Here is a 57,671-nt window from a genome sequence, read left to right on the forward strand (position 1 = left end):
TGACAGTGGGCTGTTTAGCGGTTATCGGCGCGTAAGCTATGGACGGAGCGGGGTTAAATCTATGTTATTTATGGCAGCTATGGCGGCCAGACGCTCTAACTCGTCATTGAAAACATTTTTTAATCAGCTTATTTCCGCTGGAAAGAAAAAAATGGTGGCATTAACTGCTTTAATGCGGAAAATCATTGTTATTGCTAATGCCAGAGTGAGAGATGCAGGAACGAAGTTAAATGTGTCAAATTAGGCAAATTTAAATCATTGAAAATATGTTCTGAAACATAGTTGATCTCCCGAAAGCGGTATAATGCCAGTGCCAATTCTGCCCCTTCTACACATCTTTCCATTCCCCGATCTACGTCGTCCTGAGCGCGTCTTTTTGCGCGAAGGATCTCCTGAAAGCGGCATAATGCCAGTATTTGGAGATCCTTCGCGCAAAAAGACGCGCTCAGGACGACGTGAATCGGGCTACAACAAAGAGCAGATTGGATTATCTTGATAGGAAAAAAAGCGGAGTGTACATCGAGTACATGAGCATTTTTTTCCTATCAAGATAATTCAAGATGCGCCAAATACGGCTGTTCAAACTCGTTGCGGAGGATGCCGCGTTTCAACTCTTCCGGCAAAGATCCCGCAGTTTGCGCATCCCACATGGACTTATACAAACCATTTTGCTCTAGCAATTCTTCATGACTACCGTCTTCTACTATTACCCCTTTATCAAACACCAGAATTCTATCCATATTGAGCAGGGTCGAAAGCCTGTGAGCTACGACTATAGTCGTTTTATCTTCACAAAGGGGTTTTAGCGATTCCTGAATGTATTCTTCAGTTAACGAATCCAGTTGAGACGTAGCTTCATCGAGAACCAGTATTGAAGTTTGATGCAGAAATGCGCGGGCTATGGCTACCCTTTGTCTTTGGCCGCCTGACAGTTTGGTGCCTTTTTCGCCGACCATAGTATTAAACCCATCGGATAAATTGCTGATGAAATCACTGCAATTCGCCATGGAAGAGGCATCGTATACTTCTTCTTGCGATGATTCTTCTCTGCCGTATTTGATGTTTTCCATCAGGGTACGATGAAAGAGATGTGTATCTTGAGGAATCATACTGATTGCTTTACGCAGGGAATATTGCGTCATTTGGCTAATATCTTGATTATCAATCAGAATTCTGCCACTTTGGGGTTCAAAATAACGTAAAATCAAATTAATAAAGGTTGTTTTGCCACTGCCTGAGTAACCTACCAACCCTACTTTTTGTTTGGCGGGTATGATCAGGTTTTTATTATTAAATAATTTCAAGCCTTCTTTATGGTGGAAGGTGACGTTTTCAAAACGAATTTCCCCGTGAGTTACTTGAAGTTCACTGGCGTTTTCTGAGTCTTTAATTTCTATTGGTCGCGACAAAATAGCCAGCGCCTGTTTGACTATACCTATTTCTATGAACAGATCGGACAGGGAATTACTTAAATTCCACATTTGATTCATGATGGCAAAGGATGAGGTAAAGATGAACACCAGCTCTCCTGTGCTGATTAATTGTTTTTGCCAAAAACTGATTACTGAATAAATCATCACGGCCAGCATGATGGTAACTGGTATATCAACTAATAGGCGAAAGAAGTTAATGAAAAGCACTAACCTCTTATTACTGCGAATTTCCTTATTTTGCGTTTGCCAGATGTACTTTTTTTCGTAGTCGTTTTGGGCGAATAATTTGACGGTATTGATGTTACTTAAAGAATCCACAATTTTGCCATTCAGTTCGCTTTTATCTTCTGAATTAAATTTTGCCAGTTTATTGATTCTTTTTGCTGAATAAAGGCTGATTACCAGTTGCACTACTATCCAGGTAAACAAAATGCAGGCAAACCAGGTATTAATGGTCAGCATAAAGATCAGAGATACGGATATCGCGGCAAAGGTGGTCAGAACGTTCCAGGAAACGATTTTTCGTATTGCTTCTATGGAACGGGGTAAATCACTGATTTTGTTGGCCAGGTTGCCTGCCAATTGGTTTGAAAAGAAATGATGCGAGTGCTGAATTAAATAGCTGTATACGGTCATACGTATATCAGCCTGGAACTTGGGCACTATGTAAGCCTGCCACCAGTTTTGTAAACGCATGACCAAAACGAAAGTAAACCAGGCGCCGCCGCCTAACCATAACGCTGGGGCAATTTCCTGGAATATCGTTTCTTTACCCCCTTCATGATTGGAAATTCCATCGACTATCATTTTTAAGGAATAAGGAATGACGTTACTTTCTAAAATCATTACGGCTGGGGCTATAAAAAAGAGGAAATAAGTCCAGGGACTTTTCTTGATGAAATGCCAGATAAATTGGTGAAGCTTGCTAGGTAACCTTTTTAAGTCAGACATATCACATCCTTGTAAGAAATCTGTGCTTCTGGCTTTAAGATAACAAATATAAAGGGAAAGATATAGTATTTACACTGGATAAAATGGTCTAATATTATACTAAAAGAATGTTCTGGATTATAAAATGCGGAATTCAAACTGGCTCTTTTTACCCATACTCCTTTTTTTGTCTGCATTCGTTCATGCGGGTGACTTAAGTAACCCCTATATGAAACCGATAAAAATTAACATACAAACCTGCATTAATCAGAATATGAAAGACTGCCTGAAATCCATTTGTATGGCTTCACCAGAAGCATGCCAGGCGCAGTGTGCCGCTAATTCATCAGATAAATGTAAATTACTTTCGGGGCAGAATGTTTATAGTGAATAAACACTATGCACCGTTCGTGCTGAGAAGGGGTGGGAACCCCGTCTCAAAGCATACACCAGGACAAAAAACCTGTGCCAGTGCTTCGAGACGGCGCAAAAACACGCGCCTCCTCAGCACGAACGGATTGTGCGTGGGCAAAAAAAAAGATACGGTGTGATTCAGAACCGATGTGAACTCGGACATAAGGGTTTAGTTAGCCCATCCCACCCACCGGCCCGTTCGTGCTGAGGAGGGGTGGGAACCCCGTCTCGAAGCATACACCAGGACAAAAAACCTGTGCCAGTGCTTCGAGACGGCGCAAAAACACGCGCCTCCTCAGCACGAACGGATTGTGCGTGGGCCAAAATATCAAGTTCTCTTGTTAATCCAAGTTCTCTTGTTAATTAAGGAATACATATCCACAACATAGAAACGCAGCAAACCAGGCTGATAATCCAGACTGTAGAACGTAAGGTTGCCAAATCCATAAAATATAAAAAGATGTAAACTATGCGCGCAATGATATAAGCAATTGCCAGATACTGTATGGTCATTGAGAGATTATTAGTGACCATCGCAGTCAAGGCCGCAGGAGAAAAAACCGCCAAGGACTCAAAGCAATTTTGATGAGCACCAGCTGCTCTTGCACCAAATCCCTGCAAGCGGCCCTGTTGTTCGCGCGGATAATGATTGTCGTAACCGCCCGCTTTGTTCATGGCAACGCTAAGAGGAATTTTTACCAGATAAGGTAATAAAACAGCAATAATTAAACAAATGATTAAAGTAGTCATGATCGTCCTGAAAGTTAACTGAATACAAGCGCCAGAGGCTTCGCTATGATAGCTGGATCAAGAACCTTGTTCAATTCATTAATTTTGTCCTAAAATAAAATATCTATTCATCATAATTCTGATGAACAGCCATTGTACCAATCATCAGCTCCGCAAGCGCGGAATTACAGGGGATAAAAAGTGAGTGATATCAGTCGCGGCGACATTCGAGTAAAAGGCTTTACTGATGCGGAAATGGATTTTCAATTAATCCGTCAATTAGGCTCCAGTGCTTATGGTGGTGCGTCTATAGGTGAATGTTTCAATATCGCCAACAAAATGTCTGACAGTAGTCCCCAGGAATGGATAAAGGAATTCGAAAAACTGGCTGAATGGCAGAAAAAAGATGGGCTGGAACGTTTGGTCAAAGGCCATGTCGTCAGCGGCCGCGAACAATTATTCAAAGCATCCAACTCGTTTCGTGCTGCGGAATATTATTCCCCCTGCTCTTCCGAACATCACAGAAAATTAGGGTCCAATGCCGCTGATTGTTTTGCTATCGCTATATCCAATATGGATCTGCACTTCGAAAGCCACTCTATACCTTACAAAGACGTCAACTTGCCAGCTTATTTTATCTCTCCGGAAAATGATGGGGTAAAACGCGATACGATTATGATAGTCAGTGGTTTTGATGGCACACTGGAAGAAGAGTTTCTCATGCGCGGCCTTGCGGCAATAGAGCGTGGTTATAATGTGATCCATTTCGCCGGCCCCGGGCAAATGGATGTATTCAGAAAATACCCGCATACTCATTTTGAACCTGATTTTGAAAACGTAGTAAAAAAGGTCATTAACCATTTTGAATTCCGGCACGAAATTAACATGCATACCCTGGCTTTAATGGGTGTCAGTTTTGGTGGTTATTTTGCAACTCGCGCAGCAAGCCATGAACCGCGAATTAAAAAACTGATTGCCAATTCCCCCATCCTGGATTTACATGCCTACATGTGTTCTTTCGTTAATATGGATCCTGCGAAAATGTCTGATTCAGATGATTTTGGTATTAAAGATTTGGCGCATATTCCTGATGACGTGATCTCTCCTCAATTGAAAGCTCAGACAGAGCAGTTAATTACTCGCTTCGGCCAACCGACGTTTAAAACCACTTTTGAATATTTAAAGAACTTTACGGTAGGAAAGTCTTTAGAGAACTTCAAAGGGTCGTGTCTTGCCCTCGTTGGTAGCGGTGAAGGCGGTGAACCCGGAAAGCAATTTCAGGAATTTTGCAAACAAACCGATGCAGACCATTATAAGTTTACCGACTTTGAAGGCGCTGGCAGTCATTGTCAGGTAGGTAATGTGTCTTTTGCCAATGCCGTTATTTATGACTGGCTGCAAGGTTAAGAGTTCATCTATTCGTAGCCCGGCCTGCTTGCAGCCGGGATGGTGCCACCTCGATCCCGGCTGCAAGCAGACCGGGCTACAAAAACATAAGTAAGGGCCATTCGACCCTGTCCGATCTACGTCGTCCTGAGCGCGTCTTTTTGCGCGAAGGATCTCCTGAAATCGGCATGGTGCCAGTATTGGGAGATCCTTCGCGCAAAAAGACGCGCTCAGGACGACGTAGATCCCCTAATATTTTTTGTTTAAAAATATTCCGCTTAAGCCTCTCTTAAGGTCGTTGTTGTATACTGGCGCCGCCTAACAACTTAAGCGGAGATATCCAATGGCAGTGATTATAAAACCTTTGTTAAACAATAAAAATGTTTATGAATCCACTTTTTATCGTTTGGGAAGTTTGTTTCAACCTATCCAGGAAACAAAAGAGAAAGAATCTGATGTAGTTGCTTTCCTTGCTACTCCTGTTCTTGATTATTTTGTATTGGATGCCCTGTTCGCTATTGATGCCTCAATTGCTATTCTGAATGCTACCGCATCTTTATTGAAAGCTGCCTATTTATGGATCATGAATCAACAAAGCACTGAAGAGTTGATCGATGATGCAACTGAAGCAGAATTAGATGATTTTGTTGACCAGTTAGACCATATTCTCAATGCTTTTGTTGCACAAACATTAAATGTTATTTTATCAACACTCAGTCTGATAACACGTCCTATAGCCAGTCTCGTTGAGGCAGTGTGCCCAGATGAAGATGGTGAATCGTATGATTCTCCTTATGGGCAATCAGGTTACCCATTTACTACATATGCTTAATACCAAGTTGAATTTCATTTTAACCCGAATTAGCCAAAGCGCTCATTCGGGTTTTTCCAAGCCTGCCTTCATTTTTCACAAACATACACATTAGTTACGCATCTTATCTTCTACCGAAGATCCTCTTCTGCTATGATGAATCAATCAGTATTCGGTTTATTGAACTAAGGAATGTGTATCATGGTACCCGATGAGTTAAAGAAAAAATCCAAAGGACACGTAGTCCTGTCATCCCATCCAGCGGGCCACACTGCGTCGCCTGTGAAAATCAAATGGGGTGAAGCTGATCCCAAAGAGCGCGGCCCTGTTATTGCCTCGCTGACCAATACCAAAAACCGTAATGTAATCGGCACGCATTCAGGCTCTTATTCAGTATACCGAGCACTTGCCGTAGCCGCAGGAGTACTTGATCCGGAGCATGTTCCTGACCTTACTGATACTACTCCTCCTGTAGTAATAGGCCCTCACAAGCAATGGAGCGAGCCTGGAAAAATTGTTTCTCTTGATCCCTGGGGGCATTTGGCGGCAACTGTATTCTCTGATGAAATCAAAGCCGGATACGACATTCGCCCGACCATTGCCGTTACCCGTGCGCACATCAATATTCCTGAACTCCACACTGCAATCCAAAAAGGCCGGTTAAAGCCTGATGGTAAAATATTAAGTGAATCAGGTGATGTGGTGGTTACCAAAGCCGCGATAGAACCAGTGTGGTACTTGCCAGGTATTGCTGAGCGCTTTGGCGTTTCAGAACCTTTATTAAGAAGAACTCTGTTTGAACAAACCGCAGGCATGTTCCCTGAATTAATCACCCGCAGTGATTTGGATGTCTTTTTACCCCCCATAGGCGGCTTAACCGCTTACTTTTTTGGCGATGTCACTACCATTCATGATCCCAACATTGAATTAACCTGCCGTATTCATGATGAATGTAATGGTTCTGATGTGTTTGGATCCGATATTTGTACCTGCCGTCCCTATTTGACTCACGGCATTGAATTAAGTATTGAGTCCGCGCAACGAGGTGGTGTAGGCCTTATTGTATACAACCGCAAAGAAGGACGAGCGCTGGGCGAGGTGACCAAATTCCTGGTTTACAATGCGCGTAAAAGACAGCAAGGTGGCGATACCGCAGCAAAATATTTTGAGCGTACTGAATGTGTTGCCGGAGCGCAGGACATGCGTTTTCAGGAATTAATGTCCGACATTTTGCACTGGCTTGGCGTGACCCGAATTCACCGTTTTGTTTCCATGTCCAACATGAAATACGATGCCTTGCAAAAGGCAGGAATAGAAGTAATAGAACGGGTTAAAATTCCTGACGACCTCATTCCCCCTGATGCAAAAGTGGAAATGGATGCCAAACGTGCTGCCGGTTATTACTCACCCGATAGCATTATTGATATTAATGAACTGGCGCAACCCAAAGGACGAAGCCTGCATGAATAGTGAAGAGCAGCAAATAAACAAGGTACTGTCCGTACTGCGTGATCCGGCAACGATACGTAAGCAATCACAGCGTATTCTGGAATTGGCGAAGCAAGATCAATTAGAGCATTTCGCCATCAACCCGGAGCAAATGACGACTACGGCTTCTTATATTATTGATGTCATTACCAGCCAATATCCGCAGTTAGATGTTCCCTACCACAGTCGCTGGCGGCATTTTGAAGTGGGTGGGATAGACCGAATAAAGACAATGACAGCAAGCTCTGCCGCTGAATACGGCAAAATGTTGTATGAACTCGTCATTATCAGTGTTTTTCTGGATGCAGGGGCAGGCTCCTTGTGGCGTTATAAAGAAGAAGCAACCGGAAAGGAATTTTCCCGCTCCGAAGGACTTGCCCTGGCCAGTCTGGCTCTGTATCAGAGTGGGGTTTTGAGTGCGCACGCAAAGCAGCCTTTACGGGTTGATGCAGATGCGCTTATCGCCTTTAAAGAGCAGGATTTATTAAATGCTTTTCAGGTAAGCGCTGATAACCCTCTGGAAGGTGTTTCCGGACGAGTGGCTCTGCTCAATAATCTAGGGAAATTAATCCGTAAAAATCCGCAGTTTTTTGGCTCTGATGCCCGCCTTGGTGATTTTTACAGCTATGTCAGTTCCTTACAAACCAACAACAGTCTGTTGGCTTCCGAATTATTCCAGGCCGTATTGGCAGGATTTAATGACATCTGGCCAGTCCGTTTGTCTTACCACCAGGTTTCATTGGGTGATGTCTGGATACATAAAGCATTAAAATCACAGGAAGAAGGCTCTGAATACATCCCCTTCCATAAATTATCGCAATGGCTGACTTACTCATTGATTGAACCTCTGGAACACGCCGGGATTAAGGTTAAAAGCCTGGACACACTGACCGGTTTGCCTGAATACAGAAATGGTGGTTTACTGATAGACAGTGGATTATTACAGGTAAAAAATAAAAATCTGTTACTTGAGCCTCAGGATCCGGGTTCTGAAGCCATAGTGGAATGGAGGGCTTTGACCGTTGCCCTTCTGGATGAACTGGCGGTGCTTATCAGAAAGCAATTGGGTAAAGATGAGTTCAGCCTGCCTTTAGCAAAAATTTTGCAGGGCGGCACCTGGGAAGCAGGGCGGCGTATTGCCAGAGAAAAACGTCCTCAAGGAACGCCCCCCATACAAATCATCAGTGATGGTACTGTATTTTAACAAGGAATTATCATGACCAAAGAAGTTGTTGTAATTAATCACCCTCTTGTTCAGCATAAATTGACGATTATGCGTAAGAAAGAAACAAGTACGGTTAAATTTCGCGGCCTGATGCACGAAGTCAGTATGCTGCTGGCTTATGAAGTCACTCGTGATCTGGAAATTGAATATCAGGAAATCGAAACCCCCTTGACCACCATGCAATCCCCTGTAATCAAAGGAAAAAAGCTGGTTTTTGTTTCCATTTTACGTGCAGGTAATGGTCTTGTTGATGGCATGTTACAGCTTGTTCCTACCGCCCGCATTGGCCATATCGGCTTATACAGGGATCCCAAAACTCTGGAACCTATAGAATACTATTTTAAACTGCCGGAACACACTCAGGATCGTGACGTGGTTGTGGTTGACCCGATGCTGGCAACTGGAAATTCTGCCATAGCTGCAGTCAGAGAAATTAAAGCCATGCAACCCAAATCAATCAAGTTCCTCTGTTTGCTCGCTTCACCAGAAGGAATAGCTTCTTTTCACGAAGAACACTCTGACGTACCAATTTTTACCGCTGCCGTGGATCAGCAATTGAATGAAAAAGGATATATAGTGCCTGGATTGGGAGATGCAGGGGACAGGCTTTATGGCACCAAATTATCGGATTGATCAGCCCCTGGGTTTGTAGCCTGGTCTGTGTTTGCAGCGGACTCTTCTACAGATCGTTGTATTAGTCCAATCCACGTCGTCCTGAGCGCGTCTTTTTGCGCGAAGGATCTCCTGAAAGCGGCATGGTGCCAATATTTGGAGATCCTTCGCGCAAAAAGACGCGCTCAGGACGACGTGAATCGGGTAAAGATGTGATCAAGAGACAGCTGCTTGCAGCCGGGATGGTGACACTTCGATCCCGGCTGCAAGCAGACCGGGCTACAAAACTGACTCTTCCTCGATCCATGTCGTCCTGAGCGCGTCTTTTTGCGCGAAGGATCTCCTGAACGTGGCATGGTGCCAGTATTTGGAGATCCTTCGCGCAAAAAGACGCGCGAAGAAACGACGTGGAGCGTAATGCGACAAAGATTTCAAAGCTGTATTTAATAACTCTGTAAAGGAGCGAAAATGTCAGATTTGGATTCAAGAGAACGTACTGTTATTAATGCGATTCAACGCAACCACCAGCGCCTGTTACAAAGCAAAATGGTGACTCATTTTGGGGTTTATTTTGAACTGGCAGAGCATCCGGAAAAAATATATTCCTGGATAGAAAAGATCGATGATACTCGTTTGTTAGCAAACGAGTATCTGGATTCACTGGTACAAGTTCAGCCTCCCCCAACTACTGCCCAATTGGAAAGTGAAACCTCGGGGCTTGGTTATTATCTGGAAAAGGCAAAACTTCTTTTTCCTGAAGGATTAAGATCACTCATTTTTAACACAGAACTGCAAGACGAAGGCTTTGGCCTGTTTCATTTAGTGAGCACCGAACTGTTTTCCCTGACTCTGGGCAAATCAATTACCGAAGTCCTTTTTGATTATTTTCAAACTCAATTTAATGGCAATCAGGAAGAGGCGCAAAAACAATTTGCGGCGGTTGTGGAAAATCAAAGTGAATTATCCAATCTTATCAAACAAGAATGCAAACGTATTTCCATAGAGCTGATTAAATTATTTCATTTCAGAGAAATGCTGCTGCTTGGAAAAATGAGCCGTTCAGTTACTGAACCCGAAGTCAGGGAAGAGTTCATTCAGAGGGCAAAGCTTAAAAATCAAAGTGCAGAATCAATCAACATCGCTATAGAAGTGTATTTTGCCCGAGAATTAAGTCACATTTTTAATAGCGGTTTCCAATCATTGTATCAAGTACACGATGTTGAAATTCGCAGCGAGCTTCAATCACCATTTATTAAATGGCTCAATCAATTATCCGAATCTGAGAAAATCCGCTTGGCTTTTACTCAGGAAATTCAATTAAAATTCATGGTCTTATCACGGGATTTTTTACTTGAAAAAATGAATGAGCCCGGATTTCTCGCCAAACACTCTAAAACCTTCTCTCTGATAGCAGCAACCCTTACCGCACCAATTATTGCTATCAGTTTGGTCCTGATGCTCGGAACAGCGTTTATGTGGATTGCCACCTCGGTTGCAGCAGCAAGCTTTGCTCTGGCTGGTATAGCTGCCTATTTTGCGATTAACAAACTGGATGCGATTGCCTATAAACGTAACCTCGCCAATCGCACCCAAATCCAAAATGCAATTACTCTGGTTAATAATGAGTTCCTGCGCTTGAAAAAGGAAATGATAGAACGTAAGGAAACATCTACTGAAACCATTGAAAATACGCGTGATTTTGGACAGATTAACAGGAAGTTTCTGCGTACTGTTGAAGGAGCAAAGGTAGCACGCGGCTCCATATCTGGCTGGTTAAGGGAATATGCCTCCCGTTATCGCCACAGTAAGGCTGTAGTGATTGATCTGGGTGATGAATACAAACAGTTGATGATTCAAAGCAGAAATCAAACTGAGGAACTCATAGACTCTATTAACAATAAAGAAACCCATTTACTCAAAAACTGGATTCTGGGCACGAAAAATTATTTAAACAAAGCAAGTCATCGTGAACTGATTAAAGATTTTGAATTAATTCCCAAGTTTAAAGAACAAGTGTTGGAAATAATCAGCCAGACTCATTACATTCCCCCCACCCTTTTGCATTTTTATTGTTCCCCGATTGCCGCAGGGGGCCTGGGTGGCAATGAATCTGATTTTGCTCATGTAAAACGGCTTATACCCACTAAAGAAAAACAAAATCCTTATCAGTTTTTGTGTGATACCGCACTCAATTTATTTAAACACTATGAACCTTTGTATGCTTCCAAACTTATTTTCTTAGGTGATCCGGAATATCGGCAAATGCTGGGTATTTCCCGAGCAGAATATGGTGAGCCTGTTACCGCGGAAAATATCGACAGCTATCTTAAAAATTCCTACGCCTTTTTACTATCCCTCTGCGGAAAAATCGCTCCCGGTTTAGGGCTTGATCCTCTCCAGCAACCTGCCCGCGTCAGCGATGAATTCATCCTGTATCGGATGTTGTTATTAAAGCAATTGGCTACTCTTGCCAGATCCGAAAACAAAGAGGTCAATTCTGAAGTCAAATTAAAAATCAAACGATTCATACAAAATCGCTTTAATCAGGACATCAAAATCCTGTTTGATAATCTTGCGAATCAAATGTTTTTACTCAATAAGGAAATTCAAACTTCACTGACTTATAAAAACAGCGATCAATTTGTGGTCACCGATGTGGAGCTGGATAATATCATTCAAGCCATTCGCCTTGACGTGGTTTATAATTCATTTTCTTTTAGATTGATGGATGTTTTAACTTATTATATTGATGATTTTTTACGCCGTGAGGGTAAAAGGAAATGTGTCATTTTCGCCTGTAACCGCCTGGAACAGGAGTTAAACCCGCAGGGAACCCGACAGTTTGTCACTCTGGTTACGGATTACTGCACGAATACCAGTGACTTCTTAAACGCCTCGACAAAGAACAGGGCTTTAACAGCCACTAATATTCTTGAGTGTTATCGCTACAACATCAGCCTGCAAGTGTACCGGACACAAATACGCATTATTAAAAATATGAAAGAGTTGTATCAATCAGAGTCTGGCGCAGAACTATCCCGCCAGCTCACCTTATTGTTTGAAGCTTTTAAAACACTAACAGAATTTGCTCAAAAGCATTGTTTTCATTTTAGAAATAACGCTCCTTGCTCGGAACTATTTAGTTTGGTCCAAAGTAAGATAAATCAATCAGGGACACGGTATGAATGGATTAAGCATCTCGATTCAAACGAGGCATTAGTTTATATGATGGATACCCTGGCTGAGCAAGTGCAGTTGCCCTCTGCGGGTTCGCGTTACAAGGGTAAGTTTTTCAATCCGCAATTGATGGTGAACTCGAAGGGAGACAAGGAAAAAGCTTACGCGATTCTGAGCGGAGATATTCCAACGCCATAAAGGATCTAATGCCCTTCCCACTAAGGTGAAAGTGTCAAACCAAAGCTCGAAACTTAAAGTGTGGCAGGGTCTGGCTCCCTCGCCCGCGAAAGGAATTATATTAATAATCATATTTTTATCGCGGGAGAGGGTTTAGACCGATATTGGCCCTCTCCCTAACCCTCTCCCGCGTTCAACTGCAGTTCTATACACGAATTTCTAGCGCGGGCGAGGGGACTGAACCGTGCCACATTTTAAGTTTCAAGCTGTAGCCTATTTTAAATAAACCCCTCTTAACCTAATGGCGGTGTCTCTAACCCTCCCGCATGTAGCCCGGTCTGCTTGCAGCCGGGAACTGACACTCCTTACACAGCCGAAGTTTTAACTCAGTCTCCATTCCCGGCTGCAAGCAGACCGGGCTACAAAACAGCTAGTGCCATTAATTGCTCCTTTATAAATCCTCAAAATCCTTATTCCCCTCAGGATTCACATTAAAATCAACAGGCTCCCCTGCAATTTTTCGTGATTCATTAGCCCACTCGCCCAAATCAATTAATTTGCAGCGGTCGGAACAAAAAGGTCTGTATTGGTTTTCAGGCTGCCAGGTATTGGCCTTACCACAGGTTGGGCAGGTTATTTTCTGTTGGTTATTCATTACTCTCTGTTCCGTTGCTTTTGGGGTAAGCAGTATGCATGACCACCTACCCCATTTCAATACTCTTAAGCTTCGCTAACAGATACTGGTTTAGACTCGGCCGTATCTTTTTCCTGCAATAGTGCCTTAGCCTGTTCATAATTAAAAGAACCCTGCCAGGTGGAAATAATAATGGTCGCTATCGCATTCGCGGTCATATTAATAATAGCGCGCCCTTCGTTCATGAATTTGTCTATACCCAGCACCAAAACCACTCCTGCAGCAGGTATATGGCCAATAGTCGCCAAAGAACTGGCCAAAACAATAAAACCACTGCCAGAAACGCCAGCAGCGCCTTTGGAACTGATAATCATCACGCCTAAAAGGGATAACTCTTGCCATAAAGTGAGTTCCGTATTAGTCGCCTGCGCGATAAACATAGCGGCCATAGTCAGATAAATAGCTGTTCCTGCCAGATTAAACGAATAGCCCAGTGGTAATACTAATCCTACCACCGATTTATCGCAGCCTAATTGTTCCAGTTTCTGCATCAGATTAGGCAAAACAGTTTCCGATGAAGCCGTACCCCAGACTATGACCAATTCATCTTTGATATAACGCAATAAATGCCAGATGTTAATCTTGCAGTAGCATTGCAAAATAGTACCAAGGACAATCAGGATAAATAAAATGGACGTGATGTAATAACAGGCCAATAAGCCCATCAGGTTAAACAAGGGCGCTATGCCAAATTTGCCCACACTAAAAGCCATGGCAGCAAAAGTCGCCACTGGCGCCATGTACATCACACAATGAATGATTTTAAAAAATACCTTGGTGATGGTTTGCATTGCGTCTACTATGGGTTTTCCTGCCGAACCGGTAAGGATTAAACCTACGGCAAACAAAATGGAAATAAAAATAACCTGCAACATTTCCCCATCCACAAAAGCACTGAGAAAAGTGCGGGGAATGATGTTCATCAACAAATCAGTAACATTGGTTATTTTATGGGAAGAACTTAAATAGGAACTGGCCTCTTCTACGTTTAGTGAAGCAGGGCTAATATTCAATCCGACACCAGGTTTAAAATAGTCTGCAGCACCTAAGCCAAGAATAAGAGCAAAAGTTGTAATCACCATGAAAAACAACAACGCCCCTCCAGCAAGCCGTCCAACCTGCTTCATGTCATTCATGGCAGCAATTCCTGAAACCAGGGTCAGGAAGATAATAGGAGCAATAAGCATTTTTATTATTTTGATGAACACATCAGACAGTATTCGAAATTGCACAGCAATATCAGGGAGAACGTAACCTAACCAAATACCGATGAAAACACCAAGAAGAACCTGTACATACAGTTTTTTAAGAAAATTCAATTTTATTCTCCAAGTTGTTTACCATAATACAATCGTGCAAAATCAAATCGTGAAGCTTAAAATCTTTTCTTCATTTACCAAAACCATTATTACATGAATTTTTTTGACTTGGCTAGTAGTGTTTCTTATGAGGGAAAGATGTCAGGAAGCATCGCACCGCCGTCCCGTGGCTTGTCCGCGGGATCCAGGGATTCAGGTCAGAAACACTGTCACTGCCAGTAGAACTGTTCCGCTTCCTGACGGTCGCGGCTCGGTTTCCGCGCGTTCGCAGATACTTCATCGTGCATCGAAAACCGAGCCGCGACCGTCAGGAAGCGGAATTTTTGTTGCGGCACAAAGCATGATTTAATACGTAAATCAATCGTAATACAAAACCAGGCCGTCATCGTCACTTTCGGTATTGTTTCCATCTCGGCCATTACTAATGCCGCATTCGAAATTCAGAACCCATTTTGAGGCATTGTTTTTGGGATCGTATAATTCTATATGTACTTGCGGTATTCGGTTTGGCTCGCCATAAATACTTAAACGCCCAAATAAATTCCAAAACACACCGGGTGATTGTTCGACCAGACTGCTTTGAGAGGTTGTTATCGTATCCACATTATTCAGCCTCAACTTCACATATTGATTAAAATTAAAACGGGTAGAGGCGCCATCTATAGCCTGATTGACCTGCCCAAGCAAGGTTTCGTCCAGGGAATCTTCATCAAGGTCACAGAGATCAAGATGGATGATGGCCTTAACGTCATTACCGTTTTCAAGCGCTTCAACAAGCTGCTGATAATTCTTGATCATTTCTGGCAATGCATAGGCGCTGGACATACTGAAACACAAACCTATTGATGCAATCCATGTTTTCCAATTATTCATATTTAGCCTCCTGTATGGCTGCTAACTCCTGAAACTTCATTTACATCAGAAACATTTATACTAATTGTATAATCTAAAACCACTATTTTCCAGGAAATTTATTTTGGAGATGAAATTAAAGCACACGCCATTAGTGTAGCCCGGTCTGCTTGCAGCCGGGCACTGACGCTCGTTACATCACTTAAGTTCTGACTAAGCGTCTATTCCCGGCTGCAAGCAGACCGGGCTACACAAATTGTCTTGGTTTCCGTGGCAAGTTCAGTGATAATAGGGAACTATATAACCTGTCCTGAGAAAAAATGGATTATTTACAAACCCTGCTTGATACCATTCTTCATATAGATGTTTACTTGAATGCTTTTGTCTCAACTCATGGATTTTGGACTTATCTGGCGTTATTTGCAGTGATCTTCTGCGAAACAGGGTTGATTGTAACGCCTATTCTGCCAGGAGACTCTTTATTGTTTGCGGCCGGAAGCATTGCGGCGCAACCGGGGAACTCATTAAATATTTTCATCCTGTTCGTTTTACTCCTCTGTGCTTCAATCCTTGGGAATCAGGTAAATTTTCTTGTTGGACGAGCCTTGGGCCCTCATATTTTTGCATCCAGGCGTTCCTGGCTGCTTAATAAAAACCATTTAAATGAAACCCATGCTTTTTATGAAAAACATGGGGGAAAAACACTGATTTTTGCGCGATTCCTGCCTGTAATCCGTACCTTTGCTCCCTTTGTCGCAGGGATAGGTACTATGGAAGTGCTGAAATTTACTCTTTATAACGTAGCCAGCGCCTTGTTATGGATCGGCAGCCTTTTAAGCCTGGGTTATTTCCTCGGTTCACTGCCTATAGTGAAAGATAATTTTACTTTGGTCATTTATGGGGTAATTGCACTCTCATTGTTACCGCCCTTGTTAGCGCTGTTGACGAGAAAGGCTGCGGTGGAGAAGAAATAAAGAGCTGCGATCGCGAAGATAATTCAGAGTCATTTCATCCTCCGAACTGCGTCGTCCAGGATGACGCGCCTTAGGTGGTTCGGGGTTCGAAACTCTCCTCCACCACCGAAACTACGTCGTCCTGAGCGCGTCTTTTTGCGCGAAGGATCTCCAATACTGGCACTGTGCCCGCTTCAGGAGATCCTTCGCGCAAAAAGACGCGCTCAGGACGACGTGGATCGGGTAAAGGCAAAGATGTGTAAATCATCCTGCTTTTAAAAAGTAACCGTTCAGGGGGTATGGGCTTATGTGTACTCGAACAGCCAGATTTGAGCTCAGGTTGAGAGAAAAACCCGCGAAATGAGCGGAGCATAGGCGGCTATGTGAGCATCATTTCGCGGGTTTTTCTCTCAAGATGAGCCAAATATGGCTGTTCCTTCAATAGGGCTGAACACTTACTTTAAAAAACTCATAATCCACTGAGCTATTAAAGCGTCATCTTCATGCAGTTCCAAAGATTGAATCCCGCGGGTGAATTGTTCTTCATTTACGGTATCTTCGCGAGTGACCATTAAATCACGGGAATAGGCCTTGGTGAATTCGGGATGTCCCTGGATGGTAAAAAAGTGTTGTCCGATTTGCATCATGTAATTCGGGCAAAAGTCACTGGCAGCCAATACTTCAGCACCCTCTGGCAACTCTACCACCTGATCCTGATGACTCACCAGAATGTTCACTTGATTTTGATAGGGGATCATCCATTCTTTCTGGAGTAACATGTGATTCTGAGACATTCCTACACCCCAGCCTTTAGGCGATTTAATCACTTTGCCACCCAAAGCCTTGGCTATCAATTGATGGCCAAAACAAATGCCAATAACTTTTTTCTGTGCCACATGCAAAGCACGAACAAAGTCTTCAAGCTTTGCTATCCAGGGAAAACCATCATTTACCCCGTGACGGCTTCCGGTAATTAAATAAGCATCTACAGAATGAATGTTAGAGGGTAGTTCTCCATGCTCTGCGTCAAATACAATGAATTCAACCTGAGGATCCGCCGGATGGAGCAGATTGGCAAACATCTCAGGATATTGGCCATGATCGGCGACAAACATCTCACTTACACTATCACATTTTAAAATACCGAGTTTCATAATACCTCTTCTTGTCTCTTACTAAAGATCTACGTCGTGCAGCTAAACGCCAATCGCCTCTTGTAAAATGTCCCTGTATTGAGCTGCTGTAAATGCTATAGGATTTGAGCCAGCAGCCGCATCCTTTGTCGCCATTTGTGCCAAACGATCTATATGCGAGCGATCTATACCCAATTGGGAAAGGGTAGATTCGATATTTAACTCCAGTCTCATCTGCAAAATCCAATCCATAAAACCATCAAAGCCATTAGCAAGGGATAAATAATTTGCCAGGCGAACGATTTTGCTTTCAATAGCCGACCGATTGGCAAGCAATACGTAAGGCATTAACACCGCATTGAGCCGCCCGTGGTGCGCATCATACAGTGCTCCTAAAGGATGCGCCAGAGCATGCATGGCGCCCAGCCCACGCTGAAAGGCAGTAGCGCCCATGGCAGAGGCAACCATCATGTTAGTTCTTGCTTCTAAATCACTGCCGTTTTTATAAGCTTTTAATAAATTGTCCTTAATCAGCCGTATACCCTCCAGGGCAATTCCTTCCGCCATAGGATGATAATACTCTGCACAATAAGCCTCCAGGCAATGGGATAAAGCATCCATTCCGGTTGCTGCAGTCAACGCTGCGGGTAACCCAACCGTTAATTCAGGATCCATTATCACTACGGAAGGCAACATCGCAGGATGGAAGATAATTTTCTTGATCTGTTGCTCAGTATCGGTAATAACTGAAGCACGCCCCACTTCTGAGCCTGTCCCTGCAGTAGTAGGTACAGCCACTACAGGAGCCATCGCGGCCACATTGACCCGTTTCCAGTTGTCACCAACATCTTCAAAATCCCATAAGGAGCGCTCTTGCCCCACCATGAGTGCAATAGCTTTGGCAGCATCCAGACCAGAACCTCCGCCAAAGGCAATGACGCCATCATGATGTCCTGTCTTATATGCCTTAACCCCTTCCATGACGTTGTCGCCGGTAGGATTTGCTTTAATCTGCGAAAAAACACCCATGTTCAAATCTGCGGATTGGCATGATTGCACTACCCTGCCGACCAAGTCAGAAGAGGCTAAGCCTGGATCAGTCACTAACAAGGGGGACTTCATTCCTAATTCTTTGCAGGTATTGGCTAATTCACTAATCCGTCCCGCACCAACGCGAATTCTGGTTGGGTAATTCCAATTAGCATTCATCATGTTCAGAAATTCCTTAAAATTAGGGTCTAAATTTTTGTTTTTATATGAAATGACTTGGGTCTGGTTAAAAATTCATAACCTACAGACGATAAAGTACACCCCCGCCCTGAGTTCTTTACTCCAGTCCAGGCCAAAGCAGGATCCAGATAATCACAGCGATTAATAAAAAAAGTTCCGGTCTGTAATTGCTCACCGATTGCTATCCCTTTGTTTATATCCCTCGTGAACACAGCAGCCGTTAAACCATACTCACTGTCATTCATCAGCCGTATCGCTTCTTCATCATTGCTCACCGGCATGATGCCAACCACCGGACCAAAAGTTTCTTCGGTCATGATGCGCATTTGGTGATTTACCTCGGTTAATACCTGAGGAGCCAAATAGGGTGTCCCCGCAGTGTCCATGGGGAAGTTCTGGCTGTCAATATGAGCGATAGCTCCCTGTTCTACAGCTTCTTTAATCTGGTTCCTGACAAAATCAGCAGCTGATGCGCGGACCATAGGACCTAAAGTCGTTTTCGGATCATCGGGACGTCCCAACTGATACTGTTTCACCAAGGCAACTGCTTTGACAACAAACTCTTCATATACATCCTGATGGACATAAATCCGCTCAATGCCGCAGCAGGATTGACCTGAATTAAAAAAGGCACCATCTATAGCGGTTTCAACAGCATGATCCAAATCAGCATCTGCCCGAATATAAGCCGGATCTTTACCGCCCAATTCCAGTCCTAAATGAATAAAACGCCCTGCTGCTGCCCGTTCCACCATTTCACCACCGGCAACAGAACCAGTAAAGGCAACTGCGTTAATGATGGGTGATTGAATTAATTGCTCTGTATCTTCATGGGTTAAATGCAAAAATTGAAACACTCCTTCAGGCAAACAGGCTTTTTTAAATGCCATGGCAAAGCGCTCCGCGACCAAGGGTGTTTGCGCTGAGTGTTTTAAGATCACGACATTTCCGGCCATTATGGCAGGAATAATAGCATTAACCGCAGTCAGAAATGGATAATTCCAGGGAGCTATGGCAAAAACCACTCCCAATGGTTCACGTTTGATGTAACGGATAAAGCCTTCCTTTTCAGGTAAAGTGACCGGTTGTAAGGCATCCTGGGCAGCGGCAATCATATATCGTGCCCGCTCTTCAAAGCCATTAATTTCTCCCTGGCCATAACGAATGGGACGCCCCATTTGCCAGCAAAGCTCCTGGGCAATCACTTCTTTATCAGCGACCAATGCATCCACTGCAGCAAGACAATATTCCTGACGCTCTTCAAGGGAGGATAATCGCCATAAATGTTGGGCATCCTGAGCTTTGCGCAGAGCATTTTCTATATTCTGTTGATTGGCATAGGCGCGTTCAATATAAAGTGAATTATCAACAGGTGAATAGGTTTTTAAAATTTGTGTCATTTTGGATCCTTAAAAACAGATTAGTTTTCTATCCGATTCGTATACCCAAGATTCCGCTCCTTTGCAGGACGACGTAGATCGGGACACGCTCACACGTCGTGGATCTTACTTAAATAATTTCAAAATAGCGGTCCAGCTCCCAATCGGTGACGTGTTTTCTGAACTCTCTTTCTTCCCATTCTCTGGATGCAGCGAAATGCTCGACAAATTCCTGGCCAAACAAATGGCGGGCTGCACTTGAAGTCCTTAGATTTTGAGCGGCTTCCCATAAAGTTCCCGGCAAAGCCAAATCCTGATTATGCTTTTGTTGGTAAGAATTTCCTTTGATTTCGGCCTCGGGTTCAAGCTCATGCTCAATGCCATACAAACCAGAACCGATTGCAGCAGCCAGAGCAAGGTATGGGTTAGCATCAGCCGAGCCTAAGCGATATTCTATACGTTGCGATTTGTCGCTACCGGGAATCAAACGCAAAGCAGTAGTCCGGTTTTCAACACCCCAGGTCGCATCAGTCGGTGCCCAATACCCTGGCACCAATCTGGAATAGCTGTTCACCGTGGGTGAAAACATGGCTAATAATTGCGGCATCAATTGTTGCTGACCAGCGAGAAAATGACGCTGGATGCTGCTCATGTTGTACGTATTAGCGGGATCATAAAAAGCAGAGCTGCCCCCATCCTTATGCCTTAAAGAGATATGGATGTGGCCACTTTGCCCAGGATAATCAGGCGACCATTTAGCCATAAACGTTGCCATTTTATTATTGCGTTGCGCCAGGATTTTCATAAAGGTTTTAAAGAGAGCAGCCTTATCACCGGCAGCCTCAGCCTTGTCCACGGTAAGAGCTGCTTCAATAACTCCCGGACCAGTTTCTGTATGCAGGCCTTCTATAGGAAAATCCATACGTTCTGCCATATCGAGGATTTGATGGTAAAACTCGGCATGCACTGTATTGCGGATAATAGAATAGCCAAAATTATCTGGGGTGATGGGTTTTAAATTGCGAAATCCCTTGGCACGCACACTGTCAGGCGTTTCATCAAAAACAAAAAATTCATATTCCAAAGCCGCATAAGCATCAAAGCCCATATCCGCGGCTTTTCGCAGCACCCGGCGCAAAGTGGCTCGCGGGCAAATCAGTTCGGCCTGCTTGTCAAATTCAGCCATAAACAAGAGTTGATTGTCTTCAAAGATAATGTCGCGGCAGGTGGAGGGAATAATGCGCACACAGGCATCAGGATAACCAGTATGCCAGCCAGTGTACTTCACATTATCATACAATTTGTCTTTTGAGTCCCAACCTAAAATCACATCACAAAAAGCAAAGCCATGTTCCAATGCGGAAAAAAATTTATCCCGGCTCATGTATTTACCAAGCATCACCCCATCTACATCAAAAATACCGACTTTAACGTGAGTGAGTTGCCTTTCTTCAACAATGCGTTTGGCATCTTCAACAGTATGAACATCTCGTGCCTTCAACATGACATATCCTTATGTTTTTAGGGTCAATAGATCCTGGTTCAGTCAGCACTGCCATTAAGTTAAGCGCTACTCCGCCGTCCCGCGGCTTGTCCGCGGGATCCAGAAATGTCACTCCGAGCTTAGATCTCTGGATCCCGCGGACAAGCCGCGGGACGGCGGAACTCCTTAATTTAATGACAGTGGGTTCAGTCAGCTGTTGAAGAGTGTAATACGAGTTCGTGAAAAATCAAAACCCCAGTACTTCGCAAAGCAAGAAAAACAGAATTTATGACCCCATTGAAGGATAGCTTTTTGTTTCATTTTCTTCATCAGGCCTAACCATTGTCTCATCATATTGATCTAAGAGCTGAGTTATCCTGGAAACGCTTTCATTATCATTGCTATATCGCCAGAGCCCCTCAAAAAACGGCTTTGCGGTGGAAGCCTGGGCAGGTGAAGCCTGTAACATCATCTCAAAAGCCGTGACATTTTTTGCTTCATAAGCGGATAATAAAGAAAGAGTGTTGGGAGTGAAAATATCAAGAGCTTGTTTTATAAAATCCAAACCCCTTGTCTGATCAGAATGAAATGCAGCAGTAGCAAGTACGTTTGAATCGGCTTGTTTCAAACGTTCGTTTCCGTATGTAGTTTGTAAATAGTGCAATAATGGCCAATTTAAATTCACGGCAGTCAGATTTGCTGCTACAGATAATTTGGGCCCCGCCAGCAACTCTTCAATATAGTATTTTGCTACATTGGGTGAAGGCGCTAAAAACGCCAGGGTTGCTGTATCAGGGCTGGGATTCACAGCATAATGATTCACCAGAAATCTGCAGGTTTTTACCGCCCCGGCTGCACTGGCAATATTCAAAAAAAGCTGCCTTTCCTGAGGGGACATATGGTCACATAATGTTTTCAGATTTTCTGGCTGATCTTTAAACAATTCAATTTTAGCGGATGATTCTAATCTTAAAAAGAATGCCATAGATTGTTCGCTGAGTTCGGAAAAGGCAGTACGACCTTCTTTGAAATGCAGATAAGAAGCATTTAACTCTTTGTTATCCAATCGCTCCAAAAGTTGCTCGAATAGTTTTAATTGTATCAAATTATTCAGATCAGAACCGTTTTTCCACCGCGACATATTGCTTTTAAATAATTCAGAACTCACTTTCGATGCTCCTTTTGAGTCAATAAGGACATATTAACACAATTTAGGATTATTTTTAATCAAAAAATCCCGTATTTTTCTAAATGGCAACAACCGGACGTGCTGTTGAAGTTAAAAGTGCATCATGAATAAAGGGATTATCACTGATTTGCAGCCCATTCTCCGCAGAATGCCTTTTATAAATATCGCATTCAAGTAATGCCTGCATTTCTACTGTAGCTGCCTTCAATTTTGCAAACACCCCTTCACTCATCCCTGTCCTTGTTGCATCCATGGCACAAAAATCATTACAACTGGAAATTTCCTGCTCCAACTCTTTAATGCTTAAACAGGCTTTCCGTAAATAAGAATAATACTCCTGTACAGTTGCTTCTTTTTTATTCAAAGCCAATTCCGGTACTCCTTCATAAGCCGTAATCTGGTGTTCGTCAAACTGCACATAAAATTGATTTAAATCAAAGGTTACTTTCCTCATATGGGCCCTGATACGCTCAAATTTTTCTGCCATAGCCTTATCGGGAATAAGGTCTTTGAATTCTTTTCCTTCGGCTGCAAAGAACGATCCTTGTCGTGAATCACCTTTTATCGCCTCACAAGCAATAGCAACTTTTTGCGTCCTCTCCCACATTTCTGTAGCCTGTTCCATTACGTAAAAAACAGAAGCAGCTTTTAAAACCCGTTCATTTCTTTTCTCGATCCACTCAGCCTGGACTACACGAATTTTATCGATTTCGGAGCGTACCCCGGCATGATAACGGGTATATACATCACCTATTAATTTCTGGTATTCAGCACGATATTGTTCGGATTCATCCTTGGTGCTGCCACTGTCCCAATGATATTTTTCCTTGAATGCAGCAAGCCCTTTTGCCAAAGCAGTCTGGGCATGATGATAATGCATGGCCATTTTCGCACCCGTCTGGAATCCTGTTCCTGTAGTATATAAAGGCAGCATGCGTCCATCACCTAAGGATACTATAGTGCCAACATCCTCATGCAAAGGATCACCACTTATTATAATAGAGGTATCCAATTCACTGAAGGCTAAATCAAAGGGAGAGGTTTCCAGTTGCCTTTGGCCTATTTGAATAGGATCGCTGGGATTGTCATAAACGGGATCCGTAATATGGGCATCACATATATTTTCAGGCAATGCGTCTTGAAACAGCATACGACTCCACTGCCTGCATAATTTTTTGGAAATCAGATTGGCGTGGTCTTTATTGGGATCACGATCAATTGCTTCGCGAATCCTGGCTGGCACTGACTTCTCGTACTCTGCCGGATTACTTAATTTTAATTCTATGGCTACCCTGATTGCTGGTACTTTTAAAGCTTCAGGATATTCACATCCTATGTAACAAAATTCATGCTCCAGAGTATTTGCCCGCGACGCATAAATTTGCTGATGTGGGCGTGATGCATCCGTCCAGCCATACTCCCTCAATGCAACCATTTTAATGGGTTCACTTGTTTTGTCCTTTTTGGCCTGTTCAATCTGTCGCATCAATTCATGGGCATCAAAAGCCACTGGTGGATGTCCCAAACTTCCTTTTAAATTAAATATTACTGCAACATGACTGTTAATTATGGGTTCTGAGGCATGAACATTCTCAGCATGGAATACCGTAGCCAATGCCTTTTCAGCTGCTTGTTTGCCACCGTTGGCTATAGCAATGTGTTCGTATCCAAAAGTCTGGCGTTGCTCTGCAACAGGGGTTGGAACACCGTTTACTGATTTAATACCCGTAACAGTAATCGTTTTTTCATCCTGTCTGATGTCCATATGCTTTTGCCGTAATAAGGTTTGAGCACGTAAGTATTTCAAGATGTCAGCAATATTGGTATCGGAAGAATAATTTAAGCGGGTTTTACCTGACAACTGAATACTGGCAGTTAATTTGGGATCTATTTTATCCACTACCAAGACATCAATGCCAACCTGAGAACGTACTGCTTCCCGTGCTTCCTCAGGATCACTTTTTCCTGATAATTTGATACAGCGATCGTCTATTCTGGCACTGCACTCATCAATAAGCATTTTTTCCAAACCACCGATAGAAAAATACCAATAATTCAGACTCATCATTTTCCCGGGTTTATCGGGGTTGGGGGCATCGTAAGGATGCAGGGTAATGATATTATTCCTTACGTAATACTCCCAGATTTCTGGCCTTACCAGACTTTTAACAAACATCATCGCTTCATCGTCTACACCTAAGACTTGCTGCCTGATGCTTAAACCTGTATCAGGTGCCCTATCGGTAAGAATGACAATCTTTTCCCCTCTGTCCATGGCGCTTAAAGCAGCTAATAACCCCACAGGTCCCATACCAATACATACGGTTTGATAGTCCTTTGTCTTTTCTGGAATGGAGACACTTGCCGTTCGGTCTTCATCTTCATTGCGCCCCAGAAAAATACGCCCGGAACTGAGTACTGACGATGTCATCAGCTCACTACTTACTTTTTGGGCATTATGGAAGGCTTGAACTCTTGTACTGAATTGCCCAAATACACTTTCAGCAATCCGCCCACCCAACTGCAAATCAATTGCGCCCAAATCCTGGGTATTTTGAGCAGTGCCAAAATCAGGATGAGCCTGGACGATGAAAATATTTTGAGGTAAGTGTTCTGCAATGACATCGATGAATGCCCCACTTGAAGTGTGTATTGAATCCACCGAATTTAAGCCACGAGCAGAGGTTAAATCATATCCCTGGTGCTGAAAAAACAGTGCATTAAGTACGCCACGATCCTCCGCGGTAAGGGACAGTCTGCTTCCCATAGAAAGGCGCGGTGACTCAGCTGTGCTTTGTGCAGGCTGAATTGTTTCTACAAAAAAATCATGACGTTCTGCTGTCTTAAGGCCTTGAGAAAGAGTACCTCCATAAGCAACAGCAGTAACTTGCGAACCACGACAAACGCCGCAGAACGGTTTCGGTGCAGATGCCTTTTGTTGCATATAGACCAGACTAAACTCCAGCAGGTCTCGTCGTGAATCAATAACATCAGGTTGATCCGGATAGGTTTCAAGCACCGTTTCAGGAGCCTGTTTTTGGCCATAAAAACGAGGATCAATATCCTGCGCACCAGCAATCATTACTCCATCGACCTTATCAAACACTGATTTCGCATGCTCGTACAATTGTGCTGCCTGGGGAAATTTATTATGATCCTTAGCATGTTCCTCACGCATGATTTCAATCATAAGCATGGGAAAACTGATGCCCTGCTTTTTCCATTGAGCATCAAATTGTTCTGTAATGTCTTTGTCAGAAACTTTAGAATTACTTAATAAACCAAAAGTCACGCTTTTTAAGGCATTATAAACTGCCAATGGCACCACTTTCGTATAAGCAGCATCCAGTGCTTTCTCTCTCTCCTGGGCTTTCATAGAAGCAATCTTTCTGGCAGTTTCCAGTACTTTTGCTTTTAACATATCCATTTTTTCCTGGGTTAAGCCATTAAGATCATTGATCTCTTTATCCAAAGCTTTGGCATCAACCTGTGGTTTATAATCCATTCGGACAGGCTGTATTCCCTTAGACAGCAACACCCGTTCCGTTAAGGTTGCAGACATACCAGGAGTACTGTCATTCCACGGTAATAAAACTGCGGGTTTGAAATTTTGCTTTACTACATTGTGCAATACTACAGCTTTATCAGTGCGAAAATCTTCGATAGTCTGCGTTGGTTCATCGGGTTGGACAGGTGCACGAATGCTCACTCGCTCTGCCGGGACTCCACCCAACAGGGCAACAGATCGGATGGAACAGCCTTCCAGGGTGACATCCTTTAATTCTTTAAGGAAATTAAAACTTGAATACTCTATAGGACAATCGATAAACCGTACGTTATTCAGGGTTCCGTAATCAAAAGTAGTGTCACTGATTCTGGTACGTTCAAGAATCACATTGGACATTAGTCCATCATTAAGAACAGTCCCGTTAAAAGTGCATTCATTGAGTGTCATATTGGTACAGACAAAACCGGTTAAATCGCAATCACTAAAATCACATTGTGATAAGTCGCAACCGGTAAAATCAATGTCATACAACAAATCAGTTCGGCGCGGCACTGTAGTTACCGTACTGAGCGAACCATCCTTACTCTGCATTTTGCTGTGCGTTACTGTTTTATTTTCTATGGCAAAATGAATGGCGTTCAAGGTAGTTTCATAGCCGTTTTTTTTCAAAAAATCAGCAAAAGAGAGTTTTTGGCCTGGCAATAATTTTTCTTTTTCCAGTTTTAATTGATCCAACAGATCCTCAAACCCGATTTGTGTAATAACCCCCATGACCAACCTCTGAAGAATATAGTTATCTATTCTAAGATTAGACCAAAGAGAAAATTATTCAAAAAATAATCATTCGGTTAAATTAAATGACAAATCGCAGCCCAATTCACGTCGTCACCTCATATGGCACCATGCCACTTTAGGGAGATCCTTCGCGCAAAAAGACGCGCTCAGGACGACGTGAATCGGGTAATGGTACAGGCCCGTAGCCCGGTCTGCCTTATGAACTACCAACACGCATCTGTGACAAAATCCCATTTTGAATCCAGTTTTTAAGATAAGACGCCGCTTTCATTCCCACGTCTTCCGGCGCCATCCATTGGCATAAGCCTTCACAAAGGGTAGCAAAGGACATGCCTTGAATGACAGCATCCAAAGCCCCCGCCTCTTCTTCTGCCATACTATAAAATTGAATCAACTGCTCTGGAGAGCGCCAAAGTATCCAGGGGACGGGGTTGGGATGTTCATTCCATTCAGGTAAATCATTATCATGAACCAGGCTTTGCCAGACAGGAATAACATTCCAGAAATAATTTAACCGTTGTACTGACCCATGGGGAATAAAATACATCTCAGCCCAGGACTCAGGAGGCACCCCAGCCATCTCTTCAATAGTAAGAACAGGATCATCGGCAGCATCAAAGGCTAAAGTCATCCTCCATTCAAAATCAGCCAGTTCGGCAAGATGTGATTTATCAGTGTTCTTTTTGATAAACTCAGCCAATGCATCCCCATACCAACGGATTGAATGACAGGAGGAAGGGTAATTATCTATATAAGTACGACACAATCTATTAAATTCTTCGGTACCGTAATAAAGATGCAACGCAGGAAAGCTGGTGCTTAAACTTTCTGTCAATCGCAACGTGTATGCATCACTATAGATAGCTAACCGGTCAGCCACACCAATACGTTCTGTGGGAACAATATGTTCCATGATTGCCGAATGGCCAGACATTATAAAATGCTGCAGTTGCTCTTGCAGCTGAAAAAGGTTACTCATGCCATTACCTCATGCGTTAAGACTCGCTGCGAAATGTCTTTCGCATGATGCACCTCAGCGAGCAATTCTGCCAGGGCGGGCATACGATCATCTCTCTCTATCATGGTAGATACCTGGCCAAAGCGCTGGATGGCAGCAGCATAAAGATCCCATACTGGCTGAATAACCGGGGCATCATGGGTGTCGATAATGTATGCGCCATGATTGGAATGACCAGCCAAATGAATTTGGGCAACCCGTTCTATCGGCATGGCATTAATATAATCCAAAGGATTAAACTGATGATTATAAGAACTGACATACACATTATTAACATCAAGTAAAATATAGCATCCCGCCTGTTTTACCAGTGCAACGATAAAATCCCACTCCGTCATTTCTGATTGCTTGTAGCTCAGATAGCTGGACACATTTTCAATTAAAATGGGACGACCTAAAAAATCCTGAATGTGCTGAATCCGTGAAACAATATGGCTGATTGCTTCATGAGTATAAGGAATGGGCAGTAAATCATGAACGTTCACCCCATTCACGCCAGTCCAGCATAAATGGTCAGAAACCCAGACTGGTTCAATACGAGAAGCCAAAGCTTTCAATTGGTTTAGATAAGTGATATTGAGTGGATCGGAGCTCCCCAGGGATAGGGAAACACCATGCATGACTATTGGGTAATCCTGACGTATCTTGTCCAGATAATAAAGGGGCTTGCCACCAGGAACCATGTAATTTTCTGAAACGATTTCAAACCAGTCCAAATCCGGTTTTTGCGTTAGAATTTCTTCATAATAGTCGGGGCGTAAACCAAGACCAAAGCCCAGGAATGGCATTGGAGTCTTTTTAAATGCAGAAACATCCATAAGAAACCTAATTATTGACAGGGAAACCAGGCATGAGGATTCACTGCCATTAAGTGAAGCCCTACTCCACCGTACCGCGGCTTGTCCGCGGTATCCAGAGATCTAAGTTGGGAGTGAGAGTCCTGGATCCCGCGGACAAGCCGCGGGACGGCGGAACTCCTTAACTTAATGGCAGTGACATAAGGACTATGCCTGGAGCAACCACAAATTAGCTAGCGTGTTGCACTACTGAACCGCCAGCTTTGTCGCACTCGTCTTGAGTCATATCAACAACGCCTTTTCCTTTGCAGGAGTTTTGGCCTTTGCATGCATTGTCTGCTGTTTTGCAACTGCTTTGCCCTTTGCAGGAATTACCGCCTTTGCATTGAACCATGGGTGCAGTAGTAGTATCAGTATCGGCGAATGCTGGAGCTAAAGCAAACATTGAAGCAGCACCCACTGCTAAAGCAGCGCCAGTAACTTGTAATTTGTTCATTTAAATTCCCTTTTAATTTATTGAGTTACGCTTTGTGGAGTAAGCAAAATCAAATTATTTTGCTCTTGTCATTGTAGAAGGGTACATGAAATTGTCAAGGCTGCCGAGCACCCAGATCCACGTCGTCCTGAGCGCGTCTTTTTGTGCGAAGGATTGATCTCCAAATATTGGCATCATGCCGTTTTCGGGAGATCCTTCGCGCAAAAAGACGCGCTCAGGACGACGTAGGATGGTGGGGCGACGTAGGATGGTGGGACGATGTAGGATGGGGGGCGATGTAGGATGGGGGGCGATGTAGGATGGGGGGGCGATGTAGGATGGGGGGGCGATGTAGGATGGGGGGGCGATGTAGGATAGTGGGGCGACATAGGATGGCGCGAAGAGGGAGGATGTGGATCTTTGATGACCTTACCCATTATTTTAACGTCAGTTTCGAATAAGAAGCGTGTTTGATCCAGTCGTTACTTCGATGCCGTTCGGGCTGAGGAAGCGCGATAGCGCTGTCTCGAAGCCTTGGTATGGTGCTAAGGCTTCGAGACGAGGCTACCGCCTCTCCTCAGCCCGAACGGCATCGAAGTAACGACTGGAGAAAACAACTTTCTTATCCGAAACTCATATAAGTTAAGAAATCCAGGTCCCTCAATATCAACGTCCCCAATCCACGTCGTCCTGAGCGCGTCTTTTGGCGCGAAGGATCTCCTGCAAGCGGCATGGTGCCACTTCGATCCCGGCTGCGAGCAGACCGGGCTACGCACTGTGCTATTCCGAAGCAACTTTACCCAATCAGGATAAATAATTCCACAGATGATGGAAATGATGCACTGGGCCATTTCCCTTCCCGATACTTACCTCTTTGCTGTGACGCATGGCCTCAAACAAATAGGCTTTGGCTTTTTTGCATGCATCAAGTAATGGATCTCCTTGGGCTACAAAGCTGGCAATCGCCGCAGACAAGGTGCAGCCTGTACCGTGAGTATTTTTAGAATCAATCCTGGGAGTGGATAATACTTCTTCCTGCTCCAGGCTAATGAATAAATCATCTGAAGTCGCGGAATGTTCGTGTCCTCCTTTCAAGAGCACAGCCTTGCAGCCCAAATCCAACAGTTTATGTGCTAATATCTTTTTCTTATGGCCTTGAGAGATCAGGATTTCTGCTTCAGGTATATTAGGTGTTATGAGATCAACAATCGGGATTAATTTTGTTTTTAAAACATCTATAGCAGTAGCCTTAAGCAAGATATCACCACTTTTTGCGACCATCACAGGATCCAGTATTATGGTAATATTCTGGGCATTCTTTGTTAAAAATGATGCAACTAACTCAATGATTTCAGCAGAAAAGAGGGCGCCTATTTTAATCGCGTCAGGTCTGATGTCATCAAAGATTGCTTCAAGTTGTTCTTTGATACAAGACAGCGGGATTTCATAACAGCTCCTCACGCCACAGGTGTTTTGCACCGGTATCACAGTGAGCACGGTCATTCCGTAAGTCCCGGTTGCTGAAAAAGTTTTCAAATCAGCCTGCAATCCTGCGCCACCTGAACCATCAAAGCCGGCTATGGATAAACATTTGTACCTCATAGCTTTTCTCCAAAATGGGTAAATGGGGTGATGTTCAAATCAATGTGTTGACCATCCTTTTGCAATGAAACGGATTGGTCTTCTGTAATAAAGCCGATAATTTTAAGGGGGTAATTAAATATCTCGGCGAATTGTCTGGTTAATTCTTCCAGGGAATGGGGATTTACAGTAAAAAGCAGCCCGTAATCTTCACCACCTTCCAACGCAATTTGTAAAGACACTTCAGGCTCCAGACAGTTTTGCACCTTATCAAGATCAATTACGGCTCCTTTGCCTGACGCATCACACAAACGGTTCACATCGATGAACAGCCCATCGGAACTGTCCATCATACTGGTGATGCATTTTTGTTTTGCCAGCCAAAGTCCTTCTTTGATTCGGGCATCAGGGCGCAAAAAATAGGGGGTGTATGGTGTACTGTTATTGTTTTCAAGAGCAGTAAATCCTAAATGCGCAAAGCCCAGATTGCCTGCCAGACAAAGCACATCTCCCACTTTGGCTGAATTTCTGTATTTAATCGTTTCTGCATGTGCACTGCCAAGCACGGTAATACTGATGAATAAATGTTCTTGCGAGGAGGTGGTATCACCGCCAATTAAAATAATGCCTGCTTCTTTGCATGCCAGAGTTAATGACTGGAGAAAATGACGGGCATATTCTTGCAAGCCTTTGGGTATGGCAATGCCGCATAAGACATACAGCGGTTTCGCTCCCATTGCTGCGAGATCACTTAAATTAACGTTTAAAGCCTTGTGGGCGAGATCTTGGGGCGTAAAATAGTGAATGCGAAAGTGAACGTCTTCAATGAGTAAATCCTTGCTGATTAGGTATCTTTCGCCAGTTAAAGAAGGGAGCACCGCAGCATCGTCACCAATAAAACCATCAGATTGTTCTTGCACAAGTCCAATGAGCTCTTTTTCACTTATCATAGGATATTCCTGAATGGTTCGTATTCTTGCCTGTGCAATTGATCTATAAATGCAGTTTTGAACGAACCGGGGTTTTGATGTTTCAATGCGGCCCTACTGCCACAAAAAGCAAAGTAATGGACCGCAATGAGGCCCGCGTCAAAGGGATCATCAACTATCGCTTTAAATGCCGCGATTACTGCTGTCATGGCACAGCCCATGCCTGTAACCAGTTGCATGAGAGGCGAACCACCGGTAACTTCTGCTGAGCGTTGGCCATCAGTAACCAAATCAATGGCACCGCTGACGATGATGGTTGTTTTATACTTGCGCGCCAAATTTTGGGCTATTTCCTTGGCTTCATCAGTTGTATGGATGGATTCAACACCTTTGGTTGCGGAGTCTTGATCTGCCAGGGCTATAATCTCACTTGCATTGCCTCTGATGATTGTGGCAAACGGACATATCTCTTTTGCTGTTTTTGTCCTGATTTTTGTAGCTCCGGCTCCTACAGGATCAAAAACAATGGGTTTATGATACTGAACGGCGAGTGCAATGGCTTTTTTGGTGAAATTAATGAAAGAGCTGTCCAAGGTACCTGTATTGATATAGAGCACGGAACAGAGCTTCATTAATTCTTCCAGTTCTTCTTCACAGTTACTCATAATGGGGGCAGCCCCTAGTGCCAGCAGGCAATTGGCGACAAAGTCCATAGTGACAAAATTGGTCAGATTAAGCACCAAAGGTTTTTGCCGTTGTACATCGAGCAGCGCTTTTTTTATTTTATCGATCATGATAGGCCTGATTTATTGTGGTCAATAAGTTGGATGTGATCTGACGGGGATCTTTTGCGCCATGAAACGTGCCGATTGCGGCAATGCCATTTGCGCCAGACCTTATTACAGACTGAGCATTGTTTTCGTTTATACCGCCGATAGCAACAAGAGGGTGGGCACTGATTTGAGCAGCTTGTTTCAGCCCATCCAATCCCCAGATGGTTTGTACATCAGGTTTGTTTTCTGTTGGGAAAATCGCGCCTACCCCCAGGTAATCTATCGGTAAAGCGTTCGCCTTAATCACTTGGGTGATGGTATTGGTACTGATTCCGATGATTTTATCGGGTCCGAGCAGTGCGCGAGCCTTGATTGGATCGCCATCGTTTTGCCCCAGATGCACGCCAGCGGCATCCAGTTCAATGCACAGATCCACATGATCATTGATGATCAGGGGGATATGGTTTTTATCCAGAATACTTTTTAAAGCGCGCCCAAAAAACAACAGTTCTTCGTAAGGTATTAATTTTTCTCTCAGCTGTACGCAGGTAATCCCACCCTTGATGCACTGTTGAATCAATTCAAGGTAGGAGGGAATAGAGGTATTCTTTTTATCTGTTACCAAGGTCAGATGCAGGAAAGGTGTATTCATAATCTTCTTTCTCAGCCATGCACATGTATGGCTTGCATTGTGACGTATGTCAGTAAAATGTCAACACACAGCGAAATTTTAAAGCACAAACCGGCTTTAAGGTCTACGTGTTTCTACGTATTACGATGGTCAACATGGGAAATTACAATAAAGTTTTGACCAGGAGTAAATCATGTACGATGTTTATGAATACAGAACTGAGCGCGTCGTTATTTTCAGCCCCTTGATTACAGTGGTAAAAGTTGTTGTTGGGGGCGGGGTCATTCTTGTTGGGGGTGGCGCGGTACTATTAGCAGTTGGAGCTGTAGCAACGGCTGTTGTTGGCGGTGTGGTTGTTGCAGGCACAGCAGCAGCCGCAGTGGCTGCTACAGCTACTGCGGCTACGCCTGCTGTGCTTGCAACGGGTGGTGGGGTAGCTGCTGCGGTGGTTTCTGGTTTTGGAGTGACGCACGGGATGAAACATCTGGCGCATAAATATACAGAGGCGAAACAGAAGAGAGCGAGAAAACATGCGGAAAAAGATGCAGAGCAAGAGGTTATTCCATCCAGCAGCGCTAAAATGATGGAGCAATTAGGTAGCGAAAAATCGCAACAATCTATTGAAGTAAGTAAGGTAAGTGATCAAACAAAGGTGGTTGATATAAAATCACAGAAGAAATCTGGAAAGAAACACGTAAATGAAAGCAGTTCAGGCTCAGATTCAGAGAGTTATTCTTCAGAAAGCTCCTTGAGTATGGGAATGTAGGAAGTTCCCGTATTACGGCTATCGCCTAATACGGGCTACGGTCCTGAGTTGGCACTGGGCTCGTAGCCTGTATTAGGCGACAGTATGGGAATGTAGGAAGTTCCCGTATTACGGCTATCGCCTAATACGGGCTACGGTTCTGAATCGGCACTAGGTTCGTAGCCTGTATTAGGCGACAGCCGTAATACAGGATCAGTCTTATCCAGAGACCGCCCCACCCCAATTTTTACTAATCAAATCCTTTTTAATATATCGATGAATGCTTGAATATGGCCATTCTATCGGTGCATTCACATAGCCATGTTTTACTGGATTGTAATGGATATAATCCACATGCATTTGAAAATCTTTTTCATCCCTGATTCGATGCTCCCAAAAACGAGTTTGCCAAAGATTAACGTTGCCCCGAACATTTTTCTTTAATGGAATATTTAAACGTAATAAGGATTGGGTAAAATGAGTTTTAATCAATCTTATTCGGTTTGAATAATCTGAATCGTCTAAGGGTAATTGCCATAAACAATGAAGATGATCTGGTAAAACAACCATCGCATGCGTTATAAAATTTGATTTTGCTCGAATAATACGAAAAGCATCACTCAAGTTGCTGATGTACTTGGTCAGATATGCGGATTGCCTGTCTATTAGGGTTAAAGTAAAAAAATAGCTTGCGCCGGGCGAGTAATCCCTTCGGTAGTAAACCATGATAATTCCCTTAAGTTGGACATGGGTATCATATCAATAAAATGTAATGAATGGATCTTTTTTATTGAGACTTTAATTTATTGCCGAGTGATGAGGTATTGCCCCCCGTAATACGGGCGACAGTCATGGAGTGGCACCGGGCTTGTAGCCTGTATTAGGCGACAGCCGTAATACAGGATCAGTCTCTCTGGAATCCCCGTATTACGGCTATCGCCTAATACAGGCTACGAGTCTGACTAAAAATACGTTTCATTAAATTTGACGCAGAGTGTATAAAAAAAGAATAATGAGAAATACCGTATAAAATACGACGTGGATCGTTGAAGGCAATAGGTGTGGAAGAATCAGCTGCTTGCAGCCGGGATCGTGCAAGTACAAATCCCGGCTGCAAGCAGACCGGGCTACGGCATTGTGCCAGATTAATTTATTGGAATAATAACCTGGGCTTCGTCGCATAAGGTTTTAAAGTAATTATAAGACATATAGAAATTGCCTGAATGCCCTGCGCGAGGGCCCCATGAGTTTCTGATGATTAATAGTCCTTTATGTACTTTTCCTTGAGCATCAACGACAACGGCTTGATCATCATAACCAATAATCAGCATTTGATGCCCTCCTGATAGGTCACCTCGTTTGATGCGGTTAGTAATTTCTTTAGTTAAAATCCAGCTATCATGAGCTTTTTGGTAACTTCCCAACGCACCGGCATACTTTTGATCGACATCTATTAAGGCTCCAAAGACTATACGATTTCCTTCACGAAGGTGTTTGCGTACTGCTCGTAAAAGGGCTGCCGGGTTATGATTTTTGCTGAAGGATTGTTCCAGTTCGACTAAATGTTCCCAGGTGGCGTAATGTTCCAAGGGAAAAGAATTGGCGGTGTATTCATTGATAGACATCAGTTTTCCGGTTTTACCTTCCGTGTTAGTCGGATAGCGTTTTACACCTGCGCAGCCTTCATCATACTGATATTTCTTGGTAACCAGACCATAATGTTGATATTGTTTCAAAACATCAGGTCCGAAAGTCCCATCCCAACCACTGTTATCAGTCATTTTGTGGCGGTAAAGATAAGAACCTAAACTTAAACTACAGAGTTGGCTAATGTAATCTCCTTTACCGATTATTGCATCGAGCGCCGCTGTTGTTGCGAAGGTTACACAGCTGCCATGCACGCCTTGATCAAGAGCCGGAGTGCCATTCATTCCTAAATTAACATAGGGCTCCACTTTAGTGTCATGGAACAGATCTGATTCAAGCAGGGCACTGTCTTCAACACGTTTGGCGAGTACTTTTTTTGCTGCGGGTGATAAGCGAAGTTGTTGGACAATTACCTTATGCTGTTCTTTTTTAATTGGTGAATAATCCTCATCATCATATTCAATTACTATAGGAATGTTGCCAATGATTTCTACAGCACCTGCATAAAGTTGCGCTGATAAGATCAGCGCTCCAGAAACAGCAGTCCATTTACCCAAAATAGTTAACATTATAATTCCTTTAGTTGTGTAGATAAAATTGGTCTTACTGATGTTTGGCCAATGCCTGGTTCTCTCTCGAAATTAAATTGTAAATTTATAATACTATGTATCATTATTTTAGAAATCAATATTGCTGTAGCACTACACTATGCAGAATTACATATTCCAGATCCTCGTTCTGATACAAGACATCCGGTGGATTTGGTGTCATTTATCCGCTACTCTTCAAAAGGGTTAATTACAAAATATGGCCATGAACATAACTGAAATTCATATTGCGCGACTTACCATACCGTTAATTCGTCCCTTCATCACGGCAGTCAGGCGAACTGAGGCGGTGGATGACGTAGTGGTTATGATTAAAACGGATACTGGCCATACCGGCTATGGTTCCGCGGCATCTACTCCTGCTATTACTGGAGATACTACAGAGTCGATTATTACAGCAATTAACCATGTCCTCGGACCGCAATTAATTGGTCGAAGCATTACTGAATTGAATCTGTTGCTGCAAATGAATAACGAGAATATTTCTGGTAACTCCTCGGCAAAGGCTGCTATGGACATTGCCTTGCATGATTTATTTGCCCAGCACTGTACTCTTCCCCTTTATCAGGTTCTGGGGGGAAATAAAAACAGCATTCATTCCTGTATTACCATCAGTGTGAAAGCAATTGATTTGATGGTCAGTGATGCTCTTGAGCTGGTGAAGCAGGGGCATAGCACTTTAAAAATAAAATTAGGTTTGAACCCTGTTGAAGACATTGAGCGGGTGCGTGCTATTCGCCATGCCGTGGGGAAGCATGTGCCTCTTCTTGTTGATGCCAATCAGGGATGGTCCTATCAGGATGCATTGCAGGTAATTCAGGCTTTTAAAGATGAAGATTTGAACATCTCTCTACTGGAGCAACCTGTCAAAGCCCAGGATCTAACCCATCTGAAAACAATCAGTGATCAGGTGGATTGTCCCATTATTGCCGATGAAGCCTGTTTTTCCCCTGAAGACGCCTTGCATATTGCCAGGCTTGATGCCTGTGACGGAATCAATATTAAACTGATGAAGTCAGGGGGCATTCAAAATGCCCAGGCTATTTATAACATAGCCAAAACCGCACACATGAAAATAATGGTTGGCTGCATGTTGGAATCACCTATAGGTGTTGCCGCCATTGCCAGTTTTGCTTTAAGCAAGCCTGATATTTATTATGCCGATTTGGATCCGATATACCTTATTCGTGACAATTATGTTTTGGGTGGTGTACAACGCCAGGGGAACCAATTAATGCTTTCGGAGAAACCGGGTTTGGGGATAGAGGGATTTAGCCAGGGATTAAAGCACATAGGAGTCGTTCGCTGATGTCATTTTATATCCAGCTTGCCAGTTTATTGATTATTGTTCTTTATGTAGTGCTGTTATTTCGTAATGTGGATCCTTTAATTGCCACGGCAATTTGTGTGGGGCTGGGCTTTTTGTGGAATGGAAGCAGTCCTATAGAGATAGGCGTCTCCATGGCAGAAGCCCTGGGCTCTTTCATGGCTTTGGTAGGTTTTATTATCATGCTGGGACGAGGTTTGGGTGAAATCTTAACCCATACCCAAGTGAGTCATACTTTAGTGCATCAAATTGTTCATGGAATAGGGGTGAATACCCAGCGGCGCGCAAAAATTGGCATCGTTTTTTCTTCTTTTGTGATTGTCAGTCTATTGGGAACATTAGCGGGTGGTTTGGCTATTTTGGCACCGAGCTTACGTCCGGTGGCCGGTTCGGTTGGCTTATCGCGCCCCAGCCTTGCTGTTCTGATGCAGGCATCTGCTGAGGAAGCTTTGATTCTCGGGCCATTTGCACCACCTGTTGTCACCTTGCTGGGCATTACGGGTATAAGTTATGGCAGCATGCTGCTTTATGCAGCTCTTCCTGTAGCTTTGGTTACGTTGGTCACTACCTGGTTTATGGCATCGCGCTTGCAGAAAAAGTATCCTCTTGAACTCTGTGAGGATGAAGACGGTTCTGAACCTTTTACCCCTAATAAACAGCAAAAACGCAGTACTGCTCTCTTTTTATTCGCCTTTTTGGCCTGTGTTCTTTATGGTTTATTCAGTCAGGCTAAAACATCCTACGTGATTTTTGTCATGTTGTTTTTAGCTTTTGTGGCTGGGTTATCGAGCAAATTAAGTGTGAAGGATATTTTTGATTTGCTGGTACAAGGCATGCAAAAAAGTCTGCATTTATTCTTTCTTTTTATTTTATTTGATCCCTTTATGATTTTGATTCATCAGGCAGGTGGATTTAATGCCTTAACCGAATTATTAACTCCCTTGATTCATATGGGGGGCAAACCGGTGTTGTCTCTGTTGATTGGTTTTACTGGTGCCTTCGGTATGCCTGGCGCTTCTGAGGCAACGATTAAGATGCTGCATCAACTGTTTAGTCCTGCAGTGATCCAGATGCAATTGCCAATGATAAGTTTTGCTTTATGCATGTTGTTTGCCACACGAGTCAGCAATTACGCGTATCCTGGGGCTAATATGTTTGCGGCTATGGGTTTTGCGGGAAGTGAAAATGTCAAAGCGATGATCCAGAATGGGTTGGTAGTGACTGCAGTACAGGTTGGCTTTTTGATTGTTTATAGTTTGTTTGTATGAGATTTATAACCTTTCATGAGGCATGAAAAAAGGATGCTCTGTGCCTCAACAAAAATTCCGCTCCCTCACGGTCGCGGCTCGGTTTTCGTGCACGATGAAGTAGATACGAACGCACGAAAACCGAGCCGCGACCGTGAGGAAGCGGAACAGTTATACTGGCACCATGCCACTTTCAGGAGATCCTTCACGCCAAAAGACGCGCTCAGGACGACGTGGATCGGATTAAAATATATAAAAAAACTGTAGCCTTGATGCAACACTATCGCTGCATCAAGGCTACACCTAATATGTTTGCGGCTATGGGCTTTGCGGGAAGTGAAAATGTCAAAGCGATGATCCAGAATGGGTTGGTAGTGACTGCAGTACAGGTTGGCTTTTTGATTGTTTATAGTGTGTTTGTATGAGATTTATAACCTTTGATGATGCATGAAAAAAAGGATGCTCTGTGCCTCAACAAAAATTCCGCTCCCTCACGGTCGCGGCTCGGTTTCCGGTGCACGATGAAGTAGATACGAACGCACGAAAACCGAGCCGCGACCGTGAGGAAGCGGAACAGTTATACTGGCACCATGCCGCTTTCAGGAGATCCTTCACGCAAAAAGACGCGCTCAGGACGACGTGGATCGGGTAATGGCAAAGATGCGTAGAAGAGCCAGTTGCAAGCAACCGGGCTACGCCAGCAATGGGGGGCTCCTTGCCGATTTTTAAATTGACAAATAGAAAAGTATTCCAGCATAATGCGTGCGTTAGATGGCGCGGGGTGTCGTACATTCGGCTGAGAAATACCCGTTGAACTTGATCTGGTTCATACCAGCGTAAGAACGCCTTCAAAAAATTGATACTGCATCAGTGTAATGATGCCGTGTCTTTTCCCTTTGCCATCTCCATTTTTTTCACATTAACATATGGAGTCATGGTTATGTCAGAGTTAAAATCCCGAGTGTCTTTATTGCTCAATTGGTATGCAAATCCTTATCACACTCCCATTCTGGTGGCGCAAAAACTGGGATTTTATTTACAAGAAGATATAAAACTAGCCATTTTGGAACCATCCGATCCCAGTGATGTGACCGAACTGGTTGGCTTGGGCGCGGTCGATTTTGGTGTAAAGGCCATGATTCACACGGTCGCAGCCGTTGCTAAAGGATATCCTGTAACCTCAATAGGTACCTTGTTAGATGAACCGCCAACGGGTTTGATTGCATTAAAATCGAGTGGTATTCATTCATTTCAGGACATTGTTGGCAAGAGAGTGGGGTACATTGGTGAATTCGGTAAAAAGATTATTGATGATTTGGCAAGGCTTGCCGGTATCGCCCCAGAGAGCTATGAAACAATTCGTATTGGCATGAATGTTACCGATGCGATTTGTCGTGGCGTCATTGATACTGGTATTGGCTTTCTTAATTTTCAGAACGTGGAGCTGGAACATTTAAAAGGCGAAACAGTGTTTTTAAGACTTGATCAATTGGCAGGTCTTGGTTGCTGTTGTTTTTGTTCGGTTCAGTTTATTGTGCCGAAACATACCTTGGATAATCCCTCATTGGTACAACGATTTCTCCGAGCAACCCAGCGTGGGGCAGCTTATACAACCGAACATCCGGAAGAAGCTTATGAATTGTTATGTCAGACAAAGCCGCAATTACGTACGCCAATGTACCAACAGATTTTTATGCGCACCTTACCCTTTTTCTCAAGGACTTTATTGAACGTAGGCAGGGATTGGAGCAAAGTAGGCCGTTATGCCAGGCATCTCAAGATTATTGATGATCATTTTGCGCTTTCAACCTGTTATACCAATCAGTTCTTGCCTGAAACACCGTTTGCTGATTTAAAGCCCATTGCTTGTTGTCTGGAATAATCCCGGTTGCGAGCAACCGGGCTACTCCTCACTCCGATTCGTAGCCCGGTCTGCTTGCAGCCGGGAGTGATAGAATTAAAAAACTTAAGTAATTAATTGTCAGCGACAATTAATTACCACTTCTTTTCCACTCAACCACTTTGTTTGCCTGTAAAGGCACAGGAACGTTAGGTAAATACGCAGGAGTAAACAAGAATGCCATATTCAATGTGAATACTGCAGTTCCTGTACCGCCATACAATTTATTACCATGAATTTCTGTACCATTTCCGAACATTTGGTAAGCAGAACCATTTTGATCGAACAAGTTCGCATCTTTAGACCAATTATTACCATGACGTTCGTAAACCATCACTGCACCTTGTGCTGTCTCGCCATTGGGGCCTGAATGAGCGGGATCACCAACCAGTGCCACTTTATTGCTCACTGATACGTTGATACCGGTTAACAGTGAATCAGGATCATCAGAAACGAATTTTTTCTTAAATACTAATTTATGCTGGCCATTTACCTTTTCAATGTGGTACATGTAAGCAGCACCGTGTGGTTTATCAGAGGACAGGTTTTCATAAGGTGCACCAACCAGAACCCATTTATTAGCGAACGCAAGAGAACCACCGAAGTTATCACCAACCATAATATTAGGATCAGTAACGCCACCGAATACAAAGGATGAAGCAGCCAACAAGCCATTTGCAGGTTGATCACCATGTACTGTATCAATATGATTCCATTGGTGTGTATTGGAATTATATTTATAGAGGAATACACTGGAGTTGTGATCCAGTTTCAGGTTTTGCAACGTATCAGTATCACTGATAACCGCAAAGTTACCAGCAATTCTGACGCGGCCGCCGAAGCTGCCATTGGTACTGATAGCGACAGGGTGACGCAGGGTTTGCTTTAATACCCATTTATTATTTTTCATTTCAAAGGAATAAATAGCCCCTGCGTTAATCATTGTACCAGACACGTCAGCAAATTCTTGTCCAGATGCACTCACCAGCAAGCGCTTGCCATTTTTATCCACATCAAAGTACATTCCAAAAGCAGCCCCTGATTCATGCGATCTGGGTGGAAGTTGAGGGTTTTCCAATGCTGCCGGATCAATAACACTTAACTGTTCCAATCCAGGTGTTGTGCGGTCAAGCGCTTGTGAAAATTGGTATTGACCTGCATTATTTCTTTTATAAATCTGAATTGAGCCAGTAAAATCCTGATTTGTTGCTTCATCGGGTTGTCCGTCAGGTCTGTTTGGTCCTATGGGTGTACCAATACCAGACACAAATAACCATTTACCTACTGTTGCCAGGCGGAACACGCCTAAATGATCACTCCAACCACTGGTAGTCAATACTTGCGAGAATACCCAGGAATTGCCTTGCTTTTTATATACATAAACAGCACCTTCAGCTTGTTTGGCAGGATCAGGGCGTGCTATAGGGGCAGCAACAAACAGGTAATCACCATTGCTATGTATCACTTGTCCAAAGCTGTCCTGGAACAAAGGAGAACCTGCAATCGTAGGCGTTACGCTGTTCATTTGTTGATAACTGCCACTGTATGCAAATCCTGAACTTAACGCACAGACCAAACCCAGAGCATGTAGATAATGCTTCATTGAATATCTCCGTATAATAAAGTTAAAAAAACTGACTATCCCTATTGTAGTGCTTGCTTAAATCATGGTTGGAATAAAGCAACACAACAAACCGGCTTTTCAACCAGTTATGTAGTGTAGTATATGAATTTGAAAAAATTCAATGTCCTGTTTGTGGCGCTAAAGAAGGGAATTGACTGTGTAAAAACAGGAGAAAAGCTTATGTTGTCTGATCTGGGATAGGATAAGTAGCTACCAGACTCTCATAGTTTAAATTTATTTTGTCCTCTTATAACAAGTAATTGTCCTTTAATAACCGGTGTATTTTGGAGAAATACAAGAGAGCCGAGCTTTGGAGCTGCTGGAAACCATGGCAAAAAATTCGAATAATCAGGACATTCTGGATTGGGTGTCAGAAAGAGCCAGACCAGTTATGAGAAACTGGTAAAAGAGCACTGCTTATTTAGCGCTTATTCAATTCATTTTCTGATTCTCCTTACTATACTTTAGGAGACTAAAGCCCCAACATCAGAATCAGATAAGGGAATAATAAATGAGCGCTACAATTTACACAGACGCATTATCACGACTTGATGAAGCCTCATCAATAGCTAATATTGATCCCGAAGCCATTGAACAATTGAAACATGCTAAAGCCTGCCTTGAGGTTGCTGTACCCGTGCGCATGGATGATGGCAGTTTAAACATTTATACGGGTTATCGTGTGCATTACAATGATGCACGAGGTCCTGCTAAAGGCGGGATTCGTTTTCACCCTGCTGTTACTCTTCCTGAAATACAGACTCTGGCATTTTGGATGACCCTTAAGTGTGCGGTAGTCGGAGTTCCTTTTGGTGGCGGAAAGGGGGGCATTATTATTGATCCGAAACAATTATCACGCTTGGAGTTGGAACGCTTAAGCCGAAGTTATATTTCGGCAATTGCTGATTTTATCGGCCCTGATGTGGATATTCCAGCCCCTGATGTTTATACCAACTCGATGATTATGGGGTGGATGATGGATGAATACTCTAAAATTGTCCGTCACGATGCGCCGGCTGTGATTACAGGCAAACCCATTCCCCTGGGCGGTAGTCAAGGCCGTGATGATGCAACAGGCCGCGGTGCGTTTTATTGCATTAAAGAGTTAGAGAAAATAAGGCAATGGCAGGCTAAAGACATGCGCGTTGCCATTCAGGGTTTTGGGAATGCAGGGCAACATATCGCCGAATTGTTATATAAGGACGGTTATAAGGTGGTGGCCATCAGTGACTCAAAAGGTGGAATATATAGAACTCAGGGACTCGATGTCCCAAGCATCATTCATGTCAAAAACAGTTCCAGACAGGTCAAGGCCGTATATTGCAAAGGGTCAGTCTGTGAATTGGTTGAAGCGACTCATATCAGTAATGAAGAGCTATTGGAGTTAGATGTTGATATTTTAATTCCAGCCGCACTTGAAAATCAGATCACTTTAAAAAATGCAGCGAACATAAAAGCTCCTGTCATTGTCGAAATTGCCAATGGACCGACTACAGTAGATGCTGATTTAATTTTAAAAGAAAAGGGTATTTTAGTCGTACCTGACATTTTAGCAAATGCAGGTGGCGTGACCGTGAGTTATTTTGAATGGGTACAAAACAAAACGGGGTACTATTGGGCGTTGGAGAAAATTCATCATCAACTACAGGAAATAATGTCACGAGAATTTACCAATGTGTACCAATTAATCGAATTTTATAAAACAGACATGCGCACAGCAGCCTATATTCATGCCTTAAAAAGATATGAAGAGGCTGTAGTTGCTCAAGGTACCCACGGTTATTTTAATGGTACTGATTTTTAATAAGGTCATGAGCCGCTAACACAGGCTAAATCCTGGCAGGGTGCGTAGCCCGTATTAGGCGCCAGCCGTAATACGGGATCGAATTAGCAATAACCACATTCCCGTATTACGGCTACGCCTAATACGGGCTACACACCCTGCCAGGATTCAGATTCGCCCCGATCCACGCCGTTTCTTCGCGCAAAAAAGATGCGCTCAGGACGACGTGAACCTGGCAATAACTGCCTTATTCCATTCTTCAGGTTGTTCGAGGCTGGATAAATGTCCAGCATCTTTGATCAATACCAGGCTGCTGTTTTTAGCTAACGCATGCATGTTCAGGCTTTGTTGTTTGTTAATCACCATATCTTCTTCACCTGAGATAATCAGGATGGGTAAGCTTGAATTAGCGAGAAGTTGTGACGTATCACTGCGCAGCGCCATACCACGTAAAGCAGATGCATAAGCTTGTGCCGGTTGCTTTTCTAAAAGCGTGCGTAAAAAATTCCTGGTGTCTTCGGAGCTCGAAGGGGAAAGGGCTTTAGGCAGAAAGCCTTCAATAAATTTGGCTGTGCCATTGTCGAGTACATCAAGTGCCGATGATTCCCGCTTCGTTTTTGCTTCATCGGTGTCAGGAATAGATTGTGTATCCGAAAGTATCAGTCCTTCTACTTTATTGGGGTATTTCTCCAGAAAGGCTAATGTTACATAACCTCCCATAGACTCACCGCCAACAATAGCTTTATTAATATTTAAACGCTCAAGCAACTGATTTACTTCATCGGCGTAATCTGACATGGTGACGGCTTGCCCATCAACAGGTGCTGATAGTCCAAAACCCCATAAATCCAGAGTGATCACCCGAAAATGTTTTTTTAACTCTTCTCTTTGTGGCATCCAAAGATCTTTATCCGTAGGAAATGCATGGATTAGAATGAGTGGAGTACCTTTTCCTGAATCAGTGTACGATATATCCATATGTTCATTAGCCTCAATAGTTGCTGCAAGGGTAGGGGTAAACAGGATGAAACTACTCATTAATACAACAATAAACACTATCATCTTATTTTTCATTAGAAGTTATTTCCTCGCTTATGTTAATTGTTCGTAAATAATACCTGCATATTATTTATGTGGCAAAATAACCAAGACGGGACGGCGGAATTCCTTGATATTGCCATTAAGTTAAAAGAATTAATTTAAAATAGGCGTAGCCTTGATGCAGCGATAGCGTAATCAAGGTTTTCATCCAGAAAGGCTAAAAGACCATAGGAAAACCTTGATTACGCTATCGCTGCATCAAGGCTACAGTTTTTTATATTTAAATCAATCTTCTTATCCCGAACTCACCTTAACTAATAGCAGTGCCCTCCGGTGGGATTAATAAGAGAACTTATTAAACGTAAAAGATGCAATTAATTTAACCGCATTTTATTTTCTTGATGTTCATCAGAGCATCCCTCTGAGGCCTCAGAGGAACTGGATACTTCATTCCACCAGGCGTTAACCACCACCGGCGCTTTCTTTTTTTGACTTTTTGGTTTTTTGTCACTGACATGGTCGCTATGATTTGACTTTAAACCCTGTTGGATCTTTTGGGTACTGCTGCCGTTAAAATATTGACCAAAAAGGCAATATGAGTATAGAAATGTGTCGTTATTCAATCACCCTATGCAAATCATGAGTGTAATACGGCTCTCCGCCTTTCAACGCTTCAAAAGTGATAAAGTTGGACTTTTTAATGACTTTATAGTTAAAATAAGACCTTTTATTAATCAGGATTAAAGATGTTTTTCAGCTCATCAGATGAACCCTCATTAAGGTTATTACCTTCCGTACATCATTTCCCTGAAAAGTACATAGCCGGAATAAAAGACTGGCTTACTGTCGCTGAAATAAATAGTGTACTTCGCTTGTTGGAAGAAAAGGCTGATTTGAAAAGTGCATCTGATTTCTTCAAGGATTTTAGTTCGGGACTGGTGGAGTTAGGAATAGGTTCGAGTAAACAACTCTGTTTTAGTTATTTTCTTGCCTATGCAGTTCTGGTTCTATTACCCGATATTTCCAACGATGAGTTTAAATATTTAGGAGAGCTTGTTTTTCTTGAAGAAAGCGATTTTGAGAAAATAAATGAAAGTCGTGAGGCCTGGTACATGCAAATCTTGAAAATATAATTGTCGGGGGAAGTTGCTCCAGAATGGTCAGAAACACTGTTCCTGCCAGTATAACTGTTCCGCTTCCTAACGGTCGCGGCTCGGTTTCCGGCGCATGATGAAGTATATACGAACGCACGAAAACCGAGCCGCGACCGTTAGGAAGCGGAATTTTTATTGCGGCACAGAGCATGATTTAGCATTGGTGTAAGGCATAGACCAAGATGTGATCAAAAGACAGCTGCGTTCAGCCGGGAACTGACGCTCGTTACACATCCGAAGTTCTGACCAAGTCTCCCTTCCCGAACCACGTCGTCCTGAGCGCGTCTTTTGGCGCGAAGGATCTCCTGAAAGCGGCAGGGTGCCAGTATTTGGAGATCCTTCGCGCCAAAAGACGCGCTCAAGACGACGTAGATCGGGCTAGGAAAACATCTTAGGTAAGCTTTTGTAGCTAGACATACAATAGTAGCCTTGATGCAGCCTCATAGGCGTAATCAAGGTTTTTTCTTAAATGGCAGGCACTACTCCATACATGCGTATACGTTCTGCAGCGTTTAAACCTGCCATTCCAACTCCTTGTTTAACATTCATTGCCTGAATTTAGTTGCTGCAAGTGGCTTGAATAATTGTTCTTCCCAAATTCGTGAATTCAACTGTTGTGTCCGCGTTAGCGACAACACCAATGGTCTTCTGATCAAATACCATTGCAGTCGTGCTTTGTCCTTTACTTAAAGTGCTGTTATTGATCACTGCATTGCCTTTTAAAACTTTAATCAGCAAATAATGGGTATTTTCCATCCTGAGAGTGCATAAAGTACTCATTCGTGTTGGCAGTGTCATGGATACAGGTTTGTTGGGGGATAAAAGGTATTGTTTTGTGATAGAAAAGAAAGATGTGGGGGCAGCGTAAGCATTGATCCCCATGCTTAAGACGATGAAACAGCATAAAATATTCCAACTATGGCGCATGTTCAGTTTTCCTTTTAAAAAGCAACCTTGTAGAACAAGAATATCGCAAATTTTGAATCTATCCAATAGAAGTATGAATCACTTGATTAATGATATCCATATATTTCAGGTATGGAATTGAACCTATTACCCCCGGGCTACAATCCCTGCCAGGATAACTGTTCCGCTTCCTCACGGTCGCGGCTCGGTTTTCGTGCGTTCGTATTGACTTCATCGTGCACCGGAAACCGAGCCGCGACCGTCAGGAAGCGGAATTTTTGTTGCGGCACAGAGCATGATTTAGTATTGGTGTAGGGCATAAACCAAGAGGTGATCAAGAGACGGTTGTAAACAAGCCAGCTGTTAGCTAAAAATTAGTCCATCATGACCATATTGCAGGTCAAATTATCGTTTTATATTCATTTTGTCCTTTTATAACCGCCGATTGTCTTATTATGACCGTATTTATTTGGTTTTATAATGTACAATACGCTCTTCTATAGATAATTTATTACTAATATTCAGGCTGATTTATGAATGACGCACAGTTTCAGGCTCAAATCCAAAAAATTCAAACACTTCCTTTAAGCGAATATCAACTTGACTTAAGTAAACTAGAGGCTGGAAAAGCGCCAAACGTTCAACAATGGTCGCAATTACTGGCGGCAATACCTCCGCATATTACAATCCTTGATTTAAGTGATCATTGCTTTAAAGGATTTTCCCTGGATGATATTAAATGTTTTTTTGGGGCAATTCCCCGAACGGTCAAACACATAGAATTGCGCTTTAGTGATTTAGGACTTCTTCCACTTGACAAAATTACACATCTTTTCTGTTCTCTTCCTCCAGAGCTGGAAGAGTTAAACGTATACATGAACCAATTAAATAGGCATAAAAATGAAAATCTGGGGCTAGTATTTGCTTCTTTCCCAAGAACTCTTAAAAGGCTAAATATTACCGGCAATGGACCCGTGTTTTACTCTAAAGAACAATTCAGGCTGATATTTTCCAAATTACCTGGAACATTGGAATATCTATACCTATGCTATGGAGATTTTTCATGCTTGGATTGGGATTGTTTTACTCTGGATAATTTTTCAAATTTAAAAACATTAAAATTATTCTGTACCTATCAGGAGAATGGTTTTAGTTTTGATTCTATTAAAATGCTCTTTCGTAATTTACCCGGTTTTAAAAGTTATATTTATGCAAGTTTCAACCATTATCAATTAGAGCTATCGGCTGATGCTATCGATAAAAAAGTAGCATGTTTTTGGCAGCTTAACCAACAAAGGGAAGAAAGAAATCTGTCAACTATACCGATGGAACTACTTGAAACCTTTTTTCTTCAAAAGGGTGAGACAGCTTTGCAAAAAATGTTTGTTCAATGGCGACTTCCTTTAGTCTATGGAGGATTAAATCGATTCCATTTTCTGTCACCTCGATTGGGGATGAGGTCAGACGATAAAAGTCCTGTTGAGACTCGTCTGGAGATGTCGTAGCCCGGCCTGCTTGCAGCCGGGATCGAGCTACTACAAATCACGGCCGCAAGCAGCTGACTCTTGATCACCCCTTAGTCTATGCCCTAGACCAATGCTAAATCAGACTCTGTACCTCAACAAAAGTTCCGCTTCCTGACGGTCGCGGCTCGGTTTCCGGTGCACGATGAAGTCAATACGAACGCACGAAAACCGAGCCGCGACCGTCAGGAAGCGGAACAGTTATAATGGCAGGGACAGTATTTCTGCTCTGAACCCATGGATCCCTCGGACAAACCGAGGGATGTCGGAATCAATACCTGATTGTGTTCTCAAAGATGTCTAGACGAGTTGGCTGCTTGCAGCCGGGATCGATCTTATTCGATTAGATTTTCTTCACAAATTGAGACTTTAATTTCATGGGGCCAATGCCGTCAATTTTACAATCGATGTCATGATCCCCGTCCACCAGGCGAATGTTTTTCACTTTTGTTCCTACTTTTACTACCAGAGATGAGCCTTTTATTTTTAAATCTTTAATGACGGTGACATTATCTCCATCCTGAAGCAGATTACCATTCGCGTCTTTAAAAATCTTGACACTATGCGGGTTATCCTGGTCTTCTTTGGACCATTCGTGCATGCATTCGGGACAAATTAAAAGCAAGGCATCTTCATAGGTATATTCTGAATTACATTTTGGACAGTTGGGTAATAAGCTCATGGAGTGATCCGGTAGCGTTTATGATGTCTGATAATACCGTATTTATGGACGTATGCATAATTTAGGTAGGGTGGAAAGGGAATAGTCACAATGAATTGAGAGTTGAATCTAAAAATTAGTGATGAGTTTTCTAAATCAATGGGGCTTAGAATCCTGGATCCCGCGGACAAGCCGCGGGACGGCGGAGTATCGCTTAATTTAATAAGGGCTACGACTTAGTAGAAATAGGTGCCGTAGCCCGTATTAGGCGATAGCCGTAATACGGGACAGTTCATACTTACGGCTATCGCTTGGTAAGGAATACAAATCGCTACCATCACTCTCATTGAGAAAATTATAAATAACGTTTACATGGAAAGCATTTGAGTATCTTCTAAATTAATTTGCTCATCCTGGCTAAATGCACCCATCAATCCCAAAATCATAGAAGATGATAAATCAGTTGATATGGAAAATCCCCAATCATCTCCGCCCCAAGTTAAAGTTGCCGCTGGTGAAGTGCTTTTGGACGTACAAGCATCTTTGGGGCGTTTATATTTTTCTTTTACACTTTCTAAAGCTTCATCCATTAGAGACTTGAAATAAGCTGACTTTTCAGCATCGGTAGTTAAATTCGATCTTTGGACTATCTCAAAGTTAGTATTTGCTAATTCATACATGTCATTTCGGGAGCGAGTTACAGAATAACACAACTCTTTAGCATCACATTCCCATTCAACCCAACAACGGCAGATAGAGTTATTGGCATAGCATGCGCAACTGTCTTTGTATTTGGTGGCTGTAACTGCAGACATGACTCCAAGGACTATCGTCAAATGTCGCATTGCATAAGAAGATGGTAAAGAGGAGATAAACGAACCAAAGAAACTGTTATAGTTAAACATGAAATCTCCATAAAAAATTAAAAATCAGCAGGAACAAGTTTTTTTAATTACATTTCCTTAACCGCTCGGCACCTGCCTGAAAATAGATGATTATTCGGTTCGGAAGCCTAATATTGTCATCAGTTCACTATGATTATTGGTGTAAATTAAATGTGTTTAGTGTACTAAAAAAGAGTTGAATAGTATGGTTTTAAAAAGACAATTGGTAGTTATTATCGGACAATTTTTGCTTTTGCGCTGTCTCGAATTTTTGGCATGGTGCTAAGGCTTTGAGACGAGGCTATCGCCTCTCCTCAGCCCGAACGGCATCGAAGTAACGACTGGATAAAACACTCTTCTTATCCATAACTCACGGTATTTAAGATGTTTTTGTAGCCCGGTCTGCTTGCAGCCGGGAATGGAGACTTGGTTAGAACTTCGGCTGTGTAACGATCGTCAGCTCCCCGGCTGCAAGCAGGAACTCCGCCGTCCCGCGGCTTGTCCGCGGGATCCAGAAATCTCACTCCGAACGTAGATCCCTGGATCCCGCGGACAAGCCGCGGGACGGCGGAGTATTGCTTAACCTAATGGCAGTGGCTGCGAGCAGACCGGGCTACGAATCGAATTAAAAACTTTAAGTAAGTCCTATTTGGGACTGCTTCCGTATTCAGGTGTATTTTCTGCTACCTCAGAGATTTGTTTGCTCCCTAACAATTGCTGCACAATATTATTTATGTGTCCTGTGTTTGGGTGGTCTTCTTTGAGCACTCCAAATTGACATTGACGCAGAAAATTTTGTAAAGCTACATCGGCATGCATAAACCAGTGATGAGCATTTAAATTGGTGATGAAGTCTATTTTACACAGAACAGGGCGCCCCAGAGATTCATAAACATTCTGCACCAAATCCAAAGAGCATAGTTGCTCGTGACAACTTTTAGCAGCGTGAATAACCAACAAAGATCTTGTGGATGCAGTGAGATAAGGCTCACCAAAAACACGCTGACTATAATCTTCAATTGCATGTGTGGCTTCGCTATCCCATCGATTGAAATCGATGCCATCTTCCAGAAGATGGCCCAGGGTCTCTTTATCATATTTTATGAACACCGGATGCTGTAATATGGCAGTAATGACGGTGGGGTAATTTTCTGGGGTACTTGCCATGATACTTCTATTAAAAGAAATACAAACACAATTCTCATCGAAGAACGCACTAATTTCTGGGTCGTATATAACTGCTGTATTAATCACATCTGGCGCAAGGTTTAAATCCTGATCTGTAGTTGCACCCGTACAGTCCTCATTATAAACCTCTTTAGCATTTTCATCTAATGAAAGTCTGATAGAAGACTCATCCGGCTCGATTTCATAACCACTATCTGTTAACCATAAGCATCTTAGTATTTTCTGATAAGCCGACTTTATCATTGATTTACCCTCATTATTTCCAAAAATTAGTTGGTCTATTTTAGACTAATTGGTTTTATTTTTTATCGTGGTGTTGTACGGATGCTTGAATAAATTCGGTAGCTGTTTGTGTAGCCCGGTCTGCTTGCAGCCGGGAATGGAGGTTTAGTTAGAACTTCGGCAGTGTAACGAGCATTAGTTTCCTGGCTGCAAGCAGACCGGGCTACAAAAACATCTTAAGTACGTGCGAGTCTGCGATTACTTTACTATAATCCTATTGTATTAGGATTTTAATCGGTTGTTATTGTATTTTTAAATTTAATCCTACCATAATAGGATTAATTAATAATTAAATCGAAGTTCTTATATTAAGTCTACTCCAGTAGGATTATATGGCCAAGCAAATTAAAAAATTAAAGACGCCTAATCTTCAACAACCGTTAACCGCAGAGTTGTTAGGGGAAGTCATTAAAGCACGCCGAACCCAAAGTGATTTACGGCTAGAGGATGCGGCTGCTTTGTGTGGTGTAGCCAAAGAAACCTTTATGAAAATCGAGCATGGGCAATCGAGTTGTCAATTGGCAAGTGTATTACAGATTTGTTCCGGTTTAGGAATAAGTCTGTACATAAAGCCATGGATGGATAATGGTGAGGATGAAAATGATTGGAGATAAGCAGGTCTTGGATGTTTATCAGGGAGAATATCAAATAGCCCATATCACGCTTATCGAGGATCAATTGTATTGGAGTTATAATGCCAATTGGCAAAAGACAGGTTATGCTGTTTCTCCACACTTACCTTTGTATGAAGATATTCCACCATTGAACGTGCAGCGATTTCTGCGAAATTTATTACCCGAAGGAAATCCTTTAGAGGTATTAGTTAATATTTTTCATTTAAGTAAATACAATACATTTGGACTTATTCAAGCTTTAGGATTGGATACACCCGGATCATTAGTGATATTGCCATCAAATCAAGAAATTCCTAATCATGCGAATTTTCGACTGATAACTCATGAGGAGTTAGAAGAGCGTTTAAATAATCGTGATCTCCATAGTTTAATGGTTTGGGATGGAAAACCACGTCTTTCAGTTGCCGGAGTACAAGATAAAATTAACGTGGTGTTCAATAAAGAAGAGCAACTTGGTTTTGGAGAAGGTAGCTTGTGTTCTACCCATATTCTTAAATTTGAAAAACAAAAACTATCTTATTTGGTTTTAAATGAATATCTGAGTATGCAGCTCGCTAAACGCTGTTCATTGAATGTTGCTAATGTCCAGATGAAACGTTTTGGTCAGCATCCTGCTTTATTGGTGGAGCGTTTTGATAGGAAAATGATTGCCACTAATATAGTGCAAAGACGTCACTTAATAGACGGTTGTCAGGCATTGAATTTACCCCCGGAATATAAATATGAACAGAATTTTGGAAATAGCCGAGATGTGGCCAATATAAGAGATGGGGTAAGTTTGCCTAAGCTATTTGATTTTGCAAATCAATGCATCAATCCTGCAAAAACCAAGCAACAAATACTCGATTGGGTTTTATTTAATATTTTGATATTTAATTGCGATGCTCACGGTAAAAATCTAAGTTTTTTTGTTGGGGCTAACGGCATTTCTCTCGCACCATTTTATGATTTGGTTAATATAAAAATGTATCCTGAATTTGAGCATGCCTTGGCGATGGCATTAGGAGATGAATTTGAAGAGAATAATATCAATGCTTATCAGTTAGCTGATTTTGCAGATACATGCCAGTTGCCAAGATTATTAGTAGCCAAACGTTTAAAATATTTGATTGGCAAGCTATCTGTTGCTTTGCAAGAAGAAATCAGCCTTATTTTGATTAATGATAAAGAAGCAAAATATTTAAAGAAATATCAGGAAATTGTCATGAAGCGATGTAAGCATTTATTAGAGCAGAGTGAACTCATTCATTCAATGGAGCTCTAGTGCTTCTTATAACTTTAAGATCTTGTAAACCCTGTCTCCATTCCCGGCTGCAAGCAGACCGGGCTACGAAACCATTCGCTTCTTTACAGTTCTAGCCCGGTCTGCCTGCATTTGCTATTCAGGATTTGATAAACTTGAGTATGTCTTCATTAATCGTTTTCGCTTCGGTCGTTGGCATACCATGAGGAAAGTCTTTATACGTTTTTAATGTACCATTTTTTAATAATTTCGCGGATAAAGGGCCTGAATCAGCATAAGGTACAATCTGATCTGCCTCACTGTGCATGACCAAAACGGGCAATGTTATTTTCTTCAAATCTTCCGTAAAATCAGTCTGAGAAAAAGCAACGATACCATCATAATGTGCCTTTGCACTGCCCATCATGCCTTGGCGCCACCAATTCCAGATAACTCCTGCATCAGGTTTCGCACCCGGCTTGTTATAGCCATAAAAAGGACCTGCTGGTACATCGTAGTAAAATTGGGCACGATTGTTGGCAACCTGGGTTTGAAAATCATCAAACACCTCTTTGGGCAGGCCACCCGGATTACTGGCAGTTTTTACCATTAAGGGTGGTACAGCATTAATCATTACGGCTTTTACCGCCCGACTTTCACCATGACGAGCCAGATAGTGGACTACTTCACCTCCGCCAGTTGAATGGCCAATATGGATGGCATCTTTAAGATCGAGATGAGCGACCAGTACCGCTAAGTCGTCGGCATAATGATCCATATCATGACCTTCACTGGTTTGGGTAGAGCGGCCATGCCCGCGCCTGTCATGAGCGATGACACGATAGCCATGATTAAGGAAAAACATCATTTGTGCATCCCAATCATCAGCTGATAAAGGCCAGCCATGACTAAAAACGACCGGTTGTCCTTTCCCCCAATCTTTATAAAAAATTTCAATTCCATCTTTAGTTTTGACTGTAGTCATCATAGCTCTCCTGCATGATCAGTGGTAAGACTCTATTGATTATGGATTGAGTATAGCAAGTGATTAATCATTTTCAATTTTAAGCGCTTATGTTATTATTTTGGCCAATTTGCCAGTATGAAGGGTCTCTCTAATGAAACAAAATGAAAATACATTTGAGCTGAGTAACGCAACATTTTTTTATGCTACGGCTCCGTTACGATTTTCTTTTGAATGCTTTGCTCTGAAATATTCATCGTTATTTGCTTCGCAAATCATAGCTTTATTTTTGGAACAAATGTTTCCTGAAGAACAAGGTATTGCTGAATTTCTTGGAGCGCTTTTATTATCATTTATGTTACTTCCTGTCGTTTGCATAATAGCTGCAATACAGGCATTACCAATATGCGTACTTGAGCTGTCTGTAGGGTTGTTAACCTTGGCTCCTGCTATGGCAATTGCTATTACTGCCGTTCCTGTTGTTTGCTTAATCGCGTTATTCGAGTCTATGTGTGACTTCATTTCAAGTTTTGACAATGACTATGTTGTTACTCAGGAATTTGAATTCAACTCATGACACTTCAAAATCACAAAATCAATGGGGAACTAAGATGTTCAGATCTTAGATTTAAGGGTGCGAAAACTCAGTATGGACAACAAGGCAGTAATAATGAAGGCTATTGCGATGGGTAACTGGTTTTTATCATGGGAGAGTGCCACTATACTACTTGAGATTGCTCCTCCCAATATTTGCACAAAACCAAATAGGGCACCTGCTGTTCCAGCAATTTTTGGAAAAGGAGTTAGAGCACCTGCCGAGGAATTAGGGAAGACTAAACTTGAACCCATCATAAAAAGTAGAATGGGGGCAACAATGACATAAGTATTAATATATCCAAGCAAGTAAAAAGACAACATTATTAAGCCTGCGCAAAGTTGACACAAAAAACCGATGTTCATCATACGATCAATACCAAGTCTTGTGACAAATCTCATATTTAAGAATCCACCTGCAGCAAATCCAATACCGGAAAAAATATAAATCCAGCCAAATTGCACAGGATTAAGACCAACTTTTTCTTGTAATACAATAGGTGCTGCAGTAATCCAGGCCAAAATCCCGGCATAAGTTAATAAAGGACATAATGAAAACCGCAAAAAAATTGGACTCTTAATTAAAATTTTTGTATTTGTTAATATAATTTTAATTTTCAAATTATCTTTGTGATGAAACCTACTGGTCTCAGGAGTCTTATGATAAAAAAAGTATAGAATAAGAAAGCCATAGATACTAAGAAACAAAAAATTATAACGCCATCCAGCATATTGCTGAATATATCCACCAAGTATTGGCGCTGTAGTTAATATAACCACTGTTGACACTGCCAAATAGGAGTTATAAATAGCCAATGTTTCCTTTTCAAAAAGGTCTCTTAACATAGGCCGTGCTAATGAATAGCCAGCCCCAACGCCTAAACCTTGAATAAACCTACCTAGAAATAGAAGATAAATATTCGGAGATAACCAGCAGATCAAACTACCAATGAGATTAATAGATAAACCAATTAATAAAGGAGAACGTCTGCCAATGGCATCCGACCATGGTCCATAAACTAACTGTGATATACTAAACCCCGCCATAAAGATGGCAATGGTAAACTGAATCCAGTTAATATCTACAGAAAGACTTTTAGCCATACTTGGCAATGAAGGTAAATACAAATCTGAGGTCACTTGTCCCAATGAAGAGATCAAAAGAATAATAGCCAGCAAAGCAATATTATGATTAATTGCATTTTTTTTCATTCCATTATTCATTGTACCATTCCTTTATTAACACCACTAACGCTATGTCATCTGTTTGATGTAAATCTTACCCCATGCGAGTCCTAATACAGCAGCAGTGAGCGAACCAAGCAATACACCCAGCTTTGCTGCATTTAGCAAGCTCTCATCGGCAAAAGCCAACATTGCAATGAAAATAGACATAGTAAATCCGATACCAGCAAGAAGACCTACCAACGCGATGCCCTTCCAATTTACATCAGGCGACAATTGACACCATCTCATCTTCACAGAAACCCAGCTCATACCTATGATCCCGAGAGGCTTTCCAATCACCAAGGCTATAACAACACCAATGATAATTCGTAGCTCATTTTCAGCAGCGAAAGTGCCACTACTCATGCTCACCCCAGCATTGGCTAACGCAAATAACGGCATTACCCCATAAGCAACCCATGGGTGTAAAGCCTTTTGTACCCGCACAACCGGCGGTAACAATTCCCTCTGGGCAAGCTGGAGCTTTCGAAGAGAATGCGCCAACTTATGTTCGTCTTCCATTTTTATATCTTGACCGGTGAGTTCGTTAGCAATTCGAGACAATATATCTAGTGGACGCTCAGACATACGTACCGACACCACCGGTGTCATTAAACCCAGCACAACTCCTGCCAAAGTAGGGTGAGCACCTGTCATTAACATTCCAATCCAGATAATTGCTCCCGGGATAATATAACCAAATGCCGAACCAATACCGATGCGCTGAAAGCCCAGAACCAACATGATGCCTAAACCTGCAATCAGGAAGCCTGCATAATTAAGACCGCCAGAATAGAACAATGCAATAATAAGAACAGCAATGATGTCGTCAATGATAGCCAGAGTCAGCAAGAATATGCGAATATTTCCAGGAATAGAGCGTCCCAGTAATGCAAGCACACCGACTGCAAATGCAATATCAGTAGCTGTCGGTATAGCCCAACCATTTTGCTGAATTGGTTGAGAATTGAATCCGAGAAAAATTAATGCAGGTACAACAGCACCACCCAATGCAGCAATCATTGGAAGCATCGCTTGTCTGATATTATTTAACGAGCCTTCGTGAATTTCGCGACGAATTTCCATTCCAACCACGAGAAAGAAAAAAGTCATCAGAGCATCATTGATCCAAAAATGTAGAGACCGAGAAAACTCAAACGTTCCTAGTCCGATAGAAAAAGGGGCGTGCCAAACATTCTGATAACTATCAGCCAAGGGAGAATTAACCCATATCAATGCTATCGCTGCCGCCATGAGTAGGACAATACCGCTTACAGCCTCGATATGTAGAAAACGCTCAATTGAAGCAAAAGCTCGTTCTGCCAAAGCCTGAGCCCGCGGTAAATCACGCTTAGTAGAATGTCTTTTCACGATTATAAACCTCAGTG

Annotated in this window: 49 protein-coding genes, 1 pseudogene and 1 riboswitch; of the genes and pseudogenes, 20 read left to right on the forward strand and 30 right to left on the reverse strand. The window is 42.7% G+C overall.

What is annotated here, in order from left to right; all coding sequences use genetic code 11:
• A pseudogene (locus B094_RS0100005) lies at positions 1-244 on the forward strand (IS110 family transposase); the annotation flags it as partial.
• Between the two features lie 301 nt (positions 245-545).
• Here B094_RS0100005 and B094_RS0100010 read toward each other — a convergent pair.
• Positions 546-2,384 carry an ABC transporter ATP-binding protein gene (locus tag B094_RS0100010; protein WP_018575733.1) on the reverse strand — a complete coding sequence of 613 codons (1,839 nt, stop codon included), beginning with the start codon at positions 2,382-2,384 and terminating at the stop codon, positions 546-548.
• 124 nt (positions 2,385-2,508) lie between these two features.
• Between B094_RS0100010 and B094_RS0100015 the strand changes: the two genes are divergently transcribed.
• Positions 2,509-2,757 carry a hypothetical protein gene (locus tag B094_RS0100015; protein WP_018575734.1) on the forward strand — a complete coding sequence of 83 codons (249 nt, stop codon included), beginning with the start codon at positions 2,509-2,511 and terminating at the stop codon, positions 2,755-2,757.
• A 383-nt stretch (positions 2,758-3,140) separates the two neighbouring features.
• Here the strand turns inward: B094_RS0100015 and B094_RS0100020 are convergent, their stop codons facing one another.
• Positions 3,141-3,527: an MAPEG family protein gene (locus B094_RS0100020; protein ID WP_018575735.1), complete on the reverse strand. Its 387-nt coding sequence runs from the start codon at positions 3,525-3,527 to the stop codon at positions 3,141-3,143.
• Between the two features lie 180 nt (positions 3,528-3,707).
• On the opposite strand from B094_RS0100020, the gene B094_RS0100025 reads away from it, so the two are divergent.
• The 6 genes from B094_RS0100025 to B094_RS0100050 all read left to right on the forward strand — a co-directional run bounded on the left by B094_RS0100025 (position 3,708) and on the right by B094_RS0100050 (position 12,403).
• Positions 3,708-4,913 carry an alpha/beta hydrolase family protein gene (locus tag B094_RS0100025; protein ID WP_018575736.1) on the forward strand — a complete coding sequence of 402 codons (1,206 nt, stop codon included), beginning with the start codon at positions 3,708-3,710 and terminating at the stop codon, positions 4,911-4,913.
• Positions 4,914-5,235: 322 nt separating this feature from the next.
• Positions 5,236-5,724 (forward strand): hypothetical protein, encoded by a 489-nt coding sequence (locus B094_RS0100030; RefSeq protein ID WP_018575737.1) that lies wholly within the window; start codon positions 5,236-5,238, stop codon positions 5,722-5,724.
• 180 nt (positions 5,725-5,904) lie between these two features.
• Positions 5,905-7,173, forward strand: coding sequence for a GTP cyclohydrolase II (locus tag B094_RS0100035; RefSeq protein WP_018575738.1), 1,269 nt, complete (start codon positions 5,905-5,907; stop codon positions 7,171-7,173).
• Positions 7,166-8,395 (forward strand): URC4/urg3 family protein, encoded by a 1,230-nt coding sequence (locus B094_RS0100040; protein WP_018575739.1) that lies wholly within the window; start codon positions 7,166-7,168, stop codon positions 8,393-8,395. The genes B094_RS0100035 and B094_RS0100040 overlap by 8 nt, the downstream gene beginning before the upstream one ends.
• Before the next feature lie 12 nt (positions 8,396-8,407).
• On the forward strand, positions 8,408-9,049 hold the full coding sequence (upp, locus tag B094_RS0100045) for a uracil phosphoribosyltransferase (protein WP_018575740.1): 642 nt from the start codon (positions 8,408-8,410) through the stop codon (positions 9,047-9,049).
• A gap of 447 nt (positions 9,050-9,496) precedes the next feature.
• Entirely contained in the window at positions 9,497-12,403 is a 2,907-nt protein-coding gene (locus B094_RS0100050; protein WP_018575741.1) for a hypothetical protein, read from the forward strand.
• A 430-nt stretch (positions 12,404-12,833) separates the two neighbouring features.
• Here B094_RS0100050 and yacG read toward each other — a convergent pair whose 3' ends face one another.
• The 3 genes from yacG to B094_RS0100065 all read right to left on the reverse strand — a co-directional run bounded on the left by yacG (position 12,834) and on the right by B094_RS0100065 (position 15,268).
• Entirely contained in the window at positions 12,834-13,037 is a 204-nt protein-coding gene (gene yacG, locus B094_RS0100055) for a DNA gyrase inhibitor YacG (protein ID WP_018575742.1), read from the reverse strand.
• Positions 13,038-13,102: 65 nt separating this feature from the next.
• A complete protein-coding gene (gene dctA, locus B094_RS0100060) occupies positions 13,103-14,395 on the reverse strand; it encodes a C4-dicarboxylate transporter DctA (RefSeq protein ID WP_018575743.1) in 1,293 nt (430 codons plus the stop codon).
• Between the two features lie 357 nt (positions 14,396-14,752).
• Positions 14,753-15,268, reverse strand: coding sequence for a hypothetical protein (locus tag B094_RS0100065; RefSeq protein ID WP_018575744.1), 516 nt, complete (start codon positions 15,266-15,268; stop codon positions 14,753-14,755).
• A gap of 299 nt (positions 15,269-15,567) precedes the next feature.
• Between B094_RS0100065 and B094_RS0100070 the strand changes: the two genes are divergently transcribed.
• Positions 15,568-16,221, forward strand: coding sequence for a DedA family protein (locus B094_RS0100070; RefSeq protein ID WP_018575745.1), 654 nt, complete (start codon positions 15,568-15,570; stop codon positions 16,219-16,221).
• Positions 16,222-16,655: 434 nt separating this feature from the next.
• Here the strand turns inward: B094_RS0100070 and B094_RS0100075 are convergent, their stop codons facing one another.
• The 13 genes from B094_RS0100075 to thiE all read right to left on the reverse strand — a co-directional run bounded on the left by B094_RS0100075 (position 16,656) and on the right by thiE (position 33,142).
• Positions 16,656-17,354, reverse strand: coding sequence for a GMP synthase (locus tag B094_RS0100075; protein WP_018575746.1), 699 nt, complete (start codon positions 17,352-17,354; stop codon positions 16,656-16,658).
• A gap of 42 nt (positions 17,355-17,396) precedes the next feature.
• Positions 17,397-18,545, reverse strand: a complete 1,149-nt coding sequence (locus tag B094_RS0100080; protein ID WP_018575747.1) for an iron-containing alcohol dehydrogenase — start codon at positions 18,543-18,545, stop codon at positions 17,397-17,399.
• 26 nt (positions 18,546-18,571) lie between these two features.
• Positions 18,572-19,963 (reverse strand): aldehyde dehydrogenase family protein, encoded by a 1,392-nt coding sequence (locus B094_RS0100085; RefSeq protein WP_018575748.1) that lies wholly within the window; start codon positions 19,961-19,963, stop codon positions 18,572-18,574.
• Positions 19,964-20,072: 109 nt separating this feature from the next.
• The gene (locus B094_RS0100090) at positions 20,073-21,446 is read right to left on the reverse strand and encodes a glutamine synthetase family protein (RefSeq protein ID WP_018575749.1); all 1,374 of its coding nucleotides are present in this window, start codon (positions 21,444-21,446) and stop codon (positions 20,073-20,075) included.
• Between the two features lie 265 nt (positions 21,447-21,711).
• Positions 21,712-22,593, reverse strand: a complete 882-nt coding sequence (locus tag B094_RS0100095) for a hypothetical protein (RefSeq protein ID WP_018575750.1) — start codon at positions 22,591-22,593, stop codon at positions 21,712-21,714.
• Between the two features lie 79 nt (positions 22,594-22,672).
• Positions 22,673-26,893 (reverse strand): gamma-glutamyl-gamma-aminobutyrate hydrolase family protein, encoded by a 4,221-nt coding sequence (locus tag B094_RS16365; protein WP_018575751.1) that lies wholly within the window; start codon positions 26,891-26,893, stop codon positions 22,673-22,675.
• A gap of 220 nt (positions 26,894-27,113) precedes the next feature.
• Positions 27,114-27,896, reverse strand: a complete 783-nt coding sequence (locus tag B094_RS0100105; protein WP_018575752.1) for an HvfC/BufC N-terminal domain-containing protein — start codon at positions 27,894-27,896, stop codon at positions 27,114-27,116.
• Entirely contained in the window at positions 27,893-28,753 is an 861-nt protein-coding gene (gene bufB, locus B094_RS0100110) for an MNIO family bufferin maturase (protein ID WP_018575753.1), read from the reverse strand. The genes B094_RS0100105 and bufB overlap by 4 nt, the downstream gene beginning before the upstream one ends.
• 208 nt (positions 28,754-28,961) lie before the next feature.
• Positions 28,962-29,228, reverse strand: a complete 267-nt coding sequence (bufA2, locus tag B094_RS0100115; protein WP_018575754.1) for a BufA2 family periplasmic bufferin-type metallophore — start codon at positions 29,226-29,228, stop codon at positions 28,962-28,964.
• Positions 29,229-30,011: 783 nt separating this feature from the next.
• Positions 30,012-30,809, reverse strand: a complete 798-nt coding sequence (gene thiD, locus B094_RS0100120; RefSeq protein WP_018575755.1) for a bifunctional hydroxymethylpyrimidine kinase/phosphomethylpyrimidine kinase — start codon at positions 30,807-30,809, stop codon at positions 30,012-30,014.
• The gene (thiL, locus tag B094_RS0100125) at positions 30,806-31,738 is read right to left on the reverse strand and encodes a thiamine-phosphate kinase (protein ID WP_018575756.1); all 933 of its coding nucleotides are present in this window, start codon (positions 31,736-31,738) and stop codon (positions 30,806-30,808) included. Before thiL ends, thiD begins: the two co-directional genes overlap by 4 nt.
• A complete protein-coding gene (gene thiM / locus B094_RS0100130; RefSeq protein WP_018575757.1) occupies positions 31,735-32,511 on the reverse strand; it encodes a hydroxyethylthiazole kinase in 777 nt (258 codons plus the stop codon). Before thiM ends, thiL begins: the two co-directional genes overlap by 4 nt.
• Positions 32,501-33,142: a thiamine phosphate synthase gene (gene thiE, locus B094_RS0100135; protein WP_018575758.1), complete on the reverse strand. Its 642-nt coding sequence runs from the start codon at positions 33,140-33,142 to the stop codon at positions 32,501-32,503. Before thiE ends, thiM begins: the two co-directional genes overlap by 11 nt.
• A gap of 172 nt (positions 33,143-33,314) precedes the next feature.
• Here thiE and B094_RS0100140 point away from each other — a divergent pair, with 172 nt between their 5' ends.
• Positions 33,315-33,887 carry a hypothetical protein gene (locus tag B094_RS0100140; protein WP_018575759.1) on the forward strand — a complete coding sequence of 191 codons (573 nt, stop codon included), beginning with the start codon at positions 33,315-33,317 and terminating at the stop codon, positions 33,885-33,887.
• Between the two features lie 198 nt (positions 33,888-34,085).
• On the opposite strand, the gene B094_RS0100145 is transcribed toward B094_RS0100140, so the two are convergent.
• Positions 34,086-34,592 (reverse strand): REP-associated tyrosine transposase, encoded by a 507-nt coding sequence (locus B094_RS0100145; protein WP_018575760.1) that lies wholly within the window; start codon positions 34,590-34,592, stop codon positions 34,086-34,088.
• A gap of 419 nt (positions 34,593-35,011) precedes the next feature.
• Entirely contained in the window at positions 35,012-36,082 is a 1,071-nt protein-coding gene (locus tag B094_RS15425; protein ID WP_018575761.1) for a C1 family peptidase, read from the reverse strand.
• A 244-nt stretch (positions 36,083-36,326) separates the two neighbouring features.
• Between B094_RS15425 and B094_RS0100155 the strand changes: the two genes are divergently transcribed.
• From B094_RS0100155 to B094_RS0100175, 4 genes are all read left to right on the forward strand, one after another.
• Positions 36,327-37,430: a dipeptide epimerase gene (locus B094_RS0100155; protein ID WP_026253796.1), complete on the forward strand. Its 1,104-nt coding sequence runs from the start codon at positions 36,327-36,329 to the stop codon at positions 37,428-37,430.
• Positions 37,430-38,716, forward strand: coding sequence for a GntT/GntP/DsdX family permease (locus tag B094_RS0100160; protein WP_018575763.1), 1,287 nt, complete (start codon positions 37,430-37,432; stop codon positions 38,714-38,716). The genes B094_RS0100155 and B094_RS0100160 overlap by 1 nt, the downstream gene beginning before the upstream one ends.
• 212 nt (positions 38,717-38,928) lie before the next feature.
• Positions 38,929-39,120, forward strand: coding sequence for a hypothetical protein (locus B094_RS0100165; RefSeq protein ID WP_018575764.1), 192 nt, complete (start codon positions 38,929-38,931; stop codon positions 39,118-39,120).
• A 342-nt stretch (positions 39,121-39,462) separates the two neighbouring features.
• A riboswitch (TPP riboswitch) is annotated at positions 39,463-39,555 on the forward strand.
• A gap of 80 nt (positions 39,556-39,635) precedes the next feature.
• Positions 39,636-40,577, forward strand: coding sequence for an ABC transporter substrate-binding protein (locus B094_RS0100175; RefSeq protein ID WP_018575766.1), 942 nt, complete (start codon positions 39,636-39,638; stop codon positions 40,575-40,577).
• 109 nt (positions 40,578-40,686) lie between these two features.
• On the opposite strand, the gene B094_RS0100180 is transcribed toward B094_RS0100175, so the two are convergent.
• On the reverse strand, positions 40,687-42,198 hold the full coding sequence (locus B094_RS0100180) for a hypothetical protein (protein WP_018575767.1): 1,512 nt from the start codon (positions 42,196-42,198) through the stop codon (positions 40,687-40,689).
• A 532-nt stretch (positions 42,199-42,730) separates the two neighbouring features.
• Here B094_RS0100180 and B094_RS0100185 point away from each other — a divergent pair.
• Positions 42,731-44,023 (forward strand): Glu/Leu/Phe/Val family dehydrogenase, encoded by a 1,293-nt coding sequence (locus B094_RS0100185; protein ID WP_018575768.1) that lies wholly within the window; start codon positions 42,731-42,733, stop codon positions 44,021-44,023.
• Positions 44,024-44,218: 195 nt separating this feature from the next.
• Here the strand turns inward: B094_RS0100185 and B094_RS0100190 are convergent, their stop codons facing one another.
• Together B094_RS0100190 and B094_RS15430 are read right to left on the reverse strand one after the other, a co-directional pair.
• The gene (locus B094_RS0100190) at positions 44,219-45,076 is read right to left on the reverse strand and encodes an alpha/beta fold hydrolase (protein WP_018575769.1); all 858 of its coding nucleotides are present in this window, start codon (positions 45,074-45,076) and stop codon (positions 44,219-44,221) included.
• Positions 45,077-45,417: 341 nt separating this feature from the next.
• Complete coding sequence (locus B094_RS15430) at positions 45,418-45,666, reverse strand: hypothetical protein (protein ID WP_018575770.1); 249 nt, start codon at positions 45,664-45,666, stop codon at positions 45,418-45,420.
• A gap of 123 nt (positions 45,667-45,789) precedes the next feature.
• On the opposite strand from B094_RS15430, the gene B094_RS0100195 reads away from it, so the two are divergent.
• Positions 45,790-46,176, forward strand: a complete 387-nt coding sequence (locus tag B094_RS0100195; RefSeq protein ID WP_018575771.1) for a hypothetical protein — start codon at positions 45,790-45,792, stop codon at positions 46,174-46,176.
• Between the two features lie 579 nt (positions 46,177-46,755).
• On the opposite strand, the gene B094_RS0100200 is transcribed toward B094_RS0100195, so the two are convergent.
• Positions 46,756-47,124, reverse strand: coding sequence for a hypothetical protein (locus tag B094_RS0100200; protein WP_018575772.1), 369 nt, complete (start codon positions 47,122-47,124; stop codon positions 46,756-46,758).
• A 512-nt stretch (positions 47,125-47,636) separates the two neighbouring features.
• Here B094_RS0100200 and B094_RS0100205 point away from each other — a divergent pair.
• Positions 47,637-48,608, forward strand: coding sequence for a hypothetical protein (locus tag B094_RS0100205; RefSeq protein WP_018575773.1), 972 nt, complete (start codon positions 47,637-47,639; stop codon positions 48,606-48,608).
• Between the two features lie 361 nt (positions 48,609-48,969).
• Here the strand turns inward: B094_RS0100205 and B094_RS0100210 are convergent, their stop codons facing one another.
• The 3 genes from B094_RS0100210 to B094_RS0100220 all read right to left on the reverse strand — a co-directional run bounded on the left by B094_RS0100210 (position 48,970) and on the right by B094_RS0100220 (position 51,602).
• The gene (locus tag B094_RS0100210) at positions 48,970-49,308 is read right to left on the reverse strand and encodes a zinc ribbon domain-containing protein YjdM (protein ID WP_018575774.1); all 339 of its coding nucleotides are present in this window, start codon (positions 49,306-49,308) and stop codon (positions 48,970-48,972) included.
• A gap of 347 nt (positions 49,309-49,655) precedes the next feature.
• Complete coding sequence (locus B094_RS0100215) at positions 49,656-50,192, reverse strand: hypothetical protein (RefSeq protein WP_018575775.1); 537 nt, start codon at positions 50,190-50,192, stop codon at positions 49,656-49,658.
• Between the two features lie 624 nt (positions 50,193-50,816).
• Positions 50,817-51,602: a hypothetical protein gene (locus tag B094_RS0100220; protein WP_018575776.1), complete on the reverse strand. Its 786-nt coding sequence runs from the start codon at positions 51,600-51,602 to the stop codon at positions 50,817-50,819.
• Positions 51,603-51,973: 371 nt separating this feature from the next.
• Between B094_RS0100220 and B094_RS0100225 the strand changes: the two genes are divergently transcribed.
• Together B094_RS0100225 and B094_RS0100230 are read left to right on the forward strand one after the other, a co-directional pair.
• On the forward strand, positions 51,974-52,255 hold the full coding sequence (locus B094_RS0100225; protein WP_018575777.1) for a helix-turn-helix domain-containing protein: 282 nt from the start codon (positions 51,974-51,976) through the stop codon (positions 52,253-52,255).
• Positions 52,236-53,540 (forward strand): HipA domain-containing protein, encoded by a 1,305-nt coding sequence (locus tag B094_RS0100230; protein ID WP_018575778.1) that lies wholly within the window; start codon positions 52,236-52,238, stop codon positions 53,538-53,540. The genes B094_RS0100225 and B094_RS0100230 overlap by 20 nt, the downstream gene beginning before the upstream one ends.
• Positions 53,541-53,658: 118 nt before the next feature.
• Here the strand turns inward: B094_RS0100230 and B094_RS0100235 are convergent, their stop codons facing one another.
• Positions 53,659-54,486, reverse strand: coding sequence for an alpha/beta fold hydrolase (locus B094_RS0100235; RefSeq protein WP_237762234.1), 828 nt, complete (start codon positions 54,484-54,486; stop codon positions 53,659-53,661).
• A 130-nt stretch (positions 54,487-54,616) separates the two neighbouring features.
• Between B094_RS0100235 and B094_RS0100240 the strand changes: the two genes are divergently transcribed.
• On the forward strand, positions 54,617-55,039 hold the full coding sequence (locus tag B094_RS0100240) for a hypothetical protein (RefSeq protein WP_018575780.1): 423 nt from the start codon (positions 54,617-54,619) through the stop codon (positions 55,037-55,039).
• 38 nt (positions 55,040-55,077) lie between these two features.
• Here B094_RS0100240 and B094_RS0100245 read toward each other — a convergent pair whose 3' ends face one another.
• Both B094_RS0100245 and nhaA read right to left on the reverse strand, forming a co-directional pair.
• Entirely contained in the window at positions 55,078-56,280 is a 1,203-nt protein-coding gene (locus B094_RS0100245) for a multidrug effflux MFS transporter (protein WP_018575781.1), read from the reverse strand.
• Between the two features lie 30 nt (positions 56,281-56,310).
• Complete coding sequence (gene nhaA, locus B094_RS0100250; RefSeq protein ID WP_018575782.1) at positions 56,311-57,654, reverse strand: Na+/H+ antiporter NhaA; 1,344 nt, start codon at positions 57,652-57,654, stop codon at positions 56,311-56,313.
• Positions 57,655-57,671: the final 17 nt, after the last annotated feature.

It is taken from the genome of Legionella shakespearei DSM 23087 (assembly GCF_000373765.1).
Lineage (GTDB): Bacteria > Pseudomonadota > Gammaproteobacteria > Legionellales > Legionellaceae > Legionella > Legionella shakespearei.

Bases quoted from the DNA above. Each gene is read 5' to 3' on its own strand.
- B094_RS0100210 (WP_018575774.1), bottom strand. From the start codon at position 49,308: ATGAGCTTATTACCCAACTGTCCAAAATGTAATTCAGAATATACCTAT.
- B094_RS0100070 (WP_018575745.1), top strand. From the start codon at position 15,568: ATGGATTATTTACAAACCCTGCTTGATACCATTCTTCATATAGATGTT.
- thiD (WP_018575755.1), bottom strand. From the start codon at position 30,809: ATGAGGTACAAATGTTTATCCATAGCCGGCTTTGATGGTTCAGGTGGC.
- B094_RS0100230 (WP_018575778.1), top strand. From the start codon at position 52,236: ATGAAAATGATTGGAGATAAGCAGGTCTTGGATGTTTATCAGGGAGAA.
- B094_RS0100235 (WP_237762234.1), bottom strand. From the start codon at position 54,486: ATGATGACTACAGTCAAAACTAAAGATGGAATTGAAATTTTTTATAAA.
- B094_RS0100105 (WP_018575752.1), bottom strand. From the start codon at position 27,896: ATGAGTAACCTTTTTCAGCTGCAAGAGCAACTGCAGCATTTTATAATG.
- B094_RS0100180 (WP_018575767.1), bottom strand. From the start codon at position 42,198: ATGAAGCATTATCTACATGCTCTGGGTTTGGTCTGTGCGTTAAGTTCA.
- B094_RS0100020 (WP_018575735.1), bottom strand. From the start codon at position 3,527: ATGACTACTTTAATCATTTGTTTAATTATTGCTGTTTTATTACCTTAT.
- B094_RS0100245 (WP_018575781.1), bottom strand. From the start codon at position 56,280: ATGAATAATGGAATGAAAAAAAATGCAATTAATCATAATATTGCTTTG.
- B094_RS0100035 (WP_018575738.1), top strand. From the start codon at position 5,905: ATGGTACCCGATGAGTTAAAGAAAAAATCCAAAGGACACGTAGTCCTG.
- B094_RS16365 (WP_018575751.1), bottom strand. From the start codon at position 26,893: ATGGGGGTTATTACACAAATCGGGTTTGAGGATCTGTTGGATCAATTA.
- bufB (WP_018575753.1), bottom strand. From the start codon at position 28,753: ATGGATGTTTCTGCATTTAAAAAGACTCCAATGCCATTCCTGGGCTTT.
- B094_RS0100160 (WP_018575763.1), top strand. From the start codon at position 37,430: ATGTCATTTTATATCCAGCTTGCCAGTTTATTGATTATTGTTCTTTAT.
- B094_RS0100030 (WP_018575737.1), top strand. From the start codon at position 5,236: ATGGCAGTGATTATAAAACCTTTGTTAAACAATAAAAATGTTTATGAA.
- B094_RS0100140 (WP_018575759.1), top strand. From the start codon at position 33,315: ATGTACGATGTTTATGAATACAGAACTGAGCGCGTCGTTATTTTCAGC.
- B094_RS0100195 (WP_018575771.1), top strand. From the start codon at position 45,790: ATGTTTTTCAGCTCATCAGATGAACCCTCATTAAGGTTATTACCTTCC.
- bufA2 (WP_018575754.1), bottom strand. From the start codon at position 29,228: ATGAACAAATTACAAGTTACTGGCGCTGCTTTAGCAGTGGGTGCTGCT.
- B094_RS0100240 (WP_018575780.1), top strand. From the start codon at position 54,617: ATGAAACAAAATGAAAATACATTTGAGCTGAGTAACGCAACATTTTTT.
- B094_RS0100015 (WP_018575734.1), top strand. From the start codon at position 2,509: ATGCGGAATTCAAACTGGCTCTTTTTACCCATACTCCTTTTTTTGTCT.
- B094_RS0100010 (WP_018575733.1), bottom strand. From the start codon at position 2,384: ATGTCTGACTTAAAAAGGTTACCTAGCAAGCTTCACCAATTTATCTGG.
- B094_RS0100190 (WP_018575769.1), bottom strand. From the start codon at position 45,076: ATGAAAAATAAGATGATAGTGTTTATTGTTGTATTAATGAGTAGTTTC.
- B094_RS0100080 (WP_018575747.1), bottom strand. From the start codon at position 18,545: ATGATGAATGCTAATTGGAATTACCCAACCAGAATTCGCGTTGGTGCG.
- B094_RS0100090 (WP_018575749.1), bottom strand. From the start codon at position 21,446: ATGTTGAAGGCACGAGATGTTCATACTGTTGAAGATGCCAAACGCATT.
- B094_RS15425 (WP_018575761.1), bottom strand. From the start codon at position 36,082: ATGTTAACTATTTTGGGTAAATGGACTGCTGTTTCTGGAGCGCTGATC.
- B094_RS0100215 (WP_018575775.1), bottom strand. From the start codon at position 50,192: ATGTTTAACTATAACAGTTTCTTTGGTTCGTTTATCTCCTCTTTACCA.
- B094_RS0100200 (WP_018575772.1), bottom strand. From the start codon at position 47,124: ATGCGCCATAGTTGGAATATTTTATGCTGTTTCATCGTCTTAAGCATG.
- B094_RS0100085 (WP_018575748.1), bottom strand. From the start codon at position 19,963: ATGACACAAATTTTAAAAACCTATTCACCTGTTGATAATTCACTTTAT.
- B094_RS0100065 (WP_018575744.1), bottom strand. From the start codon at position 15,268: ATGAATAATTGGAAAACATGGATTGCATCAATAGGTTTGTGTTTCAGT.
- B094_RS0100175 (WP_018575766.1), top strand. From the start codon at position 39,636: ATGTCAGAGTTAAAATCCCGAGTGTCTTTATTGCTCAATTGGTATGCA.
- thiL (WP_018575756.1), bottom strand. From the start codon at position 31,738: ATGATAAGTGAAAAAGAGCTCATTGGACTTGTGCAAGAACAATCTGAT.
- thiE (WP_018575758.1), bottom strand. From the start codon at position 33,142: ATGAATACACCTTTCCTGCATCTGACCTTGGTAACAGATAAAAAGAAT.
- B094_RS0100040 (WP_018575739.1), top strand. From the start codon at position 7,166: ATGAATAGTGAAGAGCAGCAAATAAACAAGGTACTGTCCGTACTGCGT.
- B094_RS0100220 (WP_018575776.1), bottom strand. From the start codon at position 51,602: ATGATAAAGTCGGCTTATCAGAAAATACTAAGATGCTTATGGTTAACA.
- B094_RS0100050 (WP_018575741.1), top strand. From the start codon at position 9,497: ATGTCAGATTTGGATTCAAGAGAACGTACTGTTATTAATGCGATTCAA.
- B094_RS0100185 (WP_018575768.1), top strand. From the start codon at position 42,731: ATGAGCGCTACAATTTACACAGACGCATTATCACGACTTGATGAAGCC.
- thiM (WP_018575757.1), bottom strand. From the start codon at position 32,511: ATGATCGATAAAATAAAAAAAGCGCTGCTCGATGTACAACGGCAAAAA.
- yacG (WP_018575742.1), bottom strand. From the start codon at position 13,037: ATGAATAACCAACAGAAAATAACCTGCCCAACCTGTGGTAAGGCCAAT.
- B094_RS0100145 (WP_018575760.1), bottom strand. From the start codon at position 34,592: ATGGTTTACTACCGAAGGGATTACTCGCCCGGCGCAAGCTATTTTTTT.
- B094_RS0100225 (WP_018575777.1), top strand. From the start codon at position 51,974: ATGGCCAAGCAAATTAAAAAATTAAAGACGCCTAATCTTCAACAACCG.
- upp (WP_018575740.1), top strand. From the start codon at position 8,408: ATGACCAAAGAAGTTGTTGTAATTAATCACCCTCTTGTTCAGCATAAA.
- B094_RS0100075 (WP_018575746.1), bottom strand. From the start codon at position 17,354: ATGAAACTCGGTATTTTAAAATGTGATAGTGTAAGTGAGATGTTTGTC.
- B094_RS0100155 (WP_026253796.1), top strand. From the start codon at position 36,327: ATGAACATAACTGAAATTCATATTGCGCGACTTACCATACCGTTAATT.
- B094_RS0100205 (WP_018575773.1), top strand. From the start codon at position 47,637: ATGAATGACGCACAGTTTCAGGCTCAAATCCAAAAAATTCAAACACTT.